The sequence below is a fragment of the Rhodococcus sp. NPDC019647 genome (assembly GCF_044389235.1).
GTDB classification, from domain to species: domain Bacteria; phylum Actinomycetota; class Actinomycetes; order Mycobacteriales; family Mycobacteriaceae; genus Rhodococcus_F; species Rhodococcus_F oxybenzonivorans.
Genome location: NZ_JBIRXS010000043.1, coordinates 1 through 47,905 on the forward strand (window position 1 = coordinate 1; position 47,905 = coordinate 47,905).

General features: G+C 65.8%; 42 protein-coding genes, 1 pseudogene and 1 riboswitch. Of the genes and pseudogenes, 34 read left to right on the top strand and 9 right to left on the bottom strand.

Annotated features, from left to right (window positions below):
• Nucleotides 1–246: 246 nt before the first annotated feature.
• The 7 genes from ehuB to ACH49N_RS36370 all read left to right on the top strand — a co-directional run bounded on the left by ehuB (nucleotide 247) and on the right by ACH49N_RS36370 (nucleotide 6,892).
• Entirely contained in the window at nucleotides 247–1,146 is a 900-nt protein-coding gene (gene ehuB / locus ACH49N_RS36340) for an ectoine/hydroxyectoine ABC transporter substrate-binding protein EhuB (protein ID WP_358277854.1), read from the top strand.
• A gap of 18 nt (nucleotides 1,147–1,164) precedes the next feature.
• A complete protein-coding gene (ehuC, locus tag ACH49N_RS36345) occupies nucleotides 1,165–1,896 on the top strand; it encodes an ectoine/hydroxyectoine ABC transporter permease subunit EhuC (RefSeq protein WP_358277852.1) in 732 nt (243 codons plus the stop codon).
• A complete protein-coding gene (gene ehuD, locus ACH49N_RS36350) occupies nucleotides 1,893–2,537 on the top strand; it encodes an ectoine/hydroxyectoine ABC transporter permease subunit EhuD (RefSeq protein WP_358277850.1) in 645 nt (214 codons plus the stop codon). The genes ehuC and ehuD overlap by 4 nt, the downstream gene beginning before the upstream one ends.
• Before the next feature lie 19 nt (nucleotides 2,538–2,556).
• Nucleotides 2,557–3,318: an ectoine/hydroxyectoine ABC transporter ATP-binding protein EhuA gene (ehuA, locus tag ACH49N_RS36355; RefSeq protein ID WP_358277849.1), complete on the top strand. Its 762-nt coding sequence runs from the start codon at nucleotides 2,557–2,559 to the stop codon at nucleotides 3,316–3,318.
• Nucleotides 3,319–3,374: 56 nt separating this feature from the next.
• A complete protein-coding gene (locus ACH49N_RS36360) occupies nucleotides 3,375–4,022 on the top strand; it encodes a GntR family transcriptional regulator (RefSeq protein WP_358277848.1) in 648 nt (215 codons plus the stop codon).
• Nucleotides 4,019–5,284: an MFS transporter gene (locus ACH49N_RS36365; protein WP_358277847.1), complete on the top strand. Its 1,266-nt coding sequence runs from the start codon at nucleotides 4,019–4,021 to the stop codon at nucleotides 5,282–5,284. Before ACH49N_RS36360 ends, ACH49N_RS36365 begins: the two co-directional genes overlap by 4 nt.
• Before the next feature lie 201 nt (nucleotides 5,285–5,485).
• Nucleotides 5,486–6,892 carry a family 43 glycosylhydrolase gene (locus ACH49N_RS36370; protein ID WP_358277862.1) on the top strand — a complete coding sequence of 469 codons (1,407 nt, stop codon included), beginning with the start codon at nucleotides 5,486–5,488 and terminating at the stop codon, nucleotides 6,890–6,892.
• Between the two features lie 12 nt (nucleotides 6,893–6,904).
• Here ACH49N_RS36370 and ACH49N_RS36375 read toward each other — a convergent pair whose 3' ends face one another.
• The gene (locus tag ACH49N_RS36375; protein ID WP_397505103.1) at nucleotides 6,905–8,233 is read right to left on the bottom strand and encodes a M1 family metallopeptidase; all 1,329 of its coding nucleotides are present in this window, start codon (nucleotides 8,231–8,233) and stop codon (nucleotides 6,905–6,907) included.
• The gene (locus tag ACH49N_RS36380; protein WP_358277845.1) at nucleotides 8,218–12,108 is read right to left on the bottom strand and encodes a Pls/PosA family non-ribosomal peptide synthetase; all 3,891 of its coding nucleotides are present in this window, start codon (nucleotides 12,106–12,108) and stop codon (nucleotides 8,218–8,220) included. Before ACH49N_RS36380 ends, ACH49N_RS36375 begins: the two co-directional genes overlap by 16 nt.
• Nucleotides 12,109–12,623: 515 nt before the next feature.
• On the opposite strand from ACH49N_RS36380, the gene ACH49N_RS36385 reads away from it, so the two are divergent.
• From ACH49N_RS36385 to ACH49N_RS36395, 3 genes are all read left to right on the top strand, one after another.
• A complete protein-coding gene (locus ACH49N_RS36385; RefSeq protein WP_358277860.1) occupies nucleotides 12,624–13,871 on the top strand; it encodes an MCE family protein in 1,248 nt (415 codons plus the stop codon).
• A gap of 41 nt (nucleotides 13,872–13,912) precedes the next feature.
• A riboswitch (SAM riboswitch) is annotated at nucleotides 13,913–14,027 on the top strand.
• Between the two features lie 47 nt (nucleotides 14,028–14,074).
• Nucleotides 14,075–15,370 carry an aminotransferase class V-fold PLP-dependent enzyme gene (locus ACH49N_RS36390; protein WP_250777168.1) on the top strand — a complete coding sequence of 432 codons (1,296 nt, stop codon included), beginning with the start codon at nucleotides 14,075–14,077 and terminating at the stop codon, nucleotides 15,368–15,370.
• Between the two features lie 148 nt (nucleotides 15,371–15,518).
• A complete protein-coding gene (locus ACH49N_RS36395; RefSeq protein WP_159919007.1) occupies nucleotides 15,519–16,145 on the top strand; it encodes a hypothetical protein in 627 nt (208 codons plus the stop codon).
• Nucleotides 16,146–16,220: 75 nt separating this feature from the next.
• On the opposite strand, the gene ACH49N_RS36400 is transcribed toward ACH49N_RS36395, so the two are convergent.
• From ACH49N_RS36400 to ACH49N_RS36410, 3 genes are all read right to left on the bottom strand, one after another.
• The gene (locus ACH49N_RS36400; RefSeq protein ID WP_109326417.1) at nucleotides 16,221–16,781 is read right to left on the bottom strand and encodes a flavin reductase family protein; all 561 of its coding nucleotides are present in this window, start codon (nucleotides 16,779–16,781) and stop codon (nucleotides 16,221–16,223) included.
• Between the two features lie 38 nt (nucleotides 16,782–16,819).
• A complete protein-coding gene (locus ACH49N_RS36405; RefSeq protein ID WP_159919008.1) occupies nucleotides 16,820–17,293 on the bottom strand; it encodes a YbaK/EbsC family protein in 474 nt (157 codons plus the stop codon).
• Nucleotides 17,294–17,369: 76 nt separating this feature from the next.
• Nucleotides 17,370–18,419 carry a hypothetical protein gene (locus tag ACH49N_RS36410; protein ID WP_358277842.1) on the bottom strand — a complete coding sequence of 350 codons (1,050 nt, stop codon included), beginning with the start codon at nucleotides 18,417–18,419 and terminating at the stop codon, nucleotides 17,370–17,372.
• A 123-nt stretch (nucleotides 18,420–18,542) separates the two neighbouring features.
• On the opposite strand from ACH49N_RS36410, the gene ACH49N_RS36415 reads away from it, so the two are divergent.
• Nucleotides 18,543–19,121: a TetR family transcriptional regulator gene (locus ACH49N_RS36415; RefSeq protein WP_358277858.1), complete on the top strand. Its 579-nt coding sequence runs from the start codon at nucleotides 18,543–18,545 to the stop codon at nucleotides 19,119–19,121.
• 4 nt (nucleotides 19,122–19,125) lie between these two features.
• Here ACH49N_RS36415 and ACH49N_RS36420 read toward each other — a convergent pair whose 3' ends face one another.
• A complete protein-coding gene (locus tag ACH49N_RS36420) occupies nucleotides 19,126–20,193 on the bottom strand; it encodes an alpha/beta fold hydrolase (RefSeq protein ID WP_358277840.1) in 1,068 nt (355 codons plus the stop codon).
• Between the two features lie 120 nt (nucleotides 20,194–20,313).
• Here ACH49N_RS36420 and ACH49N_RS36425 point away from each other — a divergent pair, with 120 nt between their 5' ends.
• Together ACH49N_RS36425 and ACH49N_RS36430 are read left to right on the top strand one after the other, a co-directional pair.
• Nucleotides 20,314–21,144 (top strand): crotonase/enoyl-CoA hydratase family protein, encoded by an 831-nt coding sequence (locus ACH49N_RS36425; protein ID WP_358277838.1) that lies wholly within the window; start codon nucleotides 20,314–20,316, stop codon nucleotides 21,142–21,144.
• Nucleotides 21,145–21,262: 118 nt separating this feature from the next.
• On the top strand, nucleotides 21,263–22,960 hold the full coding sequence (locus tag ACH49N_RS36430; protein WP_358277836.1) for an MDR family MFS transporter: 1,698 nt from the start codon (nucleotides 21,263–21,265) through the stop codon (nucleotides 22,958–22,960).
• A gap of 55 nt (nucleotides 22,961–23,015) precedes the next feature.
• Here the strand turns inward: ACH49N_RS36430 and ACH49N_RS36435 are convergent, their stop codons facing one another.
• Entirely contained in the window at nucleotides 23,016–23,507 is a 492-nt protein-coding gene (locus ACH49N_RS36435; RefSeq protein ID WP_159919013.1) for an inorganic diphosphatase, read from the bottom strand.
• Nucleotides 23,508–23,642: 135 nt separating this feature from the next.
• Here ACH49N_RS36435 and dacB point away from each other — a divergent pair, with 135 nt between their 5' ends.
• Genes dacB through hpt form a run of 4 tightly spaced genes read left to right on the top strand, consistent with a single transcriptional unit; the run spans nucleotide 23,643 to nucleotide 27,619 of the window.
• On the top strand, nucleotides 23,643–25,028 hold the full coding sequence (gene dacB / locus ACH49N_RS36440) for a D-alanyl-D-alanine carboxypeptidase/D-alanyl-D-alanine-endopeptidase (RefSeq protein ID WP_358277834.1): 1,386 nt from the start codon (nucleotides 23,643–23,645) through the stop codon (nucleotides 25,026–25,028).
• Nucleotides 25,028–26,074 (top strand): zinc-dependent metalloprotease, encoded by a 1,047-nt coding sequence (locus ACH49N_RS36445; RefSeq protein ID WP_159919014.1) that lies wholly within the window; start codon nucleotides 25,028–25,030, stop codon nucleotides 26,072–26,074. The genes dacB and ACH49N_RS36445 overlap by 1 nt, the downstream gene beginning before the upstream one ends.
• Before the next feature lie 8 nt (nucleotides 26,075–26,082).
• The gene (tilS, locus tag ACH49N_RS36450; protein ID WP_358277832.1) at nucleotides 26,083–27,060 is read left to right on the top strand and encodes a tRNA lysidine(34) synthetase TilS; all 978 of its coding nucleotides are present in this window, start codon (nucleotides 26,083–26,085) and stop codon (nucleotides 27,058–27,060) included.
• A 4-nt stretch (nucleotides 27,061–27,064) separates the two neighbouring features.
• Nucleotides 27,065–27,619, top strand: coding sequence for a hypoxanthine phosphoribosyltransferase (gene hpt, locus ACH49N_RS36455; protein ID WP_109326452.1), 555 nt, complete (start codon nucleotides 27,065–27,067; stop codon nucleotides 27,617–27,619).
• Between the two features lie 7 nt (nucleotides 27,620–27,626).
• On the opposite strand, the gene ACH49N_RS36460 is transcribed toward hpt, so the two are convergent.
• Nucleotides 27,627–29,798: a serine/threonine-protein kinase gene (locus tag ACH49N_RS36460; protein WP_358277830.1), complete on the bottom strand. Its 2,172-nt coding sequence runs from the start codon at nucleotides 29,796–29,798 to the stop codon at nucleotides 27,627–27,629.
• A 131-nt stretch (nucleotides 29,799–29,929) separates the two neighbouring features.
• Here ACH49N_RS36460 and ACH49N_RS36465 point away from each other — a divergent pair, with 131 nt between their 5' ends.
• The 17 genes from ACH49N_RS36465 to ACH49N_RS36545 all read left to right on the top strand — a co-directional run bounded on the left by ACH49N_RS36465 (nucleotide 29,930) and on the right by ACH49N_RS36545 (nucleotide 47,612).
• The gene (locus ACH49N_RS36465; RefSeq protein ID WP_358277856.1) at nucleotides 29,930–31,273 is read left to right on the top strand and encodes an amidase family protein; all 1,344 of its coding nucleotides are present in this window, start codon (nucleotides 29,930–29,932) and stop codon (nucleotides 31,271–31,273) included.
• A gap of 211 nt (nucleotides 31,274–31,484) precedes the next feature.
• A complete protein-coding gene (ftsH, locus tag ACH49N_RS36470; protein WP_358277828.1) occupies nucleotides 31,485–33,764 on the top strand; it encodes an ATP-dependent zinc metalloprotease FtsH in 2,280 nt (759 codons plus the stop codon).
• A gap of 89 nt (nucleotides 33,765–33,853) precedes the next feature.
• The gene (folE, locus tag ACH49N_RS36475; RefSeq protein WP_397505109.1) at nucleotides 33,854–34,441 is read left to right on the top strand and encodes a GTP cyclohydrolase I FolE; all 588 of its coding nucleotides are present in this window, start codon (nucleotides 33,854–33,856) and stop codon (nucleotides 34,439–34,441) included.
• Entirely contained in the window at nucleotides 34,438–35,292 is an 855-nt protein-coding gene (folP, locus tag ACH49N_RS36480) for a dihydropteroate synthase (RefSeq protein ID WP_358277826.1), read from the top strand. Before folE ends, folP begins: the two co-directional genes overlap by 4 nt.
• Nucleotides 35,285–35,647, top strand: a complete 363-nt coding sequence (gene folB, locus ACH49N_RS36485) for a dihydroneopterin aldolase (RefSeq protein WP_109326456.1) — start codon at nucleotides 35,285–35,287, stop codon at nucleotides 35,645–35,647. Before folP ends, folB begins: the two co-directional genes overlap by 8 nt.
• On the top strand, nucleotides 35,644–36,156 hold the full coding sequence (gene folK / locus ACH49N_RS36490; RefSeq protein WP_159919021.1) for a 2-amino-4-hydroxy-6-hydroxymethyldihydropteridine diphosphokinase: 513 nt from the start codon (nucleotides 35,644–35,646) through the stop codon (nucleotides 36,154–36,156). The genes folB and folK overlap by 4 nt, the downstream gene beginning before the upstream one ends.
• 20 nt (nucleotides 36,157–36,176) lie before the next feature.
• Nucleotides 36,177–36,644, top strand: coding sequence for a DUF3180 domain-containing protein (locus ACH49N_RS36495; RefSeq protein ID WP_201453587.1), 468 nt, complete (start codon nucleotides 36,177–36,179; stop codon nucleotides 36,642–36,644).
• A gap of 71 nt (nucleotides 36,645–36,715) precedes the next feature.
• Nucleotides 36,716–37,660, top strand: coding sequence for a DUF6779 domain-containing protein (locus ACH49N_RS36500; protein WP_358277823.1), 945 nt, complete (start codon nucleotides 36,716–36,718; stop codon nucleotides 37,658–37,660).
• Nucleotides 37,661–37,773: 113 nt separating this feature from the next.
• A complete protein-coding gene (locus tag ACH49N_RS36505) occupies nucleotides 37,774–38,700 on the top strand; it encodes a Rossmann-like and DUF2520 domain-containing protein (RefSeq protein WP_250777158.1) in 927 nt (308 codons plus the stop codon).
• A 5-nt stretch (nucleotides 38,701–38,705) separates the two neighbouring features.
• The gene (gene panC, locus ACH49N_RS36510) at nucleotides 38,706–39,644 is read left to right on the top strand and encodes a pantoate--beta-alanine ligase (protein ID WP_358277821.1); all 939 of its coding nucleotides are present in this window, start codon (nucleotides 38,706–38,708) and stop codon (nucleotides 39,642–39,644) included.
• A 44-nt stretch (nucleotides 39,645–39,688) separates the two neighbouring features.
• Nucleotides 39,689–40,135 (top strand): aspartate 1-decarboxylase, encoded by a 447-nt coding sequence (panD, locus tag ACH49N_RS36515; protein ID WP_159919024.1) that lies wholly within the window; start codon nucleotides 39,689–39,691, stop codon nucleotides 40,133–40,135.
• Nucleotides 40,136–40,138: 3 nt separating this feature from the next.
• The gene (locus tag ACH49N_RS36520) at nucleotides 40,139–40,957 is read left to right on the top strand and encodes a type III pantothenate kinase (RefSeq protein ID WP_159919025.1); all 819 of its coding nucleotides are present in this window, start codon (nucleotides 40,139–40,141) and stop codon (nucleotides 40,955–40,957) included.
• Nucleotides 40,958–41,078: 121 nt separating this feature from the next.
• Nucleotides 41,079–41,612 (top strand): cysteine dioxygenase family protein, encoded by a 534-nt coding sequence (locus ACH49N_RS36525; RefSeq protein ID WP_159919026.1) that lies wholly within the window; start codon nucleotides 41,079–41,081, stop codon nucleotides 41,610–41,612.
• Entirely contained in the window at nucleotides 41,609–42,031 is a 423-nt protein-coding gene (locus ACH49N_RS36530; protein WP_358277818.1) for a rhodanese-like domain-containing protein, read from the top strand. Before ACH49N_RS36525 ends, ACH49N_RS36530 begins: the two co-directional genes overlap by 4 nt.
• 70 nt (nucleotides 42,032–42,101) lie before the next feature.
• Nucleotides 42,102–43,613: a lysine--tRNA ligase gene (gene lysS, locus ACH49N_RS36535; RefSeq protein ID WP_358277816.1), complete on the top strand. Its 1,512-nt coding sequence runs from the start codon at nucleotides 42,102–42,104 to the stop codon at nucleotides 43,611–43,613.
• A gap of 139 nt (nucleotides 43,614–43,752) precedes the next feature.
• Nucleotides 43,753–44,106 carry an Lsr2 family protein gene (locus ACH49N_RS36540; RefSeq protein ID WP_109326469.1) on the top strand — a complete coding sequence of 118 codons (354 nt, stop codon included), beginning with the start codon at nucleotides 43,753–43,755 and terminating at the stop codon, nucleotides 44,104–44,106.
• A gap of 968 nt (nucleotides 44,107–45,074) precedes the next feature.
• Nucleotides 45,075–47,612 (top strand): ATP-dependent Clp protease ATP-binding subunit, encoded by a 2,538-nt coding sequence (locus tag ACH49N_RS36545; protein ID WP_109326470.1) that lies wholly within the window; start codon nucleotides 45,075–45,077, stop codon nucleotides 47,610–47,612.
• 64 nt (nucleotides 47,613–47,676) lie between these two features.
• On the opposite strand, the pseudogene ACH49N_RS36550 reads toward ACH49N_RS36545, so the two are convergent.
• Nucleotides 47,677–47,905 (bottom strand): annotated as a pseudogene (locus ACH49N_RS36550) (TIGR03086 family protein); the annotation flags it as partial.

A 47,905-nucleotide genomic window follows, 5' to 3' on the forward strand; every position in this document is an offset into this window, starting at 1 on the left:
CACTCGACAGGGTGTGGGAGAGTAGGACACCGCCGAACATCCGTTACCGGAAGCCCCCCAACACCTGTTGGGGGGCTTCCGGCATTCCACCACAATTCCTTTCGCCGACGTTCATCGCGCTGCGGCAAATTCCGTCGTTTAGCGCGCAGTGACTCGTTCGCCTGCGTAACGTGACCCGGGCAGATCCGAGTCGGATCGTGCCACGTGGTGCGCCCGGCCGGATCACCCAGGCAACGAAGGGAATCTGTGGTGAGCAGCACCAACTCGAAACGACGTCCTACGGTCCGGGCCGCTGTCGCAATAGCGGGACTCGTCGTAGCAGCGGGCTCGGTCGCAGGGTGCACGAAGACCGACTCGAGCAGCGGCGAATCACTACTGGAACAGCTCCGTTCCGAGGGAACGGTGACCGTGGGATTCGCCGGCGAGGCCCCGTACAGCTTCGAGCAGGACGGGAAGCTGACCGGCGCCACCGTGGCCCTGCACCGGGAAATCTTCAAGAACCTCGGAATAGCCAATGTCGAAGGCGTCAGCACCGACTTCGGAGCCCTCATTCCGGGACTGCAGGCGCGCCGATTCGACGTTGTCAGTGCCGGAATGTCCATCCTTCCGCAGCGCTGCGAACAAGCAGCGTTCAGCGAGCCCGAATTCAACTACACGACAGCGCTGATGGTGCCCAAGGGCAATCCGGCGGAGCTCACCGACATGCAGTCGGTCAAAGACAGCGGCGTCCGGATGGCCGCCATGACCGGCGCAATCGAGTCCGACTACGCACAGGACCTCGGCATCGAGGCCACACAGGTGGCGTCGCCGCAGGATGGCATGGATGCCATTGCCAATGGCCGCGCCGACGTCTTCGCACTGACGGGAATCTCGCTGAACTGGCTGGCGCAGAACAACCCGCAAGTGCCTGTGGAGGTGACTGATTCCTTCGTCGCAGAAATCAACGGGGTCCCTCAGGTAGGCGCCGGCGGCACCGTCTTCCGTAAGGAAGACACCGAGCTGAGGGACGCCTACAACGCCGAACTGGCAAAGATCACGGCGGACAAGGACAAGTACCTCTCTATCGTCGGTCCCTTCGGATTCACCGAGGCAGAGCTTCCCGATCCGCAACTGACCACGGCGAAGCTGTGCGAAGGGCAGGGCTGAGTCGGACGGGACTCTGTTGTGAAGGAGGATTTCGATGCCCTCTTCGATGCCTGGCCGGGCATCCAGGAGGGAATCATCATCACCCTCGAACTCACTGCGGGAGGTGCTCTCCTTGCTTTCGTGCTTGCAGTGGTGCTCGGGTTGGCAGCTCGTTCACACCAGGTAATCGTCAGAGGTTCGGCGCGGGTTTTCATCGAGTTCTTCCGCGGCACGTCACTGCTGGTGCAGTTGTTCTGGCTTTTCTACGTGGTCCCGCTGTTCGGATATCTCATCGACCCCGTACTGTGCGGGATGCTCGCCCTCGGCCTCAACTATGGCGCCTACGGAGCGGAAGTTGTGCGGGGAGCGATCAATTCGGTACCGCAGTCGCAATGGGAAGCTGCAACGGCATTGGATTTCACGCACTGGCAGAGGCTTCGACGGGTGGTGTTTCCGCAGGCCTGGGCCGAGATGATCCCTCCCCTGACGAATCTTCTGATCCAACTGCTCAAGGGCACTGCCCTGGCCAGTTACATCCTGCTGCAGGACTTGACGTTCGAGATAGATCAACTTCGGCGTACGACGGGTAACACGCTCTTCGCGTTCGGGGTTGGGCTCGTCATCTACTTCGTCATCGGTTACGTGCTGACGCTGTTGATGAATGCGCTCGAAGTGCGGGCGAAGAACAGGCTGGGTACCGGTCCCTCCTTGCGGGAGATCTTCTCGCTGGCGCCCTCGGACCCGCGCGGACTGGAGGCTGCTGAAAAATGAGTGTCCAGTGGAGTTGGGATCGCGCGTTCGAGGCGCTGCCCGTGTTGCTCGACGGATTCAAGATCACCCTCGTCGCAACCGTATTGGGCTTTCTCATATCCGTGGTGCTAGGCCTTGTCATCGCGCTGATCCGGCAGGCCGCTCCGCGCTGGATCGCGATGCCGGTGCGGGCGGTGAGCGAATTCATCCGTCTCACACCCCTCGTCGTGCAGCTGCTGTTCGTCTATTACACGTTTACGACACTGTCACCCTTGCAGATCGGGGTAGTGGTCCTCGGCATCCACTACTCGACCTACATGGCGGAGGTGTATCGGGCAGGGATCGAGGCGGTACCCGTCGGCCAGTGGGAGGCAGCGAGAGCACTGTCCATTGCACCGGCCCGTACGTGGCGGGCGATCATCCTGCCGCAGGCAATCCGCCGGGTAGTTCCGGCTCTCGGGAACTATGCCGTGTCGATGTTCAAGGACACCCCGTTGCTGTTCGCGATCACGGTGATCGAAATGGTGACGGCGGCCCAGCAATTCGGGGCCCGGCATTTTCAGTACCTCGAGCCGTTGACCCTCGCCGGTGTGATCTTCCTGATCGCCAGTTACCCGACCTCCCTGCTCATACGGCGATTGGAGAAGCGTCTTGCCGGATAAAGCGAACTCAGGCACCCCGATGATCAGGTTCGACGACGTCGTGAAGCGGTTCGGCGACCACGTCGTGCTCGATCATCTCGACTTCCAGGTGGAGCGTGGCGACCGGGTCACGTTGATCGGCCCGAGTGGTTCGGGTAAGACGACGATTCTGCGATTGCTCATGACCCTCGAAAAGGTGAATGGCGGCATCATCTGGGTCGACGGGGCGCGCCTCACCCACGAGGAGCGGGGAGGCAAACTCGTCCCGGCGTCGGAGAAGTACATTCGTCGCATACGGCGTCGGATCGGAATGGTTTTTCAGCAGTTCAACCTGTTCCCCAACATGAACGTGATCGAGAACATTACCGAGGCACCCATCCACGTCCTCGGGCTCGACAAGGCGGCGGCAGTAAAGCGCGCCCGTGAACTGCTCGACACAGTAGGGCTGTCGGACAAGGAGACAGCGCATCCGACGCAGCTGTCCGGTGGCCAACAGCAGCGGGTTGCGATCGCCCGAGCGCTGGCGATGGATCCCGACATCCTGCTGCTCGACGAGGTGACGTCGGCTCTCGATCCGGAGTTGGTGGCGGACGTGCTGGACGTCTTGAGGAACGTGGCCCTCACCACGGACATCACGATGCTCATCGTCACACATGAGATGCAATTCGCACGCGACGTATCGAACCGGGTGATGATGTTCGACGCCGGCCGCATCGTGGAAGAGGGGGATCCGGTAACCATGTTCTCCGCACCCAAACACGACCGAACCAAGTCGTTCCTCAAGGCTGTGCTGGCCGACTGAGCCGGGGTCCGATGCCCCGCTCTGGCAGCGAGGGCGTATAAATACATCTTGTGTCTATGTTGTATTCGGCCGCGGAGCAGGTATACCGCGAGGTGAAGGAGCTCATCCTGTCGGGTGGGCTGCCCGGTGGTGAGTTGATCAGCGAAGGCGAGATCGCGGAGCGCATGGGCCTCAGTCGCACACCCGTCCGCGAGGCCTTTCTTCGTCTCGAGGCCGAGGGATGGATGCGGTTGTATCCGAAGCGGGGCGCTCTCGTCGTCGCGGTGGCCGAGGGGGAAGCCGAGCACATCGTCGATGCGCGACAGCTCGTCGAGACACACGCCGTTCGGATCCTGGCGGAGCGGCCGCACGCACGTGAGGTGCTTGTCGCTCGGTTGCGTGTCAATCTCGAGGAACAGCGGCAGATCGCCGCACGAGGGGATGCGGCTGCCTTCAGTGCGTCGGATGCCGACTTTCATCGCCTGATCGTCGATGCCGCGGAGAATCCACTGCTCGCGACGTTCTACGCGAGCCTTCGGGAGCGGCAGCGCCGGATGACCGCCCACTCGATCACCCGCGACCCCGGGCAATTGCCGAGGATTCTCGCGGAGCACGAGCAGCTGACCGATCTGGTGAACGACGGTGACGCGGACGGGTTCGAAGCAGCGGTGCTCGCCCACATGCGCCGAGTTCACGCTCTGAATCCGAGGGGAGTGCCGCGATGACCTCCGTGCGCGAGTCGCAAGCCGCACTGCCCGACACCGTGGTGTCCACGCGGGCGTGGTTGCAGGTCGCCGCGACGATGTTCGCGGTCGCGTGGGGAGGCAACGAATTCACGCCGCTCCTGGGCATGTACCGCGCCGACCACGGTTTCTCGCCGGTGACCGTCGACCTCTTCTTGTTCGCCTACGTGCTCGGGATCGTTCCCGCCCTCCTCCTGGGCGGACCCCTGTCCGACCGGCTCGGCAGGCGTCCGATTCTGCTGCCCGCCCCGGTGCTGACGGTGGCAGGTTCGGTACTGCTCGCACTCGGCGCGGACTCCGCGGCCATGCTGATCGCAGGCCGCATCCTGTGCGGCGTCGCGCTCGGGCTCGGAATGGCAGTGGGGGGAAGCTGGGTGAAGGAGCTGTCGACCGCGCCGTGGGATCCCACGGCGACGGAAGGAGCCGGTGCCAGACGGGCCGCGATGAGCCTCACCGGTGGGTTCGGTCTGGGCGCCGGGGTCGCCGGCGTCCTCGCGCAATGGGCACCGCTGCCCAGTGTCCTGTCGTACCTCGTCCACAGCGGAATCGCCATCGCCGCGGCCATCGCACTCGTGCGTGCACCGGAAACCCGTGCAGCTCAACCGCTCTCCGAGCGGGTGTCGCTCGCTCGGGATCTGGCGATTCCCTCGGCGGCACACCGGCGTTTCCTTCTCGTCATCGCACCCCTCGCTCCCTGGGTGTTCGGGACCGCGGCCGCCGCGTATGCGGTACTTCCGGCCCTCATGTCCCAACACGGCGGTGGGGTGCCCCTCGCGTTCTCGGCACTGATGTGCATGGTGGGCTTAGGGTCCGGCTTCGCGATCCAGGCGCTGGGCCGCAAGATCGATACGCCTCGCAATACGCGAGCAGTCGTCGTTGCCCTCGTCTTCGTCATAGCTGGGATGGCGATGGCAGCGGCCGCGTCTTCCGCGTTGACCGTTCCGCTCGCACTCGTCGCTGCGGTGGTGCTGGGTTGCGGATACGGGATGGCCTTGGTGTCCGGGCTGCAGGAAATTCAGCGCATTGCCGGACCCGACGATCTGGCCGGCCTGACCGCGGTGTTCTACTCGCTCACCTATCTGGGCTTCGCGATGCCTGCGGCAATGGCATTTCTCTCCGAGAACTTCGCCGCGGTGACCTACCCGCGAATGTTTACCTTCGGCGCCATCGCGGCCGCGGGATGTCTCCTCCTCGCCGTCGTCCACTGGCGCTCGCATCTGCCCTCTGCCCGCGAAAGCTCGTAACAGCGTGCGCCACCGAATCGGTCGGTGGGGCGCACGCGGAAGGGCACAGTTTGGTTTCGGTTCGACGCATCGGAGAACTCAACTCTTAACCTGAGCCTCAGCCGTATACATTTGCCACATTCCGCTCGGCTGGGGTCCACGGTAGGGAGCAACGTGCAGAAATCTGATGGCGTCGAGGCGGAGTCATGCGTGCGGCCCCCCATGGGACGGCGAAGACTGCTGCGACGGGGATGGATCGTGACGACGCTGTCGCTGCTCGCTTTGATGATGGTGCCCGCGTCCCCGGTGGCGGCGAACCCCGTCGTGGAGCCTGTTGCCGCAGACCCCAGCGTGGTCCGTGCGGCCGACGGTATGTACTACATGTACACCACCGCGGACGACTGGGGCGACGGCCAGGGCATGCACAACATGTCGATGTTCAAGTCCTTCGATCTCATGGACTGGATGTATGTGGGCGACGTGTTCCCGGACCTGCCCGAGTGGCATCCGGAGGGAAAACTCGCCTGGGCCCCGCACGTCCTGGAATCGGGCGGCGGATACAGCCTCTACTACTCGCTCTACGACGAGTCGAATCCGTGTATCGGACTCGCGACGGCTCCGGGTCCGACCGGGCCGTGGACCGATCTGGGTCGCCCGGTGTTCTGTGCGCAGGACGTGGGCATCGAGGGCACGATCGACCCGTTCGTGTGGGACGACGGAACGTCGAAGACGATGGTTGTCGGCAACTTCCGCGGCATCTACGCAATTCCGCTGGACGGGGACGGTGCGGCGCCGGTGGGTGAACCGGTGCAGATCGCGGACGACCGGTTCGAAGGCCCCTTCATCACTTTCCGCAACGGCTACTACCACCTGTTTCTGTCCGCCGGGAACTGCTGCAACGGCGGGGATACCGCGTACCGCGTGGTGGCCGGCAGGTCCAGATCGCTGACCGGGCCTTACCTCGACCGCAAGGGGCAGGACCTCAACGAGGGGGGCGGCGCGCTCATCCTCGCGGGCAGCGACCCGTGGGCCGGACCCGGACACAACACCGTGGTGACGGACGACGCCGGGAACGATTGGATCGTCTACCACGCGATTCCGCGCGACGACGTCACACTGCCCAGTGGAGCTCAGCGCCGGGAAGGGATGATCGACAGGATCGTCTGGGCAGACGACTGGCCCGACGTCGGTGACGGCTCGCCTTCCTCGACACGACCCCAGCTACCCGACACCGACCTTCCGGTGCGGGTGTCGCTGACCGCAGACGACTCGACGACCCTGCCCGAGCACGGGGGAACCATCGCGGCGACGATGGTGGTGGCGGCACCCGAGGATCAGCCCTATGCGGGGCAGGTCTGGGCAAGCGTGACGTCGCCGGACGGCGGGATCAGTGATCCGATCTTCGGGCCGATCGACGTCGACCTGGCTCCCGGGGAGGTATACGAAGAGCCGATCAGTTACGCCGTGTCGGCAGACGCCCCGAACGGAACCTATGACGTGTACGCCTTTGCCGGCATCTTCGACACCGACACGGTCGAATTCGGGGCGCTCAACGGGGTGAAGTCCGGCCCACAGATGACGGACGTCGCCAAGCGCGTCTCCGCCGTCGTGTGGCGGGACGGTGCGTGATCGTCGGCGTCTCTAGAGAGGTGGCAGCGCTTTTTCACCCAGCCAGGTGTCCCAGAGGGTTCGTAGCGACTCATCGGTGTACCGCGCGGCGAGATCGGTGAACTGTTCCGCGCTGACGCTGGAGTGGCTGTGCGACCGGGTCCACTGCTGCAGCAATGCGAAAAACCGTTCGTCACCCAGCCGAAGTCGCAGTGCGTGGAGAGTGATTGCGCCGCGCTTGTAGATGCGGTCGTCGAACATCAACTGCGGCCCAGGATCCGCGACCACCAGATCCTGCGGTTTCCGGGACAGACCCTGGTGGGCCTGTAACGCGAGTTGATGCGCTGCGGGTCCGCCGGAATTCTCCGACCAGAGCCATTCGGCGTAACAGGCGAACCCTTCGTGCAGCCAGATGTCCCGCCATTGACGCAACGTGAGGCTGTTACCGAACCACTGGTGGGCGAGCTCGTGGGCCACCAATCGTTCGAAGGCGCGGCTGCCCGTGCAGTGGTTGGCGCCGAAAATCGACAGTCCCTGCGCCTCGACCGGAATCTCCAGGTCGTCGTCGGTGACGACGACCGTGTAATCGGCAAACGGGTACGGGCCGAACAACCTGCCGAACACATCCATCATCTCGGGTTGGCGTCCGAAATCGACATCGAACGACGAGCGGAGTCGCGGCGGGTGCACGGCGAAAATCTTGACGCCGCCCGAATCCACTCGTCGTCGCTCGTACGGGCCGATCTGAATCGTGGCCAGATAGCTCGACATCGGCTCGGCCTGCTCGTACACCCAGGTGGTCTGGCTGGCCCGGGTCTGCTTGCTCACCAACGCACCGTTGGCCACCGTGTAGTACGGCGAATCGGTGGTGATGGACATGCGGTAGCTGGCCTTCGAGCTCGGGTGATCGTCACACGGAAACCAGGATGCCGCGCCATTCGGCTGACTGGCGACGAGACTGCCCTCGGTCAGTTCCTCCCAGCCGACCTCGCCCCACATGCTGCGGATCGGCTTCGGGGAACCGCCGTACTGCACCGTGAATACCAGTGCACCGCCCGCCGGGATCTTTTGCGCAGGGGTGACCACGAGCTTGCCGTTCCGATGAACCCATTTGGTGTTCCGTGCGCCGTTGGCAGCGACCTTGGTGACGTGGAGGTCGGACGCCAGGTCGAGCGCGAACCGGGACCGCGATTCGGTGGTGACAGCGGTGATCGTGGCCTTCCCGGTAAGCCGGTTGCTGTGGACCTTGTAGGTGAGGTCGAGTTCGTACCGTGACACCCGATAGCCTCGGTTGCCGTTCTGAGGGAGATACGGGTCGAGGGGTTCGTCGAGCTCTTTACCGGGCTTCACGTCGCCGTCCACGGTGCGATGGGGTTGCCCTGCCACCTGGTGGAGGGCGGAACGGTGTCGCCGCGCATGACCAGTGACGCAGGTCCGACCGTGGCGCCTGCACCGATTCCGGCGGCGGGCAGCGCGACGCAGTGCGGGCCGAGCGTGGCGCCGGCTCCCAACGTGACGGTGTCCATGGACATGATCCGATCATGGAACAGGTGAGTCTGCACGACGCACCCCCGTTCCACGGTGGCGCCGTCACCGAGGGTCACCAGATCGGCTTCCGGGAGCCAATAGGTTTCACACCACACCCCCTTGCCGATGGTCGCGCCGAGGCCGCGCAGCCACACGTTGAGTACGGCGGTGCCCGTGGCGGCGCGCGCGAACCACGGTGCGGCGACGGTCTCGACGAACGCGTCCGACACCTCGTTACGCCAGACGAAGGAACTCCACAGGGGATGCTCGACCTTTCCGATGCGCCCCACCACCAGCCACTTGGCAGCCACGGATATCGATCCGGCCACAGCGCCGGCGCCGAGGAGGACCACGCCGCTGGCCAGGGCGGCCAGCCAGAAGCCGATCAGGTCGGCCATCACTTCGAGCGTGAACAGCACCCCGAGCCCAACTCCGAACGTCACCATCACCGGGATCAAACGGCACGTCTCCACGATCGCCCGGGCGACCTTCAGCCGGAACGGCGGATGGAACGTACGTGCGGCGTCGGTGTCGCCCGGGGCCCTGCGCAGGCGGACGGGTGGGCTCCCCAGCCAAGAAGAACCGGACTTGGCCTTGGATGGCGCCGCCGACAGCACCGCGACGAGCCCGTTCTTGGGCACCCGTCGTCCCGGGCCGGTCATTCCGGAATTGCCGAGGAACGCCCGCTTGCCGATTTTTGCGTCCTCGATGTGCATCCAACCGCCGCCGAGCTCGTAACTCGCGACCATCGTGTCGTCGGCCAGGAACGCGCCGTCCGCGACCGTGGTGAACTTCGGTAGCAGCAGCACTGTCGAGGCTTCGACGTTCTTGCCGATCCGGGCGCCCAGCAAGCGCAGCCAGCCGGGTGTCAACAGGCTCGCGTACAAGGGAAACAGGAACGTCCGGGCCGAGTCCATGAGCCGCTCGGTGGCCCACACCTGCCATCCGGTGCGACTGCGGACCGGGTGGTACCCCTCTCGCAACCGGATCGACAACAGCCGAACGGCGATCACGGTGAGAACGGCGAACACCGCAAGGCTGAGAACAGTGGCGATCGGGAGAACCATCAGCGACTGCAGTACGGCGGATCCGATCGTCCCGGCATCGCGGATCCGCCAGCCGATCAGGGCGATGCCGGACAGGAGGGCAAAGATCGGGAGTCCGGCGATCAGCATCGACGTGACCCCGAACACGGGCACCCAGTACGACGCGCGTCGCGGGGTTTCTTCGGGCCACGGGTGTGCGGCCTTACCTACCTTGACGGCGGGTGAACCCGCCCAGTGCTGACCCGCCTTGACCCGTCCGAACACCGCCGAACCGGCCTCGACCTCCGCGCCTCGTCCGATGCGGGCGCCGGGCAGCAACGTGGACCGGGCACCGACGGTGGCCCCGGGACCGATCTTGATCTCGCCGATGTGCACGACGTCACCGTCCACCCAGTGACCGGACAGATCCACTTCCGGCTCGACCGAACAGCCGTCACCGAGTTCGAGCATGCCGGTAACGGGCGGAAGTGTGTGCAGGTCGACGCCCTTCCCGACGGTGGCGCCCAAGGCCCGGGCGTAATAGAGCATCCACGGTGCGCCCGACAGGTTGGCCGCGCCGCTGGCCTCGGTGAGTCTCAGCGCCACCCACAGCCGGAGGTGTTCACTGCCCCCGCGGGGATAAGTCCCTGGCTCGAGCCTCCGGAGAAGGATCCGCGAGCCGATCACCGAGATCGCCATCCGGCCCACCGGGCTGATGAACACGACGAATGCGGCGAGGACCCACCACCACGACACGGTGGGTGCCCACGACGCGTCCGCGACGTACGCGAAGACGTTGTTGGCGATGGCAAGCCAGGTGACCCACTGCAGACCGGTGAGGGTAGTGAGCGGAACGGTGGCCGCGATCTGCAGCAGTTGGCTGCGCCGCGGAGTGGGGGTGACGAGACGGGGTTCTGCGGCATCGATGGGTGCGAGTTCGTCGAGATACTCCGCCAGCGAGCCGAGCCGCGGATGGTCGTAGAGTTGCGCCACGGTGACCTCGGGGAACCGCTCCCGTAGCGCAGTGACCAGCTGGGCGGCAGCGAGGGAACCGCCGCCCAGCTCGAAGAAGTCGTCGGCAGGGCCAGTAATCTGCGCGCCGAGAATCGACGTCCACAGCTCCGCCACCCACGCCGATGTGCCGTCGAGTCCGAGGTCCTCCGCCGAGTCGTCGATCCCGGGCGGCGGCCAGGGCAGTGCATTTCGGTCTACTTTGCCGGAGGTGCGAGTGGGAAGCTCGCCGACCAGAACCAGCCGGGGCACCAGCGCGGCCGGTAATTGCTCGGCGAGCGTCGCGTGGGCTGCTTTCAGATCGAAGTCGGGATCCGTGCCGGCGAGATAGCCGACGAGAATCTGGTGACCGGCGCCGGTCCTGCGTACGGCCGCGGCCGCACCGCCGACTCCCGGCAGATTCTGCAGGGCATTGTCGACCTCGCCCAGTTCGATTCGCCGGCCACCGAGTTTCACCTGATCGTCGGCGCGTCCCTGGAACAGCAGTCCGCGCCGATCCAGGCGGACGAGATCACCGCTGCGATAGGCGCGATCCCATCCGAGGGTCGGCATGGGCGCGTACTTCTCCGCATCCTTCGCAGGGTCGAGATAGCGGGCCAGACCGACACCACCGATCACCAGTTCGCCCACCTCGCCCTCGGCCACCGGATCCCCGGAGCCGTCGACCACCGCGAGATCCCAGCCGTCCAGGGGAAGGCCGATGCTGACAGGGCTCCGTCCGTCCATCAGCGCACCGCACGCGACGACCGTGGCCTCGGTGGGCCCGTACGTGTTCCAGACTTCTCGTCCGTCGACGGCCAGGCGCTCCGCAAGTTCGGGTGGGCATGCCTCGCCTCCGAAGATGAGGAGACGGACGGCCTCGAGCGCCTCCGCCGGCCACAGCGATGCGAGCGTCGGCACCGTCGACACGATGCTGACGTCTCGGGCCACCAGCCAAGGACCGAGGTCCATACCGCTGCGCACGAGCGATCGCGGTGCGGGAACCAGGCAGGCTCCGTGTCGCCACGCCAGCCACATCTCCTCACAGGACGCGTCGAAAGCCACCGACAGTCCGGCGAGTACCCGATCGCTGGGCCCAATGGGCTCGTCCTGCAGGAACATTCGTGCCTCGGCATCCACGAATGCCGCGGCATTCCGATGGCTGACCGCTACGCCCTTCGGTGTGCCGGTGGATCCGGAGGTGAAGATGATCCACGCGTCGTCGTCGACCGTCGGTCGGCGGGCGGCCGGAATTTCCGACCGCTCGGAGGCGGTTCCCGGCGTGATGCCGGAGCCCGTCACCACACAGCGCACCCGAGCCTCGCCGAACACGAGGGCGGCGCGTTCCTCGGGATCGTCCGCGTCGACGGGCACGTACGCGGCGCCGATCGCCAGCGTCGACAAAATGGTGACATACAGAGCGCACGACCCCGAAGGCATGCGAATGCCGACCCGGTCACCGGCCCCGACTCCGGACTCGGCCAATTGCTCCGCGCCGCGGCCGATTTCCTCGAGCAGTTCCCGGTAGGTCAACGACGTCGTGCCGTCGTCGATCGCTGCGGCGTCGGGATACTCGTTTGCGGTGGCGTACAGAACGTCGATGAGGGTGCGCGGCGCCGGTGCGAACTCGCGGCGAAGGAATTCCTGGGGTATGCGGAGCGAGCGATCCGAATCCGTCGGTGACTGGAGAGACAAACCAGGATTCCTTCTCTGAGCGGGCGGTTGATGCGTACTGCTCGTTATCTCACGATCAAGTAGCCAGTTGGTGAACAGTGGGTGCTCGCTGTCGGGCGCCCATGGTCATTCTTCACCCCGGCGATTTCCGGCGAATGTCGGGCGGGCGGCGAATGAAGCAGTCCCAGATTTCCTTCGTGGAAGCTGAGGTGAGCCGCGAGCCGTGAGGAACCCCGTCAGGCCGGAAGCAGTGGACATCACTATTCCGCCAGGTAGTGATTACGGTCACCGTACGCAGCGGAACGTGTGCGCTGACCTGTGGGTTTCGCCACCGATCGGCCATGCAGCGACGCGCGGTGCCCGCTCTGGCCCCCCAGGGCCCGACGCGGGGTTTGCACAGCCGAAGCCTTCCGGCTAGGTATATATGTGACTGCTCGTCCCACATAAAAATACCTCCCGGAGTGCCCTGTGGCTGCCATTATCGAGACAGCCCGCGCCGAGCATGTGCAGCACAAGAGCGCGAGCGTCGCCGAGTGATGACCTCCGCACTCGTCAAATGGCAGCTGGCCGGGCTGATTCTCATCGCCCTGGCCGGTCTGGTGTACGTCGGCGCCCAGTATGTGCGTCTCGACAATCTTCTCGGGTTCGGCGAATACACCGTCAGCGTCGAGCTCGCGAATTCTGGGGGGATTTTCAGCAATGCCGAGGTCACGTACCGGGGAGTTCCTGTCGGCCGCGTGGGTGAAATTTCGCTGACCTCGGACGGTGTCGATGTCGAGTTGAAGATCGACAAGAGCGCGCCTGCCATCCCTGCGTCCGCGAAGGCCGTCGTGGCCAACAGGTCGGCGATCGGCGAGCAATACGTCGACCTCCAGCCCGACACCGATCGTGGGCCGTTTCTCGAAGATGGATCCGTAATCACATTGGGCAGCACGGTAACTCCCGTCCCGGTCGAGGAACTGCTCGCCGGAACGAAAGAATTGGCCGACTCGGTCCCGGTCGATGCGCTCCGTACGGTCGTGACCGAACTAGGGGTGGCGTTCAACGGCAAAGGCGAGGACATTCAAGTCCTCGCGGATGCGCTGGCGGGACTGTCACAGTCGGGCTCCGAGTCACTCACCGAGACACTGGCGCTGCTGCGCGACGGCCGCACTGTGCTGGCGACGCAGTCCGAACAGTCCTCGGCCATCGAGCAATTCAGCACCGACCTCGACGCTCTCGCGGCACAGCTGCGCGCATCCGACCCCGACGTGCGGGCCCTGATCGAGAACGGAACGGCGGCCAGTGATGAAGTGGGCGCGTTCGTCAGCGAATCCGGAGGGGCGGTGACCAGGAACCTCACCAACCTCGGCATGACCGTCGAGACGCTCTCGGTTCAGGCGGACGCCCTTCGTACCCTGTTCGTATACTTGCCGGGAATTGCCGCGGCATCCTCCACCATCGCCCCCGGAGACGGCACCGTGCACCTGGGCTTGGTGGGCGAGGTGAACAACCCACCTCCGTGCACGGTCGGTTACGAGGGCACGCAGGCGATACTCGAGGAAATGAAGCGCCAGAATCCCGACTTCGACGATACCCAGCAGGACTTCCGTCAGAACACGGCGGCGAACTGCGAAACGCCGCAGGGAAGCGTGACCGGTGTGCGAAGCGCCAACCGGATCGTCCTCGGTGACCCCGCAACGGTCCAGCCGTGGGATTCCAAGCCGAAGAAGGACCCGAATCGTCTGAACCTCAACGCGATTGCGACTCAGCTCGCACCACTTTTGGGGGTGAGCCCGAGATAGTGGGTTGACAACTTCGCGTCGATCCTGCAATCTTCGAATCAGGTCACGAGTACCAGCGTCAAGCCCCGGCTAGCTGGTCGGCAACCCTCCACCGCGGTGGGGTGCTCCGGGTGACGACCAGGCTGAGGTTCATACCGGACCCGGCAAGCGCGGACTCCGAGGGCTATCCCTGTGGCGAGTCCCTGAGTACGAGGGATGTCGTGATGACTGCTGTATTGACCGCTGATGTGTGCGGAGCCCCCCTTGCCCCGGTTTCGGGCTCGGACCTGCGGGTTCCGCTGGTGCAGGGAGGTGACTGCACCTACGTCAACTTCGACTACGCGGCAAGCGCACCCGCACTGGCGCAGGTGACTGATCGAATCAGTGCATTGCTGCCGACGTACTCGAGCGTGCACCGCGGGGCCGGGTACGCATCCCGGGTGTCGACCGCCTGCTACGAGAAGGCGCGCGCCTCGGTTGCGCAGTTCGTGGGAGCTTGCGACGACCAGGTGGTGGTATTCACCCGGAACACCACTGATTCCCTCAACCTGCTGGCGGGGTGCGTTCCTGGTAGCACGGTGGTGCTCGATATCGAGCACCACGCTAATCTGTTGCCCTGGAAGAACTCCCGTGTCGTCCGGGCAGCTGACACCCTCGCCGAAACCGTTCGGTTGCTCGTGGCGGAATTGTGCTCGAAGCCCACTGCCCTTCTCGCTGTCACCGGTGCATCCAATGTCACCGGTGAGGTGCTGCCGATCGCGGTTCTGGCGGATGTCGCGCACCGTTGCGGTGCAAGGATTCTCGTCGATGGGGCGCAACTCGCGCCGCACAGGCGGATCGACCTGGAGGCATGGGGCGTCGACTACCTGGCGTTCTCCGGGCACAAGTTGTACGCACCCTTCGGGTCGGGCGTGCTGGTAGGAAAGCGTGACTGGCTCGATGCGGCGGAACCGTACCTCGCCGGCGGTGGGGCGGTGCGCAACGTGACCGTCGAATCCACCGAGTGGGCACCGGCTCCGGCCCGGCACGAGGCCGGCACTCCCAACGTCCTCGGCGCCGCAGCCCTCGCTGCGGCATGCGACGCGCTGGCCGAGTTGGACTTCGGTCGAGTAGCCGAGCACGAAGCGGCGTTGACGTCCCGACTTCTGTCCGGACTCGCGGACGTGGACGGTGTGGAATTTTTGCGGCTGTGGTCGGACGCGCCGGACACCGTGGGAATCGTGACGTTCACGATCGACGGGTACGAGCCCGGGGAGATCGCCGCCTACCTGTCTGCCGAGCACGGAATCGGAGTGCGTGACGGCAGGTTCTGCGCGCATCCGCTGCTGACGCGACTCGGCCGGCCAGACGGAGCAGTTCGGGTCAGCCTCGGTCTCGGCAGTTCCTCCGCCGATGTGGATCGGCTGGTGGACGCGGTCGCCGCATTGGTGGCCGGTCGTCGCAGCTGGGGCTATGCCAAGACCGACGGTCAGTGGAATCCGGTGCCGGAGACCCGTTTTTCGCACGACGCGCTACTATGAGCGCATGGCATCGCAGGCTGGGAGCGCAATGATTGCTCACTGGTGCCGTCGGCACGTCGATCTGTGCCGAACCGCCTCGGGTATGTGTTCGAGCTGACCGTTCTTTTCGGCTCCTGACATCGGCACACATTCTCCGAGGAAACCCCACATGTCTTCAGGCAACGTTTTGTCTTCCCGTACCCTCCGCGTCGCCGTCGAGCTGACCGGATCGGGTCACCATCCGGCAGCCATCGGGGCCGCAGGCACGCGGCCCATCAGCGGTGCGGACTACTGGGTGGAGCTCACCGCCGATTCGGCGGACCCGCTCGACCTGACCTCCTTCCCGCCCGATGTGGTCCGGATCCGCGCCACCGATCTGCGGGGAGCGCAGCAGGAGCGCGCCCGGGTGCGCGCCGAAACTCTCGCCGCGGGGCGCGATCCCGACAGCGTCACAGTGCTGGTCGATCTCGAGGTGCTGATCGCCGCGGAAGCTCGCACCGCGCGCAAGGAGCTGGCACTGCTCGACAGCGCACTGGAAAGCCCACGAACCCCCGAGTCACTGCAGTACGTCGGGACTCCGGTGGGGCTCGCCGGGCTGATCGCCGACATCCAGGCTGCCGGGGTGGCCGACGGTGTGACCCTGCTTCCGCTGACTCTGCCCAGGGTGCTCGAGCAGCTGGTCGACGGCACATTGCCCTGGTTGGAGCAGCGCGGGCTCGTCACGTCCGCGGAAGCTGTCGACGAGGCCTTGCGACGTTTCGACCTTCCACGCCGACAGCGTGAACTCGCTTCCTGAGGTTTCGACGCGCAGTCGCATATGACGCCGTGGGCCGGGAATCTCAGGATTCCCGGCCCACGGCGTCGTGCGATGTCAGTTGTCGAGCGGGGTCGGCCGGTAGTACCGCCCCTCGTGATACAGAAGGGGTGCGGCGGCGGACTCGTCGTCGTCCTCGGCGTGTACTCGCGTGACCAGCCCGATGACCAGCGTGTGATCACCGACCGGAATCAACTGGTCCACGGTGACCCGGAGCCAGCTCGGGGTCCCGTGCAGCACCGGCTCCCCGGTGTCGAGCCGAGCCCAGAGTGACCGGTCCGCGAATCGTTGGTCGGCGCTGCGTGCGAATCGCTGCGCCAGATGCTGCTGATGTTCGCCGAGCAGGTGGATCACCAGGGAATCGGCGGAATGCAGCGCGCCGATGCTGGATGAGGAATGCGCGATGTTGAACGACACCAGCGGAGGATTCAGGGAGACGGACGCAAAGGACGTGGCCGTGAACCCCACCGGCCCGGCCTCGGAATCGAGCGTCACGATAGTGACTCCCGCCGGATGACGCCGCAGCGCGGCGCGGTAGTCCTCGGCGCTGATCCCGGTAGCAAGTTCGGCCTCGGCCTCGCCACCCGCGGCGCGGACGGAATCGGTGTTCTTCGCCATGATGGCGTCAACTATAGGCGGGTGGCCGATCGAGGGAATCAGTCGACGTCGATGGCGAGGCCCGCGGTAATGCGCACCAGCTCGGAGAAGGACGTGCGGAACACGGTGTCGGGGTGTCCGGCGGCGGCCCACAACTCCGAATGCTTGGCCAGCGCGTTGTCCACGTAGGTCGGCAGGTTCGTGGGGTGCCCGAGCGGGGCGATGCCACCGATCGGCTGTCCGGTGGCGATCCGCACCATCTCGAGCGGTGCCCGCGTCAGGTTTCCCTGCAGTCGTTTGCCGGTGTTCGCGAGGTCGACCTCGTGTGCCCCCGACACCAGGAGGAGGATCGGGTCGTCGTCGAGAAGGAACACCAACGACTTGGTGATGGCCCCGATGTCCACACCCAAAGCCTTCGCTGCCTCGTCGGCGGTGTGAATGGACTCCGGCTGGGTGACGATGACCCCGTGGTGTCCTCGCGCGATCAGAGTTTCGGCGACATGCGCGGCGTGGGGGTGCAGGGGCGTCGGCATGAACCAAGAGTAGGGCCATAACTCCGGAACGACACGTGGACGCGTCGTCCGAGACGACATCGACACGGGGCGTGGTCTATTCCGGCCTGGAAACCCGGCGGGCGGTGAAGCCGAAGAGCAACGCAAGTCCGAGCAGGGCGTAGAGCGCCAGTGTCAGCGCAGGCGCCCCCGCGCCCACATCGTCGAAGTAGACGATGCTGCGGACACCCTCCGTCCCCGCACCCGGGGTGATCCACCGCCCGATTGCCGCGTAGAAGGTGGGGATGACGTTGGAACCGAACGCACCGCCCGCACTCGGGTTGCCGAGGATCACGAAGACGGCGATGGCGAGCGGCACGGCAAGGACTCCGATCGCCGCCCGCAGTCCCAACGTGAACACGGCTGTCCCGAAGACGACCCCGGTACCGAGGAGCCAGAGGGGAAACCAGTGGCCGGCGAAGGTGCCCAGCACGTGCGTGGTGATCAGCGCACCCAGAGCGCCGGAGATCACGGCGTATCCGAAGAGAACGCCGACGTGTGCCGCCGCCTGCCGCAGCGACGTAGGTGCTCCGATGAACAGCCCGATCGCGGCCGCAAGGAGGTAGCCGCCGACCACCCAGCCGACCGACAGATAGAAGCCGGACAGTCCGCGATTGTCGTGGACGCCCACCGGGATCTCGTCACGAACCGTGAACTGCCGTCCCTGCGCATTGTCGACCTGTGTGAACACCGACTCGAGGGCGGAGGAGATAGAACTCCCACCGGCGCTTGCCGTGATCAGCGTGTCCGCACCGACTGGTTCGATCACGTAGGCGCCCTGAATCTCGCGGGCATGCAGGAGCCGCCGCGCCTGCGCCGCGTCGGACACGATGCGCGCGTCGAGTGGGCGTCCGTCGATCCCATTGAGCCGGTCGGCGACCTGCTGGTCGACGCCGGGCGGCAGTCCCGGGGCGGCCACGACCGCAATCTCGATACCGCGGGGAGTGGGCTGATGGAATGCGGCCACATAGCTGAGGATGAAACCGAGCTGCAGTACGAGAACACCGAGGACGAGTGCCACCATGACCTTCGGTGTGCCGTACCGGGACGCGGGGCCGTCCGGGTGTTGTGGCGAGAAAGGGGCTTGTTCGGTCTCGGTCGTGGTCATCAGTCATCCTCGTCCTTGTAGATACCTCGGGTATTCAATACCGTAGGTATCGTGCCCGAACGTGGTCAACACGACAGTCGTCACACCGAATGGACGCCGGCGACGCGTCCCGGCCGTGATGTAGTGCGGCAACGGCTGCTCGACGCGGCAGCGGAAGAGTTCGCGGAACGAGGCTTCAACGCCGCGCGTCTCACCGAGGTTGCGCGGCGCGCGGGATTTACCAAGGGTGCCGTGTACTCGAACTTCGAGTCGAAACAGGACCTGTTCGCCGAACTCTTCGCCCAGCGTTCACTCGAACTCGCCGGCCGCGTTCTCGCCGAAATAGCGGGGCTGAACCCGTCGGCCGCAGTCGGGAGAGGCGGCGAGGCGATCGCTTCGTGGATGATGCGCGAGCCGGGGTGGTCGCTGCTGGTGCTCGAGTTCGGCGTACTCGCTGCACGGGACCCCCAGATCGCGCAGGCCTACCTTCGCGAACGACGACACCTCCGGTCGCGGCTCGTCGAGCTGATCGGTGAGCGTGCCCGCGAATGGGGAGTCGAAGACACCCTCGACGTGCGAACCACCGCCATTTCTCTGATGGCACTGATCTCGGGCTTGGTGCTCGAGCACTCGGTCGATCCCGAAGAGGTGGATCAGACGACGATGGGAGCGGCCGTCACAGCGCTGTTCGCTGGCGCTGTCGCAGGTGCCGGCCGGGCTTGACCCGTCATGCGATGCGTGCGACGGCGGCGTCCAGGAACGCGTCGATGTGCGCCCAGGTGGTCGTGCGCGCAGTCGGTCCGGCCACCAGGCCCAGGTGACTACCGGGAGCTGACTCGTACCGCGCCGACGGCGATCCCGTCAGCACGTCGGTAGCGGCCCGAACGGAGGCGACGGGGGCGATGACGTCCTCGGTGCCGCCGATCGCGAGCACCGGAACGCTGATGTCCGCCAGCGACACCGGCCCGTTCCTCGTCTCGAACTTCCCTGCGACGAGCGCATTCCCGAGGATCAACTGCGTGCAGACCTGCTGGAAGAATCGCGCGGGGTAACCCGGCATATCTGCCATGAACCGGTCGATGGACTCCATGCGGGCGAGGGTCTCCGTGTCGTGCAGATTGCGCGCGATGAACCATGGCTTCGTGAGTTCCCGCTGCAGTGCGGTGAATCGATAACTCGCCTGGACGAGTGGCGCCGGAAGGCCGCCCATCATCCCGGTCACGGCGGTGAGCGGCCGGTCTCCGGTGAAACGGCCCACGGTCCGCAACGGCGCGATCATCGAGACGGCGCGGTAGTCGATCGGTGTTCCGATCGCGGTGACCGAACCGATGGGAAGGTCGCCGCGGCCCGCGGCCGTCAACAACGACAGGGTTCCGCCGAGGCTCCATCCGATCAGGTCGACTGGAGCTTTTTCGTGGAAACGGGACACCTGCTCGAGCGCGGTCGGGATGATGTCTTCGATCCAGTCCTCGAACCCGAGGTCGCGGTCGGCGTAGCCCATCGCCCCGTAGTCCAGGAGGTACGTCGCCTTGCCGGAGTCGACGAGGTGCGCGGCCAGGCTCTGTCCCGGCCGGAGGTCGAAGCACTGCGCGGGCGCGGCCAACGGGGGGACGAGAAGGACGGGGCGGGCATCAGTGATCGAGTTGCCGTCGAAGCGGTAGAGGTCACGATGGGGACCTTCCGAGATCAGAGTCGAGGGTGTGCGCTCCACCGGTGCGATACCACCACCGAAGGACAGTCGCCACGCGTTGCGGGTGAGCGTGTCGAGGGTGGGGGTCCAGGCGATGTCGAGCACGGGGGTCCTCTCGTGGTGATGCCGATCCGAGATCAGATAACTGTGACGACAACATACAGTTAATTCGACTTCTCGCGGACACCGACCGTCGCGGCTGGGACCGATGGTTACTCTTGAGTAATGACCGAATCGAAGACCTGGAACGCGTTCACCGTCGAGCGGAAGGATCGCGTCGCGCGGGTGACACTCACCGGGCCCGGGAAGGGCAACGCGATGGGTCCCGATTTCTGGAGTGAACTCCCCGAAATCTTCGGTGAGCTGGACGCCGACCCGGAGGTGCGCGCCGTCGTCATCGCCGGTTCGGGCAAGCACTTCTCCTTCGGCCTCGACCTACCGGCCATGAGCGGGAGCCTCGGAGCCGTCCTGGCGGACAAAGCCCAAGCCGGCCCGCGGACAGCCTTCCACGACACGATCAAGCGCATGCAGTCCGGCATCAACGCGGTGGCCGACTGCCGCAAGCCGGTTATCGCTGCAGTTCACGGCTGGTGCATCGGCGGTGGTGTGGATCTGATCTCGGCGGCCGACATCCGCTATGCCAGCGCCGACGCACGGTTCAGCATCCGCGAAGTGAAGGTCGCGATGGTCGCAGACATGGGGAGCTTCGCCAGGCTTCCGGCCATCATCGGCGACGGACACTTGCGCGAACTCGCACTCACCGGCAAGGACATCGATTCGGCGCGCGCCGAGAAAATCGGGTTGATCAACGACGTGTACGAGGACGCTGACGCCGTGCTCGCGGCAGCGCACGCCACCGCCGCCGACATCGCGGCGAACCCACCGCTGGTGGTTCACGGGATCAAGGACGTTCTCGATCACTCCCGCTCGGCGGCGGTCAACGACAGCCTGCGTTACGTCGCCGCCTGGAACGCAGCTTTCCTCCCGTCGCAGGACCTGACCGAGGCGATCACCGCCGTCTTCGAGAAGCGGGAGCCCGAGTTCACGGGCGAATAGCCCGTTTGCTGACACAGCCGCACCCTCCGGGGTGCGTGCGGCTGGTGCGTTCACAGACACTTATCCGCAGGTAAAGTCCAGTTCATCAGTTGCCCGGAACCTCGCCGCGCTCGCATACTTGCGGACTACAAGTAAACGACAGCGCAGCGAGGAAACAGTGTCGAATTCGGTCGAAACGCCGGTGGCCTACACCCACCGGCAGATCTTGGCTGTACTCAGTGGGTTGATGCTCGGCATGTTCCTCGCCGCGCTCGACCAGACGATCGTGGCGACGGCGATCCGCACCATCGCCGACGACCTCGACGGGTATTCGCTGCAGGCGTGGGCCACCACCGCGTACCTCGTCACCGCCACCCTGGCGACGCCGCTCTACGGCAAACTGTCCGACATCTACGGCCGCAAGCCGTTCTTCATGTTCGCGATCACGGTGTTCGTGATCGGCTCGGTCTTGTGCACGTTCTCGACGTCGATGTACATGCTCGCGGCCTTCCGCGCAGTCCAGGGACTCGGCGCCGGCGGCCTGTTCTCATTGGCGCTCACCATCATCGGCGACATCGTCTCCCCGCGTGAACGGGCCAAGTACCAGGGCTACTTTCTGGCCGTATTCGGCACGTCCAGCGTCCTCGGGCCGGTCCTCGGCGGGGTGTTCGCCGGACAGGACGAGTTCCTCGGAATCGACGGCTGGCGTTGGGTTTTCCTCGTCAACGTGCCGGTGGGACTCGTCGCGCTCACCGTCGTCTCCCGGGTGCTGCACCTGCCGCGACGACCGAGCGGAAGCCGGCGGATCGACTGGTGGGGTGCGATCGCTCTCGCGGTGGGTGTCGTGCCGTTGCTCGTGGTCGCCGAACAGGGGCGCAGCTGGGGATGGGACAGCTCGAAATCGTTGGCGTGCTACGTTATCGGCGTCACCGGAGTGCTGGCATTCGTGCTCGTGGAGCTGGCGATGAAAGACGACGCACTCATCCCGATGCGCTTCTTCCGCAACAGCACGTTCGCGCTCGGCGTCGTCATCAGTCTCGTCGTGGGCGCCGTCATGTTCGGCGGCATTACCCTCCTACCTCAGTATTTGCAGGTGGTGAAGGGCTCGAGCCCGACCCTGGCGGGTTTCCAGATCCTGCCGATGGTCCTCGGTCTGATGGCCGGATCGGTGGTCAGCGGTCAGATGATCTCGCGGACAGGTCGTTACCGGTATTTCCCGATCCTGGGTACCGCCCTGATCGTGGTAGGCGCGTTCCTGCTGCACACCCTGGCCGCCGACACCCCGATGCCCGTGGTGATGGTGTTCATGCTGATCCTCGGGCTCGGTCTCGGAAACCTGATGCAGCCGCTCACTCTCGCCATTCAGAACGCGCTGCCCCCACAGGACATGGGGGTGTCGACCGGAGCGGCCACGTTCTTCCGGCAGATCGGCGGCACCGCCGGCGTCGCGATCTTCCTATCGATCCTCTTCTCCCGCCTCACCCCGGCCATCGGCGAGCGAGTGACCGCCGCAGCCGGCACAACCGACTTCCGTCGAGCCGTCGCCGCGGCCGCGCAGAGCAACGACCCCGCCGAGGCCGCCATGGGCCGGGGAATGCTCAGCCCCGACCACGCCGGCGTGAGCGGCGTCCTCACGGACAGTTCGGTGATCGGAAAACTCGACGAAGTGCTGGCCCTTCCCTTCCGGGAGGGATTCGCCGACGCAATCGGATCCGTCTTCTTCAGCGTGTCGATGCTCGCCGTCGTCGCCTTCGTCCTCACCGTCCTGTGGAAGGAAGTTCCGCTCCGCAGCGAGTCCGGACTTCAGGCAGCGGCGCGGGGAGAAGCGGAGGTGTGAGACGACAACGGCGCCCACCCCGCGGGGGATGGGCGCCGAGCGTTGGCGGGACCGGTCAGTGCCCGCCGTTGTCCTTCAGACGCTTGAACGACGCCTCGACCTCGGCCTTGGCCTCGGACAGCCCCACCCAGTCGGCGGCCTCGACGTGCTTGCCGGGCTCCAGGTCCTTGTAGTGGACGAAGAAGTGCTTGATGGCGTCCAGTTCGAACTGGGGAACGTCGCCGATGTCCTGAATGTGGTCCCAGCGCGGGTCACCCGCGGGCACACACAGCACCTTGTCGTCACCGCCGGCCTCGTCGACCATCTTGAACATGCCGACCGGGCGCGCCTCGACGATCACGCCGGGGAACACCGACTCCGGAAGCAGCACAAGCGCGTCCAGCGGGTCGCCGTCCTCGCCGAGCGTGTTCTCGATGAAGCCGTAGTCGGCCGGGTAGCCGAATGCCGTGTAGAGGTAACGGTCCAGCTTTACGCGACCGGTCTCGTGGTCGACCTCGTACTTGTTTCGCTGACCCTTGGGGATCTCGATGGTGACGTCGAACTCCACGCCGATTCCTCGCTGTCGTGTCGGTGATGATTCCGGGGAAGGATATCGGGTCGAGGATAAGGTTGGTGTGCTGACCACCCACGAGATGCAAGTGAAGAACACGGAGGCGCGTTGCCGGGCCAGGGAAAGAAGAAGATGGGCTCGTTAGCGGGACGTCACCGTCGGAACATGCGGATACTCCTCGCAGCGGTAGTCGTGGCGGTGCTCGCCGTGGCCGCCGTCCTCGTGATCGCCGTCAGCACGCAAGGCGCCTCGGCGAGCCGTGGTGAGCTGACGATCGCGCCGGTCCCTGCGCCGATCACCGCCGCGCCGCAGGTCAGGCCCGTTCCGGACGACGCGCCGTTACCGACGCCGCAGGGAATCGCCGCGGCAGTCGGCCCGGCGTCCGCCGATCCGGCGCTCGGAAAGTTCAGCGGCACGGTGGCCGATGCCGTCACCGGTCAGGTGTTGTGGAGCGTCGCCCCGCAGACGCCGATGACGCCCGCCTCCACCACCAAGGTGCTTACGGCGGCGGCGGCGCTGCTGTCGTTGCCGTCCGATCACCGGGTGACCACGAAAGTTGTTCAGGGCGCGAAGCCCGGAGAAATAGTGCTCGTCGCAGGGGGTGACCCCACGATCACCGCGAAACCGGTGGGCGAGAACGGCTATTACCCCGGCGCGGCGCATCTGTCCCAGTTGGTGGATCAGATCCGGGCGGCGGGCGTCGCCGCCACCGACATCGTGGTCGACACCGGCATCTATACGGGCGGGACCATGGCGCAGGGCTGGTTCCCGGCTGATGTCGGCGCCGGCTTCATCACTCCCACCGAACCGATCATGATAGACGGCGGGCGGGCAGATCCTCTGGTGGACGAGTCGCCGCGAACCACCACGCCGGCGCTGGACGCCGGGCGGGCGCTGGCAAGCGCGCTCGGGGCGAGCCCGTCAGCGGTCACGACCGGTGCCGCAGCACCTGGTGCGGCCACCATCGCTTCCGTGGACTCTGCGCCGCTCCGTGACCGGTTGCGGCAAATGATGGAACACTCGGACAATGTGCTTGCCGAAGCGATCGGGCGGGAGGTTGCCATGAATGCCGGCGCAGACGCTTCATTTGCGGGAGCCGTCGCCACGATCGGCCAGAAGCTGTTCGAGGCCGGATTCGACATATCGGGCCTCACTCTGCACGACGCAAGCGGGTTGTCCGTCGACAACCGCATCGCACCCCAACTGCTCGACCAGGTTCTGACCGCCGCCGCGGGAGACGGCACGCCCGCCCTGCGGCCCATGCTCGACTACTTGCCCGTGGCCGGAGCGACGGGAAGTCTCTCGGACCGCTACGCATCGGGCAACCGGACCGGTGCCGGGTGGGTGCGCGCGAAAACCGGCACGCTGTCCACTGCGAGCGCGCTCGCCGGGTACGTCGTGGACCAGAACGGCCGGGTGCTGACCTTCGCGCTGATGTCCAACGATCGGCCCCCGGAGGTCAGTCGCCCCGCTCTCGACGCGCTGGCGGCCGCCCTCCGCACGTGCGGGTGCCAGTGATGGCCACCGACAAGAATGCGTTCAGTGGAGTCGTCGACTGGAAACTCGCTGCCCGGACGGGTGTGAAGCTGGCCCGGAGCGGTCCGGCCACCTCGCGGTACACGGCCGAGGCCGTCGTCGCGGAGTTGGCCGACGCGTCCATGCGCGCGGAACTGCCGGTTCGGGAAGTGACCGGGCTGGCCGACGGACTGCCCGTACCGACGGCCCAGATCCTCGACCGGGCGGGGTGGATCCACGCCGCTGCCCATTCGATGTCGCAGCTCACCGGCGGCGACTCCGCACCCGGGCTCCTCCTGGGAAAGCCGGCCGGTATCCAGGCCGGTGCCATGCTCGCCTACCTGTCCTCGGCGATCCTCGGCCAGTACGACCCCTTCACCGGCGACAACGGAACCCTACTGCTGGTGGCGCCGAACGTGGTGACCGTCGAGCGGGCACTGCGCGTGAACCCGAGCGACTTCCGGCTGTGGGTATGCCTGCACGAGGTGACCCATCGGGTCCAGTTCTCGTCCTCGCCCTGGCTGACGCAGTACATGCAGGATGCGGTCGACACCCTGGGAACCTCCGACGACGAGTCGGTGGCCGATGTCGTCGGACGGCTGTCGGCCGCGGTGCGGGACCGCGGGCGCCCGGACCCGGATGCGTCGGGTGCCCCCGGTGGAATCGTCGGACTGCTGCGCGCCACCCAGGCCGAACCGCAACGCGAGGCCCTCGACCGTCTCCTGGTTCTCGGCACCCTCCTCGAGGGTCACGCCGATCACGTGATGGACGCGGTCGGGCCGGCCGTGGTCCCGTCGGTGACCACGATCCGCGCTGCCTTCGACAACCGGCGTCGCCGCAAGAGCAACCCGGTGCAGCGTCTGATCCGGGCGCTGCTCGGTATGGACGCGAAGATGGCGCAGTACGTCCGCGGCAAGGCGTTCGTCGACGCCGTCGTCGGCGAAGTCGGCATGGACCGATTCAACGTGATCTGGACCGGCCCCGACACCCTGCCCCGGCTGGCCGAGATCGATCGCCCGGCCGACTGGGTGTCGCGGGTACTGGGCTGAGACTCGCCGTGCTGCTTCCCGAGGAGCCGGCGATTCTCGAGGTGCGTCACGCAGTGCGGCGCTGGCTCGCGCAGCACTGTCCCGGTGGTGTGGTCGCCGTGGCGCTGTCCGGCGGTCCCGACTCGTTGGCGCTGACGGCCGCAGCGGCGGCGGAAGCGCGCACGGTCCGCGCCCTGGTGGTCGATCACCGGCTGCAGACCGGTTCCGCCGACGTGGCACAGGAAGCAGCCGCCCGCGCCCGCGCACTCGGGTGCGTGTCCGCCGAGGTGCTGGCCGTCGACGTGACCGGTTCCGGTGGACTCGAGGCGGCCGCCCGCGACGCCCGCTACCGTGCTCTCGACTCGGCCCGTCGGAGCGATCCGGTGTTGCTGGGCCACACCCTGGACGATCAGGCCGAGACCGTGCTGCTGGGCCTGGCCCGGGGATCGGGCGGCCGATCCATCTGGGGAATGAGTGCCTACGACAGCCCGTGGGGACGCCCACTGCTCGGCGTCCGACGAGCCGTCACCCACCAGGCGTGCACCGAACTCGGACTCCTCCCGCACGAGGACCCGCACAACGCATCCCCGGACTTCACCAGGGTTCGGTTGCGCACGGAGGTACTGCCGCTGCTCGAGGACGTCCTCGGCGGCGGTGTCGCGGGCGCGCTCGCCCGCACCGGCGAGCAGTTGCGCGAAGAGGGCGCCGTCCTCGACTCGGTCGCGGACACGGTCGGTGCGCGTGCCGTGGTCGACGGAGAGCTCGACATCGCAGTCCTGGCGGATGCCGCACCCCCGATACGCCGGCGGGTGTTGCGAACGTGGCTTCTCGCGGCGGGCGCGCGGGGGCTCGGCGACAAACAATTACGGGCCGTCGACGACCTCGTCGTGCAGTGGCGTGGGCAGGGTCCGGTCGCAGTCGGCGGCGGGACACCGGACGCCAGGTTGGTGGTCTGCCGACGACGTGGCAGGCTGAACGTCGGATTGGACGACCGACGAAGGGTTTGACCGCGTGTACGAAGGCGACATCGCATCGGTACTGATCTCCGAAGACGAGATTCGTCGACGCACCGTCGAGCTGGCCGAGGAAATCGCGAAGCGATACCCGGAGGGGACCCCTGAAGGGGATCTACTCCTGGTCGGTGTCCTGAAGGGCGCCATCTTCTTCATGACCGACTTTGCGCGGGCTCTGCCCATCCCCACGCAGATGGAATTCATGGCCGTCAGCTCCTACGGATCGTCGACTTCGTCCTCGGGCGTCGTCCGCATCCTCAAGGATCTCGACAAGGACATCGCCGGTCGGCACGTGCTCATCGTCGAGGACATCATCGACTCGGGGCTGACGCTGTCCTGGCTGATGCGTAACCTGTCGAGCCGCAATCCGGCATCGCTCGAGGTGGTCACGTTGCTCCGCAAGCCTGATGCCATCAAGGTCGACGTCAACGTCGCGAATGTCGGCTTCGACATCCCCAACGAGTTCGTGGTCGGATACGGACTCGACTACGCCGAGCGGTACCGCGACCTGCCCTATATCGGAACTCTCGAGCCTTCCGTCTACGGCGGCTGAGCATCCGCTAGCGCACGGACTCGTGGGACACGACGGGTTCGAGCGCCCGCAGGTCCTCCTCCAGTTGGCGGAACAGCCAGTAGACACCGACGAACGCGACGATCCCGCCGAGGCACAGGATGCGGACTGCGATGATCACCAGAGTGATCTCGTCGGGCGACAGGAAGGTTACGCCGGCCACACCGGCGAGCGGAACAGACGCGGCCACCGCGAGATACAGGGTGCTGCGCCGATCCAAGCCCCGAAGTTTCTGTGCATCGGCACTGCTGGCGATGTCCTGCGGTAGCAGGCTGGGATAGATGCAGCGCACCGCGAAGAAGGCGACGACGAAGAACGGGTACGCCACCGACACCGCGCCGCACACGATCAGTGACGCGATGAAGTGCACGTATGCGCCCGGCGGAACGCCCCCGGCCGCCAGCTGCAGCGAAATCGGATAGGCGACCCCGGCGACGAACCACAACCCGAACACGACCAGCACGACGCGGTCGCCGAGCAGCAGGGTGTCGGTGCGCGCGCGGGTGAGAGTGTGCCGGTCGTACGTGCGCCCCTTGCGCAGTCCGCGCGGCACCAGTAGGGGATAGCGGCACCAGTACAGCAGCAGGATCGCGCCCAGCGGAAACGCAATCGAGTTGATCACCAGCTGTATCTGCTCGAAGGATCGTTGCGCCTCGGGAGTGAGCGCACTGATGATCAGCATCTTGTTGTGGTGATAGTTGTAGATTCCGGCCAGAGCGTTCGGCGCCGCGATACCGACGACGAGGATCGGCAGGGCCCAGCGGCGCAACCGCATGCGCCAACTGTGTGGCGGCGGGTCGACGAGGTCGCGCGCACGCGGATTGAGGCAGAGGTCGAACTGCTTGGCCAGCTCCGCTCCGCTCGACCAGCGTCCTTCAGGCTTCGGCGACAGGCAGGTCAGCAACACCCTCCGCAACGATGCGGGGCAGTCGTAGGGCAGGTGGTCGAGGAACTCGGGATCGATGGCGCGACTGCGGTGATCCAGCATCGCCTCGAGCCCGACCAGCGACTCACTCGACACGTCCTCGTCGGGGAAGGGGCGTCGCCCGCACATCAACTCCCACAGCATTACGCCCAGCGCGAAGATGTCGCTGCGGGTGTCCAGATCGGCCGCGGTGCCCGGCATGCCGCGATGACACGCTTCGAGCTGCTCGGGCGACATATAGGCGAGGGATCCACCGAAGTACGCCAGCGGTGACGCTCCCGAGACGGAGTCGCTGAAACTGATGTTGAAGTCGGCAAGCTTGGGCACACCCTCGGCCGTGAGCAGGATGTTGGCCGGTTTGATGTCGCGGTGCAGAACCCCGCGTTTGCCGGCGTAGTCGAGGGCGTCCGCCAGCCGCCTGCCCAGCCACGCGATAGTTTCCGGCCAGGTCAACGACGCTATCTCCGCCCGGACACTCGAATCGGTGGGCCGGATCTCACCCTTCTCCCGCATTTCCTCGTCCACTACCTCGAGCAGGAGGCTGCCGTTCCGCTCGCGTTCGGGTGTGACGCGGACGCGCCGCAGCACCCGCAGCAGAGTCCCACCCGGGAGGTACTGCATATAGAGCAGGCGGAGCTTGCGGTCCTCGAGTAGTCGCTGATCGAACACCCGCACGATGTAGTCGTGGTCGAGTTGCGCGAGAGTTTGCGGTTCGTTGCCGTGGTCGTGCGAAATCTTCACCGCAACGAGGCGTTGCATCGAACGCTGCCGGGCCAGGAACACCCGGCCGAACGCGCCGCTGCCCAACCCCATCAGCAGATCGAAGTCGTCGACCTGCTGGCCGACCTCGACATCGTCGAGGGTCTCTCGGGTCGGCGGTCTGGTGATCAGAGTGTCGACGGGAACGGCAGTGACAGTGCGGCTACCCTCGCTCGGCCGCTCGGCGCCCAGTGTCGGAGCAGCAGCCGTTCGCTCACCGTCAATCGTCGGAGCTGCAGCCGTTCGCTCACCGCTCAGCTGTGCAGAAACGGTTCGCTCACCGCTCAGCTGTGCAGAAACGGTTCGCTCACCGCCGAGCTGTGCAGACATGGTTCGCTCACCGCTCACTGGCGACGGGCCGGCCGCGACCGTCGCTTCACTGCTCTCGTGGTCGGAGTTCTGGACTCCGACGGTCTCTTCGGCAGAGGGTGATTCAGCGGCTGATCTGTCTCTGCCCGACCCGTTTCCTCTGGTCATAGCGCTTCGAGGTTCTACTGGGCGGGTGTAGCGAGCCCCGTCCGGGGACAAGCGAATGGTAACCCCGCTGACCTACCGTATCCAGCGCGAATAGTCGAAATGATCGAGTCGCCGAAACCTATACTCGAATGATGGGCGATCACCCGCTCTCCTCGGCCATCGGCATCGCCGACCGTGTTCGCTCCGGCATGTCGAGTCCGGTCGAGGCCGTGGAGTCGGCCTTGGCCGTCATCGCGGAACGAGACCCGAAGATCCGCGCCTTCGTCAGCGTCCTCGCCGAGCATGCCCGCGCCGACGCTCTCGCCCTCACCCATCGTGCCGATCTGTCCTCGCTGCCGCTCGCGGGCGTGCCCGTCGCGATCAAGGACGACATTCCGGTCGCCGGCCAGCCGATGAGAGAAGGATCGCGCGCGACGAGCGCCGAGCCGAAGGCCTCCGACCATTCCGTCGTGGCCAGGCTGCGAGCAGCGGGAGCCGTCGTGGTCGGGCTGACCGCCCTTCCCGAACTTGCCGTATGGGGCACGACCGACGCTCCCGGCGTCATCACCCGAAATCCATGGAACCTCTCGCGCACGTGCGGTGGCTCGTCCGGGGGATCGGCTGCGGCGGTCGCTGCCGGAATGGTCCCGATCGCCCACGGGACCGACGGTCTGGGTTCCATACGCATCCCGGCCGCGAATTGCGGCGTGTTCGGTATCAAGCCGGGTCGTGGGGTGGTGCCTTCGGAACTCGGTGCGACGTCCTGGTTCGGCATGGCGGAGAACGGCCCGCTGGCGACGACGGTGGCTGATGCCGCCTTGATGCTGTCCGTACTGGCGGATCGACCGGAACTAGCGCAACTCGCAGAGCCCGCACCCCTGCGGATCGCGGTCGCGCCCGGATCGCCGACCCACCTGTCCGTCGTGGATCCGCATTGGCGGGCGGCAACCGAGCGGGCCGGCACGGAACTGGCCGGCTCCGGCCATCGCGTGGAGTCGGCGAAGCTGCCGTACCCGGTGAACCTTCTCCCCGTCCTCGCCCGGTGGACTGCCGGAACGGCAGCCGACGCGGAGGAACTCGACTTCCGGCAACTGCAGCGCCGCACCCGGCGACACGTGGCCGTCGGCCGAGGGCTCCGACGAGTGGTCCGTTCGCAACAGGTGGTCCGGCTCGAGCAGACGATGTTCGCCTTCTTCGCCGACTACGACGTCGTTATCACGCCCACACTCGCCCAGCCACCGCTGGCCGCCGCGGCCTGGAGCGAGCGATCCTGGACGTCGAATATCGTCGCCAACGTCCGGTACGCCCCGTTCACGGCGCTCTGGAACCTCGTCGGGTGGCCGGCGGCAAGCGTCCCGGTGGGCACGCATCCGCAGTCGGGCACCCCGCTCGCGGTGCAGATCGCCGCGCCACCGGGAGGCGAGGCACGCATTCTGGCACTCGCCGCCCACATCGAACGTGTCGCAGCCTGGCCGAGAGTGGCGCCTGCGCGGTGAGCGACGGCAGTGGTCCGCGCGCCGACGGGGCCGAGGGAACCTGGGGGCGGTCGCATGCGTTGACGTAGAGATACCGTCCCCACGGGCGGTTGGCTGCTACCTGGAGTCGCCGGCGTGCCGTCGCGGTAACCTGGATTGTCCGGTTGGCAGCCGGAAGGCGCACTCGGTAGACCCGCACTCTCGAAAGGACCGGCCACTTCGGCCGACCTGTATGAACCGTAAGACAGTGTTTCGTAACCTGGCGATAGTTGCCGGCATCCTGCTGGTGATCTATGCCTTCAGCTACTTCGGCAACGACACGCGCGGATTCAAGGGTGTCGATACGTCCGTGGCCATCGCGCAACTCGACGCGAACAACGTCGAGAAGGCGCAGATCGACGACCGCGAGCAGCAGCTACGCCTGTGGCTCAAAGACGGCAACGACGCCACCGGCGGTGAGACCGAGATCCTCGCGAAGTATCCCGAGGCGGCGTCCGAGCAGATCTTCACCGAGATCTCCGACAAGGGCCTGGCGAGCTTCAACACCACGGTCACGCAGGAGAGCTGGCTCACGTCCATCCTGCTGTTCGTGCTGCCGATGGTGATTCTGCTGGGCATCTTCTTCTTCGTGATGAGCCGAATGCAGGGCGGCGGCCGCGGCGGCGTGATGGGCTTCGGCAAGTCGAAGGCCAAGCAGCTGAACAAAGACATGCCGAAGACGACTTTCGCCGACGTCGCGGGTGCCGACGAGGCGGTCGAAGAGCTGTACGAGATCAAGGACTTCCTGCAGAACCCGATGCGCTACCAGTCGCTGGGCGCGAAGATCCCGCGCGGCGTGCTGCTGTACGGGCCTCCCGGAACCGGTAAAACCCTCCTCGCCCGCGCGGTCGCAGGGGAGGCCGGTGTCCCGTTCTTCACAATTTCCGGCTCGGATTTCGTCGAGATGTTCGTCGGTGTCGGCGCCTCCCGTGTCCGCGACATGTTCGAGCAGGCCAAGCAGAACAGCCCGTGCATCATCTTCGTCGACGAGATCGACGCCGTGGGCAGGCAGCGCGGTGCGGGTCTGGGCGGTGGCCACGACGAGCGCGAGCAGACCCTCAACCAGTTGCTGGTGGAGATGGACGGGTTCGGCGATCGGACCGGCGTCATTCTCATCGCCGCCACCAACCGCCCCGACATCCTCGACCCTGCGCTGCTGCGTCCGGGACGTTTCGACCGTCAGATCCCGGTCGGGGCTCCCGACCTCGCAGGTCGCCGCGCGATTCTCAAGGTTCATTCGCAGGGCAAGCCGATCGATCAGCATGCCGACCTCGAAGGTCTGGCCAAGCGCACCGTCGGAATGTCGGGTGCCGACCTCGCCAATGTCATCAACGAGGCCGCGTTGCTCACCGCCCGCGAGAACGGGACTGTCATCACCGAGGCCGCTCTCGAGGAGTCGGTCGATCGCGTGGTCGGCGGTCCCCGCCGCAAGAGTCGCATCATCAGCGAGCACGAGAAGAAGATCACCGCGTACCACGAGGGTGGGCACACGCTGGCCGCGTGGGCAATGCCCGACATCGAACCTGTCTACAAGGTCACCATCCTCGCTCGCGGCCGCACCGGTGGTCACGCGATGACGGTTCCCGAGGACGACAAGGGCCTGATGACGCGGTCCGAGATGATTGCCCGACTCGTGATGGCGATGGGTGGCCGTGCCGCCGAGGAATTGGTCTTCCACGAGCCGACCACCGGCGCGTCTTCCGACATCGACATGGCGACGAAGATCGCCCGCTCGATGGTCACCGAGTACGGCATGAGCGCCAAGCTGGGTGCGGTCCGTTACGGGCAGGAGGGCGGCGACCCGTTCCTCGGCCGGTCGATGGGTCAGCAGTCCGACTATTCGCACGAGGTCGCGCGGGAGATCGACGAAGAGGTCCGAAACCTCATCGAGGCGGCGCACACCGAGGCGTGGGCCATTCTCAACGAGTACCGGGACGTCCTCGACATCCTGGCAACCGAGCTTCTCGAGCGTGAGACTCTCACCCGTAAGGACCTCGAGAAGATCTTCCACAGCGTGGAGAAGCGTCCGCGCATCACGGCATTCAACGACTTCGGCCACCGGACGCCCTCCGACAAGCCGCCCGTCAAGACCCCGAGGGAGCTTGCGGTCGAGCGCGGCGAGCCGTTGCCTCAGCATCAACCCGAGCCGGTGTTCGCTCATCAGCAGTCGTCGCAGCAGGCCCAGCCGCAGCAGCAGTACCCGCAGCCGGTGGCGCCGGCAAACGGATACCCGCAGCCGGGCCCCTCGCGACCGCAGGGCGGGATCGCACAGCCGCGACCGGACTACGGCGCACCCGCGGGATGGTCGGCTCCGGGATGGCCGCCGCGTGATTCGGGTGGGCAGGGCCAGGAAGGCCGGTACTCCGGCACCCCAAACCCGGGCAACGAGTGGAACCCTCCGCACGAGCAGCGTCCCAGCGGGGACGAGGATCCGCAGACGCGGCCCTGGCGAGGACCGGACGGATCGAACTGATCTGCCCGAACTAGGCTGATGTTTCGGGACACACGTTCCCGATAGTGGAGGAGTTTCGGTTGTCGGTAGATCATCTCGATAGTGAACCCGTGGCACTCGAAACGGGACGGGTGTTCGATCAGCCGCGGGCTGAAGCTGCTGTGCGCGAACTGCTGATCGCGATCGGCGAAGACCCGGACCGGCCCGGTCTCATGGACACTCCTGCCCGGGTTGCCCGGTCGTATCGCGAGGTCTTCGCAGGCCTCTACACCGACCCCGACAGTGTCTTGAACACCACATTCGACGAGGGCCACCAGGAACTGGTGCTCGTTCGGGACATTCCGCTGTACTCGACGTGTGAGCATCATCTCGTCTCCTTCCACGGGGTCGCCCATGTCGGTTACATCCCCGGGACGACCGGCAAGGTGACGGGTCTGTCGAAACTGGCTCGCGTGGTCGACCTGTATGCCAAGCGTCCGCAGGTCCAGGAGCGCCTGACCAGTCAGATCGCCGATGCAGTGATGCGCAAGCTCGATCCGCGCGGAGCGATCGTTGTCATCGAGGCCGAGCATCTGTGTATGGCAATGCGGGGCATCCGCAAGCCGGGAGCGAGCACCACCACCTCGGCGGTGCGGGGACTTCTCCAGTCCAGCGCGGCCTCACGTTCCGAGGCTCTGGACCTTATTCTGCGCAAGTGACCGCAATCGAGCTGCCCTCGCCCGGCCGGACCGTGGTGATGGGTGTCCTCAACGTCACCACCGATTCGTTCTCGGACGGGGGTCGGTTCCTGGATCGAGACGCGGCCCTGGCTCGCGGACTGGAATTGAAGCGTCTCGGGGTGGACATCGTCGATGTGGGCGGCGAATCGACTCGTCCGGGGTCGGTGCGTGTCGACCCCGAGATAGAGGCGGGGCGGGTGGCTCCGGTCATCGCAGATCTGGTGGCCGAGGGCATCTGCGTCAGTGTCGACACGATGCGGGCCTCCGTCGCCGAAGAGGCAATCGAGGCGGGAGCCTCCATCGTCAACGACGTCGCCGGAGGGCGCGCTGACGCGAAGATGGCATCCGTCGTGGCAGACGCCGGTGTTCCGTGGATCCTGATGCACTGGCGATCGGCCGGTGACTACGTTCACCGAGGCAACGCGGACCATTACGAAGACGTGGTGCGTGAGGTTCGAGACGAACTGATGACGCAGGTGGACCTGGCGGTCGAAGCCGGTGTGTCGGCGAGTTCGCTGGTGCTGGACCCGGGACTCGGCTTCGCGAAGAACGCCGCCCACAATTGGGCGCTTCTCAAGGCATTGCCGGAGTTCACCGACCTGGGATTCCCCGTCCTCATCGGTGCCTCGCGCAAGAGATTCCTGGGTGCGCTGCTGGCGGAACCCGACGGCACGAGTCGGCCACCGGCGGGACGCGAGGTCGCGACCGCGGTCGTCTCGGCACTCGCCGCCACCTACGGAGCGTGGGGCGTGCGTGTGCACGATGCCCAGGGTTCGCTCGACGCCATCGCGGTGGCCGAGGCGTGGGCACGAGGTGGCGTCGGTGAGTGACCGAATCGAATTGCGCGGGTTGAAGGTTCGTGGCAATCACGGAGTCTTCGAGCACGAGAAGCGGGACGGCCAGGACTTCTACGTCGACATCACCGTGTGGATCGATCTCGCGCCGGCGGCAGCGTCGGACGCTCTCGAGGACACCCTGGACTACGGCGGACTGGCGGAGCGGGCCGCGGCGATCGTCGCCGGGCCGTCCCGGGACCTGATCGAGACCGTGGCCGCAGAGATCGCCGACGGTGTCATGACGGATCCTCGCGTGCAACGGACCGAGGTGGTGCTGCACAAGCCGTCCGCGCCGATTCCGCTGACATTCGCGGACGTGGCGGTCGTTGCGCACAGGTCACGGCCATGAGCCGCGCCGTGCTGTCCATCGGGTCGAACGTCGGCGACAGCGTCGCCCACCTGCAATCCGTTCTGGATGCGCTGGGAAGCAGTGTGGTGGCGGTCTCGCCGGTGTATTCGACCGAGCCGTGGGGTGGGGTCGAGCAGCAGGACTTTCTCAATGCGGTGCTGGTGGTAGATGATCCGGCCCTCGACGCCGCCGGATGGTTGCGACGGGGACAGCAGATCGAGGCGGCCGCGGACCGCGTGCGGACGCAGCGATGGGGCCCGCGGACGCTGGATGTCGACGTCATCGTGTGCGACGGCGTCCGTAGCGACGATCCCCACCTGACCCTGCCGCATCCGAGGGCGCACGAACGCGCCTTCGTCCTCATCCCGTGGCTCGACGCGGATCCCGATGCAGTCCTGCCCGTCGGAGGGGAGTCGCACCGGGTCGACGAACTCCTGGCATCGCTCGACGACGGTGAACGCGAGGGTGTGCGTCGCACGGAGTTCGCCCTGAACCGGCGGTCGCGATGAAACCGGAACCGACCGGCACGATGAAGCCCACCCGGATCTGGGACCTGCTGTTCCTGGCGGCCCTGGCCGTGGCGGCCACCTGGATTCTGGTCCGGGTCTTCTACGGCTCCTTTCCGCCCATTCCCGTGTACGCGGGGGCGTCGTTGTATCCGGTGGCGGTGATCGAGGTGATCCTCGCGTTCATGGTCCGGTCCAGGGTCAGCAATCATCAGGTCGGTGACGGTCCGCGTCAGCTGCATCCGATTACCGCGGCCCGGGTTGCCGCCTTGGCGAAGGCCTCCGCGCTGGTCGGTGCCGCGACCGCGGGAGTGTGGGGCGGCTTCCTGCTCTACCTCCTCCCGCAGCGTTCGGTGTTGCGGGCCGCAGTGTCGGACACGCCGGGAGCCTGGGTCGGGTTGGTGGCCGCGCTCGCGCTCGTCGGCGCTGCCCTGTGGTTGGAGCACTGTTGCCGCACCCCGGACGACCCGTCCGACGAGCCGGCGCACTAGCACGTGGGGGATCGCCGGACGTGTCCTGCGAATGCGCAGTGCACCGCTGACGGCCAAGTACCCTGGCAAGCATGACGAATCCTGGTCGCCTCAAGTCTGCGCGCCGCAACCAGCGCAGCGCGAGCCAGATGATCGTTGCGGCGTTGCTCGCGCTGGCCGTGGTCGCGTCCCTGTTCCTGATCTTCAGTGAGAGCGTGCCACTGCTGAGAGTTGGCGTGGTGGTGGCACTCTGGGCGGCCACTCTCGGCGCTATCGCGATGACGAAGTATCGGCGCGAGTCCGCTCTCGACAAGGCGAAGGTCAACGATCTGCAAACCGTGTACGAGCTCCAGCTCGAACGGGAGATCTCCGCAAGGCGTGAATACGAGCTGACCGTCGAGAAGCGGGTACGCAGCGAGGTGCGCGCCGACGCCGAGGAACTTGCGGCTCTACGGGCCGAGCTGTCTTCGCTGCGGAAGAGCCTCGAAGCACTGTTCGACGGCGCCATGCCGACCGAAAGGATCGCGTTGCGTGCCGACTCGACGCGGGTTCAGGAACTCGCGGGCGGGTCGTACAGCAGCTACCAGCCGGCGCCGTCCGGGCTCTATATCCCCGGGGCGGGATACTCCGGTCACCAGGGGCAGCAGAGCGGCGGGCAACACAACTTCGCGAATCCCGACGACGAGCCGGTCACCGCCGAGACCTCCATCGTCGCCCCCGATGACCGGGGCTACGCAGAGGTGGAAATCGAGGTCGAGCCGGAGCCGGAGGCGGAAGCCCAGCCGGAGGTAGAAGCACAGCCGGAGACCGAACCCGAGAAAGAGCCCTTGGCGGAAGCCCAGCCGGAGGTAGGAGCTCAGGCGGAGGACGAGCCGGTGCCGGGGTCGCGGCGCGCTCGTCGACAGGCGTCCGAGGACGACGAACCTTCCGGCGCACACGCGAGTGGTTTGTCCGTGGCCGAGATCATGGCCAACATGCACTCGACGGCGGGCACGGCGCAGGGCACCGGGCGTCGACGGCGCCGCGAAGCCGAGTAATGAGGCACAGATCACTTCGCCGGCGCATGGCGGGGTGAACTGGAAGCGGGCTATTCTCACTCGAGAACGTCTGGTACCCGCCGAGCGGGACTGGAACGAACGAGAGGACGAAGGTGACCTCTTTCGGGATCACTAATGGCCCTGCGCCTGCACGATTGTCGGTAGGAATCGTCTCCGCCGGCCGGGTCGGTACAGCTATCGGGGCGGCGCTCGAGCGGGCAGGTCACGTCGTCGTTGCCTGTTCGGCGGTGTCCGACGTGTCCCGTCATCGAGCGCGCACCCGTCTGCCCGACACCGAAATTCTCCCGGTTGCCGATGTCGCTGCCCGCTCCGAGCTGCTGATTCTGGCTGTTCCCGACGCGGAGCTCGCCTCGCTGGTAGCGGGGCTGGCCTCCACCGATGCGGTGCCGAATCGCACGATCGTCGCCCACACCTCGGGGGCCAACGGCATCGGCATCCTCGATCCCCTTGCCCGGCAGGGCGTGGTTCCTCTCGCGATTCATCCGGCTATGACTTTCACCGGTCACGACGAGGACACAGTGCGCCTCGCGTCGGCATGTTTCGGGATCACCGCGGCCGACGACATCGGTTATGCCATCGCGCAGTCGCTGGTGCTCGAGATCGGCGGCGAGCCGGTGCGGGTGCGCGAGGACATGCGACCGCTCTACCACGCGGCTCTCGCGCACGGCAGTAACCACCTGGTCACGCTGGTCGTCGACGCCGTCGCCGCCCTGCGTGTCGCGCTCGAAGGCCAGGAGCTCCTGGGGCAAGAGCTGATCGGCAACGAGCCGAACGGCGTCGCGGAACGAGTTCTCCAACCCCTGCTCTCCGCTGCCCTCGACAATGCGCTCCGCCGCGGCCCGGCAGCCCTCACCGGGCCGGTGGCACGGGGCGATTCGGAAGCTGTGGCCACGCACCTGCGGGTACTCGAAGAGGTCGATCCTCGGATCGCCGCGGGTTACCGGGCGTTGTCGCTTCGGTCGGCCCAGCGGGCAGGCGCTACACCTGAACTACTCGACATCCTGGAAGAGCGGAGGTGAGTTCCGTGAGCAAACTGCAAGGCGGATACAAGCGCGGGGAACTCACCGTGCACCACGACCCCAAGGTCCTGACCAGGGTCTCGAAGGCGCTTCGGGGCGTCGGCCGGCAGATCGCACTGGTGCCGACCATGGGAGCCCTCCATGCCGGACACCTCGAGTTGGTTCGTCAGGCGAAGTTGACGGGCGCGGTGGTGATCGTGTCGATCTTCGTCAACCCGCTGCAGTTCGGCGCCGGGGAAGATCTCGACTCTTATCCGCGCACGCTCGATGCCGACCTCGAGTTGCTGCGGGAGGCCGGGGTCGAATTGGCATTCGTGCCCACTGCCGCCGTGATGTACCCGGCAGGACAGCGGACCATGATCCACCCGGGCCCGCTCGGTGCCGAACTCGAAGGAGCGGCCAGGCCGACGCATTTCGCGGGCATGCTGACCGTTGTGGCCAAGCTGCTCCAGATTGCCGCGCCGCATGTTGCGTACTTCGGTGAGAAGGACTACCAGCAGCTCACGCTGATCCGGCAGATGGTCACCGACCTCGACTTCGACGTCAGGATCCTGGGCGTGCCGACGGTCCGCGAGCACGACGGTTTGGCGTTGTCCTCACGTAACCGTTACCTCGACGAGAAACAGCGGGCTGCGGCGACAACGTTGTCCGCGGCCCTCATCGCCGGCGCCCATGCCGCCGCCGGCGGAGCCGAAGCGATTGTCGCCACCGCCCGTGAGGTGCTGGCGTCGGCGCCGGAAGTAGATGTCGACTACCTCGAAGTGCGGGGAGTCGATCTCGGTCCCGCCCCCGAACGGGGGGACGGTCGCCTGCTCGTCGCAGCCCGAGTGGGGTCCACCCGGCTGATCGACAACGTCGGGGTCGCGGTCGGCACCGGATTCCTCGAACGTGCAACCGAACCGCCGTCCGGCACGGCAGTCTCCGAAGAGCTCACCTCCCGATAGAGAAGCGTCGAATCTTTCGTCTGTGGAAGAGTAAGGACCAGAACATGTTTCGCACCATGATGAAGTCGAAGATCCACCGCGCCACCGTGACGCACGCCGACCTCCACTACGTCGGTTCGGTCACGGTGGACCAGGATCTGATGGACGCCGCCGACCTTCTCGAAGGGGAGCAGGTGTGCATCGTCGACATCGACAACGGTGCGCGGCTCGAGACCTACGTCATTGCCGGCGCACGCGGTAGTGGTGTGATCGGAATCAATGGCGCTGCAGCGCATCTGGTCAAGCCTGGCGACCTTGTCATCCTCATTGCGTACGGAGTGATGAACGAGGAGGAGGTGCGGGACTACCAGCCGCATGTCGTCTTCGTCGATGCGGTCAACAAGCCCATCGAGCTCGGCACCGACCCGGCGCACGCACCGGAAGGCTCCGGCCTCATCACGCCCCGCATGCTCGGGTCGCTCGACGCCGAGCGTGAATCCAGCCTGGTGTAACCGGTGCTTCTCACCGTCGACGTCCGGAACACGAACATCGTTCTCGGGCTGTTCACCGGATCCGGCGAACACTCGAAGCTGGTGCAGGACTGGCGGATGCGTACCGACCAGCGGATGACGGCAGACGAGTTGGCGCTGATCTTCCGCGGACTTCTCGGCGTGCACGTCGACCAGATCACCGGTGTGGCCGCGTTGTCGACGGTCCCGTCCGTGTTGCGCGAGATTCGGGTCATGTTGACGCGGTACTGGGGTCACGTTCCGCACGTGCTGGTGGAACCGGGAGTCCGAACCGGTGTCCCGCTGCTGGTGGACAACCCGAAGGAAGTCGGTGCCGACCGGATCGTCAACAGTCTTGCGGCGCACCATTTGTACGGTGCGCCGTGCATCGTCGTGGATTTCGGCACGTCCACCTGTGTCGACGTCGTGTCGGGCAAGGGGGAGTTCCTCGGTGGGGCTATCGCCCCCGGGCTCGAGATTTCGTCGGACGCTCTGGCGTCGCAGTCGGCGGCGTTACGCAAGGTGGAGCTGCTCCGCCCCCGCTCGGTGGTCGGTAAGAACACCGTCGAATGCATGCAGTCGGGTGCGGTGTTCGGTTTCGCGGGTCTCGTCGACGGTTTGGTACGTCGGGTCCGCAAAGAGCTGCCGGCTTTCGCAGGCTCCGATGTGGTGGTGATCGCGACCGGTGATCGCGCGCCGCTGATCATGCCCGAGACGGAGACCATCGACGAGCACGAACCGGACCTCACTCTCGAAGGCCTGCGGCTGGTGTACGAGCGGAATCAGGCCCGCCGTGGGACGTCCCGTCGAAGTCCGCTCGACTGACGGGTTCCGTCCGCCCGGAAGATGTGCCACAATGGTCGGCGTGAATCGCTGCACGAGTGCTCAGGAGTGTTGTCGAGGCTGAACGCTGCCTTGACCAATTCACACTTCTGGAGTCTCTCTCGTGCTCGCAACGTATTCTTCTGCAGCTGTACCCACCCGTCTTCGTCCGGCCGATCTGCTGCGCATCACCGATCAAGGTGCTGCCGAGGTCCTCGACGGCCGGCACGACAACCTCCTCCCGCATCGATGGCCGACCGATGAACGCTGGTCCTCGCGGCTGTACAGCGACGACGACGTCGATGTCTGGCTGATCAGCTGGGTTCCAGATCGAAACACCGAATTGCACGACCACGCAGGCTCTTTCGGGGCGCTCACCGTTCTCAGTGGGGCTCTCTCCGAGTTCCGCTGGGCGGGTGACCGCCTGCGTCACCGGACGTTGGAAGCAGGCGATCAGGCTTCCTTCCCGCTCGGATGGGTTCACGACGTCGTGCGAGCCCAGGACGTGCCCGGAGCGAGTGTTTCGACGCCGACTCTCAGCGTGCACGCCTACTCGCCGCCGCTCACGGCCATGTCCTACTACGAGGTCACCGAGCACGGCACCCTGCGCCGCACCCGCAGTGAACTCACCGATCTCCCCGAGGGCGGTTCGAAATGACCATCGATCAGATGCTCGAAGAGGCTCGCACACAGATCGACCGGATGTACGCGTTCGAGCTGCCCGAGGCGGTGGCGCGCGGTGCGATCGTCGTGGACATCCGACCGCAGGCGCAGCGGGCCGTCGAAGGCACACTGCCCGGCGCTCTGGCCATCGAACGGAACGTGCTCGAGTGGCGCCTCGACCCCACCAGCGCGGCGCACCTGGCATTGGCGGTCAACCACGATGTGGAGTGGATCATCGTCTGCTCCGAGGGCTACACGTCGAGTCTCGCTGCTGCGTCATTGCAACAACTGGGCCTGCACAAGGCGACCGACCTCGTCGGCGGGTACAAGGCGATCAAGGCGGCGGGACTTCTGGGAGCGCTCATCGGCTCGCAGCACTGCACGCGCGAGCTGGCCACCGTTTCGGCCCATTGACCGGAAGCCGGCCGACGCCCGAAGACTCCTGAATAGGGGCGCCGCGGGCGGTCGATTAGGCTGGTGACCCGTGAGTGAAGCAGCAGACCAGCCAGTCGACGACACCCCCGAGCAGCTCCGGATCCGTCAGGAGAAGCGTGCGCGGATCCTCGCGGAGGGGCGCGAGGCGTACCCGGTGTCGGTTGCGCGCACCCACACGCTGTCGGAGATCCGCGCGAAGTACCCGGAGCTGGCGCCCGACACCACGACAGGTGACGTGGTCGGTGTCGCGGGTCGTGTCATCTTCGTCCGCAACACGGGCAAGTTGTGCTTCGCGACGCTGCAGGAAGGCGACGGCACCCAGCTGCAGGCGATGATCAGCCTCGCCTCTGTCGGGGAGGAGGCGCTCGCGTCCTGGAAGGCCGATGTCGATCTCGGTGATTTCGTGTTCGTCCACGGTGAGGTGATCAGCTCCCGTCGCGGCGAGTTGAGCGTGATGGCCGATTCGTGGCAGATCGCCGCGAAGTCGCTTCGTCCGTTGCCGGTGGCGCATAAGGAGATGAGTGAGGAATCGCGCGTCCGGCAGCGTTACGCCGACCTGATCGTGCGAGCAGAGGCGCGCGAGAATGCGCGCAAGCGGGTGGCCGTAGTGCGAGAACTGCGCAATGGTCTCGAGCGCCGCGGATTCCTCGAGGTCGAGACACCGATGTTGCAGACGCTCCACGGTGGCGCCGCGGCCCGGCCCTTCGTCACTCATTCCAATGCCCTCGACATCGACCTCTATCTGCGTATTGCGCCGGAACTGTTCCTGAAGCGGTGCGTCGTCGGCGGTATCGAGAAGGTTTTCGAAATCAATCGCAATTTCCGGAACGAAGGCGTCGATTCCACCCATTCGCCGGAATTCGCGATGCTCGAGACCTACGAGGCCTACGGCACGTACGACGATTCCGCCGTCATGATCCGTGAACTGGTTCAGGAAGTCGCCGAGGCGGCTTTCGGGTCGACCGTGGTGACACTTGCGGACGGCACCGAATACGACTTCGGTGGTGAATGGAAGACCCTCGAGATGTATCCGTCGCTGTCACAGGCGATCGGTGTCGAGGTGACCCCTTCGACCACCGTCGACGAATTGCTTGCGCTCGCTCAGAAGGTAGGCCTCGAGGTACCCAAGGACAAGGGGTACGGGCACGGAAAGCTTGTGGAAGAACTGTGGGAGCACCAGTGCGGCGACCAGTTGTACGAGCCCACGTTCGTTCGCAACTTCCCGGTCGAGACGTCTCCGCTCACGCGGGACCACCGGACCGAACCGGGAATCACGGAGAAGTGGGACCTGTACGTGCGCGGCTTCGAGTTGGCCACCGGCTATTCGGAATTGGTCGATCCGGTGATTCAGCGTGAGCGTTTCGTCGATCAGGCCCGGCTGGCCTCGGCCGGTGACGACGAGGCGATGGTCCTCGACGAGGAATTCCTCGCCGCGATGGAGCAGGGAATGCCTCCCACCACCGGTACCGGAATGGGAATCGATCGACTGCTCATGGCATTGACTGGATTGGGAATCCGGGAAACAATCCTCTTTCCCATTGTTCGCCCCTCGTCCCGCTGATTCACCTCGACGAAATCGTGCGAATAAAATAAGTCCATTCTCCGTATTCCGAGACGACGAATCAAGGGTATGGTTACCTCCGGGTAGTAGCTCGCGTTGACGATGACACGTTCGCTTCATTCGAGAGGAAATTCATCCCATGGCCAAGAAGGTTACCGTCACCCTGATCGACGACGTCGATCAAGAGGCATCTGCTGATGAGACCGTCGAGTTCGGACTCGACGGTGTCCAGTACGAGATCGACCTTTCCTCGGAGAATGCGGCTAAATTGCGCGAGCAGCTCGACGTGTGGGTTTCGCATGCCCGAAAGGTCAGTTCGCGCAAGCGTGGCAAGACCGTGGCGGCAGCCCCGGCCGCGACCAAGTCCCGCGTTTCTGTCGACCGGGAACAGAGCGCCGCGATTCGTGAATGGGCGCGTAAGAACAACAAAAAGGTTTCTGCACGCGGACGGATCTCCGCCGAAATTATCGACGCGTACAACAAAGCGAACTGAATGTCGGCTGGGAACAGAATACGCTGAATCGGTCCCCGGGAGCCTTCTCGGCTGTTACGGTCCACGACTGATCGGATAATCGGTTAATGCGGGACCGGCCACGCCTCGTTGCGTGCGGATTCGGCAATTCTGTTCCTAGCGTTCGGGCAGTAGGCCGACAGGGGACCGACCTCGCCGTAACAGCCACTTCAGTAGCGGAATCTTCCCTGTCCGGTGTGCTGCGCGAAGCGACAACATAGATGCTCTCGCCCACACCGACCTGAACCGTCGTGTGCTCGCCGACCTCCGGCCGTGGCCCGGACCCGACTTTCCCGCCCCATCGTCACCGCCGGTTTCCGGCGAGCTTTCGGATGCTTCCTCGAGGCGCCGCAGGATCTGCTCTGGCCTCAGTCGTGTCGGGGGGACTGCGTCGGCAGGGAGTGGGTGGCGAACACACAGGTCATCGACATACCCTGTCGGGACAGGCCGGACTGGCGGGCTTTCTGTTCGTGCGGCAACGCTGCGACGGAAACGACTGCATGCGGGTTGCGGACTTCGCCGGACTGTCGAAGCTTGGCAGCTGTCGTCGACCCATCCGGCAACGTCCTTGCGACGAACAACTGGACAGAAGTATCTGTTCGAGCCCAACCCCGGCGGCTACGAAACGGTGGCCTCAGCGGACGTGCGGTCCTTGTTCGCTCCCGGCGTACAGGGAAGCGAAACGATTGCCGGAGCTGGGGCGTTGAATACGATAAGCAGGCTCGCCCGCTCACCTAAAGGGGTGGAGGGGCAGCAGGTCGATCGGCAGCCAACTAGAGTATGAGATGGGGTCGTGGAACCTTCGTCGGTTCGAGGCTGAGGCGCCAGTTCAGGGCTGAGGCGTTCGAGCAGGCGGCGGCGATCTGCTTGTTGTGCCGGAGCGAAACGCGGCGAACAGGGACGAGACACCCGGTCTCGTGACTGCTCGTCGGAAAGTGTGAGGGAGAGCGATGTTCGAGAGGTTCACCGATCGCGCACGGCGCGTTGTTGTCCTGGCTCAAGAAGAAGCCAGGATGCTCAACCACAACTACATCGGTACGGAGCACATCCTGCTCGGCCTCATTCACGAGGGCGAAGGTGTCGCTGCCAAGTCGCTGGAGTCGTTGGGCATCTCCCTCGAAGGAGTGCGCAGCCAGGTCGAGGAGATCATCGGCCAGGGCCAGCAGGCCCCGTCCGGCCACATCCCCTTCACCCCGCGTGCCAAAAAGGTCCTGGAGCTCAGCCTGCGCGAGGCGCTGCAGCTCGGACACAACTACATCGGTACGGAGCACATCCTGCTCGGCCTCATCCGCGAGGGTGAAGGTGTCGCGGCGCAGGTGCTGGTCAAGCTTGGTGCCGATCTCAACCGCGTGCGCCAGCAGGTCATCCAGCTGCTGTCCGGTTACCAGGGCAAGGAGCCGGCCGAAGCGGGCGGCACTCGCGGCGAGGCGGGCACCCCGTCGACGTCGCTGGTGCTCGACCAGTTCGGTCGCAACCTCACCCAGGCAGCCCTCGAAGGCAAGCTCGACCCCGTCATCGGCCGCTCGAAGGAAATCGAGCGTGTCATGCAGGTGCTGTCGCGCCGTACCAAGAACAACCCCGTGCTGATCGGCGAGCCCGGTGTCGGTAAGACCGCCGTCGTCGAAGGTCTGGCCCAGGCCATCGTCAACGGTGAGGTCCCCGAGACGCTCAAGGACAAGCAGCTGTACACGCTCGACCTCGGGTCGCTCGTGGCCGGCAGCCGCTACCGCGGTGACTTCGAGGAGCGCCTGAAGAAGGTCCTCAAGGAGATCAATACCCGCGGCGACATCATCCTTTTCATCGACGAGCTGCACACCCTCGTGGGTGCCGGCGCGGCCGAGGGCGCCATCGACGCGGCCTCGATCCTCAAGCCCAAGCTCGCTCGCGGTGAACTGCAGACCATCGGTGCCACCACCCTCGACGAGTACCGCAAATACATCGAGAAGGACGCCGCACTCGAGCGCCGGTTCCAGCCGGTGCAGGTCGGCGAGCCGACGGTGGAACACACCATCGAGATCCTGAAGGGTCTTCGCGACCGCTACGAGGCGCATCACCGCGTGTCCATCACGGACGGTGCACTCGTTGCTGCCGCCACGCTGGCCGACCGCTACATCAACGACCGCTTCCTCCCCGACAAGGCGATCGACCTCATCGACGAGGCCGGAGCGCGGATGCGTATCCGCCGGATGACCGCACCGCCGGACCTGCGCGAATTCGACGACAAGATCGCCGATGCCCGCCGGGAGAAGGAATCTGCGATCGACGCGCAGGACTTCGAGAAGGCCGCGAACCTGCGGGACAAGGAGAAGACCCTCGTCGCGCAGCGCGCGGAGCGGGAGAAGCAGTGGCGTTCCGGTGACCTGGACGTCATCGCCGAGGTCGACGACGAGCAGATCGCCGAGGTTCTGGGCAACTGGACCGGCATCCCCGTGTTCAAGCTCACCGAGGAGGAGACCACGCGTCTGCTCCGCATGGAGGAGGAGCTGCACAAGCGGATCATCGGTCAGGAAGACGCGGTCAAGGCTGTCGCCAAGGCCATCCGTCGTACCCGCGCCGGCCTGAAGGATCCGAAGCGTCCGTCCGGTTCGTTCATCTTCGCCGGCCCGTCCGGTGTCGGTAAGACCGAGCTGGCCAAGTCTCTCGCCAACTTCCTGTTCGGCGAGGACGACGCTCTCATCCAGATCGACATGGGTGAGTTCCACGACCGCTTCACCGCGTCGCGGCTGTTCGGTGCCCCTCCCGGCTACGTCGGCTACGAAGAGGGCGGCCAGCTCACCGAGAAGGTGCGCCGCAAGCCGTTCAGCGTGGTGCTGTTCGACGAGATCGAGAAGGCACACCAGGAGATCTACAACACCCTCCTGCAGGTGCTCGAAGACGGCCGTCTCACCGACGGCCAGGGCCGGACCGTGGACTTCAAGAACACGGTGCTCATCTTCACCTCGAACCTCGGAACCTCGGACATCTCCAAGGCTGTGGGCCTCGGATTCACATCGGGCAAGGGCGACGAGTCGAACTACGAGCGGATGAAGCTCAAGGTCAACGACGAGCTGAAGAAGCACTTCCGGCCCGAGTTCCTCAACCGCATCGACGACATCGTCGTCTTCCATCAGCTCACCACCGAGCAGATCGTCAAGATGGTGGACCTGATGGTGGCACGCGTCGAGGTGGCGCTGAAGAACAAGGATATGACCATGGCGGTCACCGACAAGGCCAAGTCGCTTCTGGCCAAGCGTGGCTTCGATCCGGTCCTGGGTGCACGGCCGCTGCGCCGCACCATCCAGCGCGAGATCGAGGACCAGCTGTCGGAGAAGATCCTCTTCGGCGAGGTCGGCCCCGGTCAGATCGTGTACGTCGACGTCGAGAACTGGGACGGCGAGGGTGCGGGCGAGGACGCGAAGTTCACGTTCCGCGGCGAGACCAAGCCGGTCACGGTGCCCGATGAGGTTCCGATCGACCTGGCCAAGTCGGGTGCGTCCGACTCGGAGTAGGTAACTATCACACGAACGGGCCGCCGGTGGATTTCCACCGGCGGCCCGTTCGTCGTATGCGAGGTCAGAAGCTCTTGCGTCCGGACCAGTTGGCCAGGCGCTCGGTCGGGCCCGCGGCAGGCTGGGGATCGACCACTTCGGCAAATGGAACATGTCCACCGCGGACTTCGGCCGGAATCGCCTGGCGGGCGACGGCGAGCGCCGCTTCGGCGAGCGCGGGCCCAGTTTCGGAGTGCTGACCGGTGGCGACAGCGACGTCCCAGCCGTGCACCAGTGTCTCGTTGATGTATCCC

Bases quoted from the DNA above. Each gene is read 5' to 3' on its own strand.
- ehuD (WP_358277850.1), top strand. From the start codon at position 1,893: ATGAGTGTCCAGTGGAGTTGGGATCGCGCGTTCGAGGCGCTGCCCGTG.
- ehuA (WP_358277849.1), top strand. From the start codon at position 2,557: ATGATCAGGTTCGACGACGTCGTGAAGCGGTTCGGCGACCACGTCGTG.
- ACH49N_RS36360 (WP_358277848.1), top strand. From the start codon at position 3,375: ATGTTGTATTCGGCCGCGGAGCAGGTATACCGCGAGGTGAAGGAGCTC.
- ACH49N_RS36365 (WP_358277847.1), top strand. From the start codon at position 4,019: ATGACCTCCGTGCGCGAGTCGCAAGCCGCACTGCCCGACACCGTGGTG.
- ACH49N_RS36370 (WP_358277862.1), top strand. From the start codon at position 5,486: ATGGGACGGCGAAGACTGCTGCGACGGGGATGGATCGTGACGACGCTG.
- ACH49N_RS36385 (WP_358277860.1), top strand. From the start codon at position 12,624: ATGACCTCCGCACTCGTCAAATGGCAGCTGGCCGGGCTGATTCTCATC.
- ACH49N_RS36390 (WP_250777168.1), top strand. From the start codon at position 14,075: ATGACTGCTGTATTGACCGCTGATGTGTGCGGAGCCCCCCTTGCCCCG.
- ACH49N_RS36395 (WP_159919007.1), top strand. From the start codon at position 15,519: ATGTCTTCAGGCAACGTTTTGTCTTCCCGTACCCTCCGCGTCGCCGTC.
- ACH49N_RS36400 (WP_109326417.1), bottom strand. From the start codon at position 16,781: ATGGCGAAGAACACCGATTCCGTCCGCGCCGCGGGTGGCGAGGCCGAG.
- ACH49N_RS36405 (WP_159919008.1), bottom strand. From the start codon at position 17,293: ATGCCGACGCCCCTGCACCCCCACGCCGCGCATGTCGCCGAAACTCTG.
- ACH49N_RS36410 (WP_358277842.1), bottom strand. From the start codon at position 18,419: ATGACCACGACCGAGACCGAACAAGCCCCTTTCTCGCCACAACACCCG.
- ACH49N_RS36425 (WP_358277838.1), top strand. From the start codon at position 20,314: ATGACCGAATCGAAGACCTGGAACGCGTTCACCGTCGAGCGGAAGGAT.
- dacB (WP_358277834.1), top strand. From the start codon at position 23,643: ATGGGCTCGTTAGCGGGACGTCACCGTCGGAACATGCGGATACTCCTC.
- ACH49N_RS36445 (WP_159919014.1), top strand. From the start codon at position 25,028: ATGGCCACCGACAAGAATGCGTTCAGTGGAGTCGTCGACTGGAAACTC.
- ACH49N_RS36460 (WP_358277830.1), bottom strand. From the start codon at position 29,798: ATGACCAGAGGAAACGGGTCGGGCAGAGACAGATCAGCCGCTGAATCA.
- ACH49N_RS36465 (WP_358277856.1), top strand. From the start codon at position 29,930: ATGGGCGATCACCCGCTCTCCTCGGCCATCGGCATCGCCGACCGTGTT.
- ftsH (WP_358277828.1), top strand. From the start codon at position 31,485: ATGAACCGTAAGACAGTGTTTCGTAACCTGGCGATAGTTGCCGGCATC.
- folK (WP_159919021.1), top strand. From the start codon at position 35,644: ATGAGCCGCGCCGTGCTGTCCATCGGGTCGAACGTCGGCGACAGCGTC.
- ACH49N_RS36495 (WP_201453587.1), top strand. From the start codon at position 36,177: ATGAAGCCCACCCGGATCTGGGACCTGCTGTTCCTGGCGGCCCTGGCC.
- ACH49N_RS36500 (WP_358277823.1), top strand. From the start codon at position 36,716: ATGACGAATCCTGGTCGCCTCAAGTCTGCGCGCCGCAACCAGCGCAGC.
- panD (WP_159919024.1), top strand. From the start codon at position 39,689: ATGTTTCGCACCATGATGAAGTCGAAGATCCACCGCGCCACCGTGACG.
- ACH49N_RS36530 (WP_358277818.1), top strand. From the start codon at position 41,609: ATGACCATCGATCAGATGCTCGAAGAGGCTCGCACACAGATCGACCGG.
- ACH49N_RS36540 (WP_109326469.1), top strand. From the start codon at position 43,753: ATGGCCAAGAAGGTTACCGTCACCCTGATCGACGACGTCGATCAAGAG.
- ACH49N_RS36545 (WP_109326470.1), top strand. From the start codon at position 45,075: ATGTTCGAGAGGTTCACCGATCGCGCACGGCGCGTTGTTGTCCTGGCT.